At 65.3% G+C, this 56829-nt stretch carries 49 protein-coding genes (2 of these 49 running past the window's edge); 32 read left to right on the forward strand and 17 right to left on the reverse strand.

The genetic code is table 11. The annotated features are described in order from the left end of the window. Positions 1–548, reverse strand: partial view of a uroporphyrinogen-III synthase gene (locus tag AAFG07_RS15095; RefSeq protein WP_342727969.1) — the 5' portion only. The gene continues 295 nt to the left of window position 1, outside the view; only the first 548 of its 843 coding nucleotides appear in the window; it begins with the start codon at positions 546–548; the stop codon falls past the left edge of the window. Positions 549–683: 135 nt separating this feature from the next. Between AAFG07_RS15095 and purU the strand changes: the two genes are divergently transcribed. After that, complete coding sequence (gene purU / locus AAFG07_RS15100; RefSeq protein ID WP_173637658.1) at positions 684–1547, forward strand: formyltetrahydrofolate deformylase; 864 nt, start codon at positions 684–686, stop codon at positions 1545–1547. Positions 1548–1601: 54 nt separating this feature from the next. Here purU and AAFG07_RS15105 read toward each other — a convergent pair whose 3' ends face one another. After that, entirely contained in the window at positions 1602–1880 is a 279-nt protein-coding gene (locus tag AAFG07_RS15105) for a hypothetical protein (protein ID WP_342729160.1), read from the reverse strand. A 376-nt stretch (positions 1881–2256) separates the two neighbouring features. Here AAFG07_RS15105 and AAFG07_RS15110 point away from each other — a divergent pair, with 376 nt between their 5' ends. The 6 genes from AAFG07_RS15110 (at position 2257) to AAFG07_RS15135 (ending at position 8042) form a co-directional block, all read left to right on the forward strand. Then, a complete protein-coding gene (locus AAFG07_RS15110; RefSeq protein ID WP_342727970.1) occupies positions 2257–3438 on the forward strand; it encodes an ABC transporter substrate-binding protein in 1182 nt (393 codons plus the stop codon). 102 nt (positions 3439–3540) lie between these two features. Further along, on the forward strand, positions 3541–4410 hold the full coding sequence (locus tag AAFG07_RS15115) for a branched-chain amino acid ABC transporter permease (protein ID WP_342727971.1): 870 nt from the start codon (positions 3541–3543) through the stop codon (positions 4408–4410). Between the two features lie 7 nt (positions 4411–4417). Next, positions 4418–5446 carry a branched-chain amino acid ABC transporter permease gene (locus AAFG07_RS15120; RefSeq protein WP_342727972.1) on the forward strand — a complete coding sequence of 343 codons (1029 nt, stop codon included), beginning with the start codon at positions 4418–4420 and terminating at the stop codon, positions 5444–5446. Next, a complete protein-coding gene (locus AAFG07_RS15125) occupies positions 5443–6195 on the forward strand; it encodes an ABC transporter ATP-binding protein (protein ID WP_342727973.1) in 753 nt (250 codons plus the stop codon). Before AAFG07_RS15120 ends, AAFG07_RS15125 begins: the two co-directional genes overlap by 4 nt. Then, positions 6188–6904, forward strand: a complete 717-nt coding sequence (locus AAFG07_RS15130) for an ABC transporter ATP-binding protein (RefSeq protein WP_342727974.1) — start codon at positions 6188–6190, stop codon at positions 6902–6904. Before AAFG07_RS15125 ends, AAFG07_RS15130 begins: the two co-directional genes overlap by 8 nt. A 19-nt stretch (positions 6905–6923) precedes the next feature. Further along, positions 6924–8042: a cobalamin-independent methionine synthase II family protein gene (locus tag AAFG07_RS15135; RefSeq protein WP_342727975.1), complete on the forward strand. Its 1119-nt coding sequence runs from the start codon at positions 6924–6926 to the stop codon at positions 8040–8042. 118 nt (positions 8043–8160) lie between these two features. Here the strand turns inward: AAFG07_RS15135 and AAFG07_RS15140 are convergent, their stop codons facing one another. Continuing rightward, a complete protein-coding gene (locus AAFG07_RS15140; protein WP_342727976.1) occupies positions 8161–9891 on the reverse strand; it encodes a caspase family protein in 1731 nt (576 codons plus the stop codon). A gap of 182 nt (positions 9892–10073) precedes the next feature. Between AAFG07_RS15140 and AAFG07_RS15145 the strand changes: the two genes are divergently transcribed. The 3 genes from AAFG07_RS15145 (at position 10074) to ahcY (ending at position 14239) form a co-directional block, all read left to right on the forward strand. Next, positions 10074–11429 (forward strand): hypothetical protein, encoded by a 1356-nt coding sequence (locus AAFG07_RS15145; protein WP_092115496.1) that lies wholly within the window; start codon positions 10074–10076, stop codon positions 11427–11429. Between the two features lie 60 nt (positions 11430–11489). Continuing rightward, positions 11490–12686, forward strand: a complete 1197-nt coding sequence (gene metK / locus AAFG07_RS15150; protein WP_223969238.1) for a methionine adenosyltransferase — start codon at positions 11490–11492, stop codon at positions 12684–12686. Between the two features lie 125 nt (positions 12687–12811). After that, positions 12812–14239, forward strand: coding sequence for an adenosylhomocysteinase (gene ahcY / locus AAFG07_RS15155; RefSeq protein WP_342727977.1), 1428 nt, complete (start codon positions 12812–12814; stop codon positions 14237–14239). Between the two features lie 575 nt (positions 14240–14814). On the opposite strand, the gene AAFG07_RS15160 is transcribed toward ahcY, so the two are convergent. From AAFG07_RS15160 to AAFG07_RS15175, 4 genes are read right to left on the reverse strand one after another with little or no spacing between them, the layout of a single operon-like run. Beyond that, on the reverse strand, positions 14815–15609 hold the full coding sequence (locus AAFG07_RS15160) for an IclR family transcriptional regulator (RefSeq protein ID WP_342727978.1): 795 nt from the start codon (positions 15607–15609) through the stop codon (positions 14815–14817). A gap of 29 nt (positions 15610–15638) precedes the next feature. Further along, positions 15639–16403: a glucose 1-dehydrogenase gene (locus tag AAFG07_RS15165; protein WP_342727979.1), complete on the reverse strand. Its 765-nt coding sequence runs from the start codon at positions 16401–16403 to the stop codon at positions 15639–15641. Beyond that, positions 16400–18136 carry an FAD-dependent oxidoreductase gene (locus tag AAFG07_RS15170; protein WP_342727980.1) on the reverse strand — a complete coding sequence of 579 codons (1737 nt, stop codon included), beginning with the start codon at positions 18134–18136 and terminating at the stop codon, positions 16400–16402. Before AAFG07_RS15170 ends, AAFG07_RS15165 begins: the two co-directional genes overlap by 4 nt. 10 nt (positions 18137–18146) lie before the next feature. Next, positions 18147–19346: an ABC transporter substrate-binding protein gene (locus AAFG07_RS15175; RefSeq protein ID WP_342727981.1), complete on the reverse strand. Its 1200-nt coding sequence runs from the start codon at positions 19344–19346 to the stop codon at positions 18147–18149. Positions 19347–19708: 362 nt separating this feature from the next. Here AAFG07_RS15175 and AAFG07_RS15180 point away from each other — a divergent pair, with 362 nt between their 5' ends. After that, positions 19709–20638, forward strand: a complete 930-nt coding sequence (locus AAFG07_RS15180) for an aspartyl/asparaginyl beta-hydroxylase domain-containing protein (protein ID WP_342727982.1) — start codon at positions 19709–19711, stop codon at positions 20636–20638. A gap of 89 nt (positions 20639–20727) precedes the next feature. Here the strand turns inward: AAFG07_RS15180 and AAFG07_RS15185 are convergent, their stop codons facing one another. Next, positions 20728–20883, reverse strand: coding sequence for a hypothetical protein (locus AAFG07_RS15185; RefSeq protein WP_171947661.1), 156 nt, complete (start codon positions 20881–20883; stop codon positions 20728–20730). A 457-nt stretch (positions 20884–21340) separates the two neighbouring features. On the opposite strand from AAFG07_RS15185, the gene AAFG07_RS15190 reads away from it, so the two are divergent. Both AAFG07_RS15190 and ggt read left to right on the forward strand, forming a co-directional pair. Beyond that, complete coding sequence (locus AAFG07_RS15190; protein ID WP_342727983.1) at positions 21341–23038, forward strand: NAD-dependent malic enzyme; 1698 nt, start codon at positions 21341–21343, stop codon at positions 23036–23038. A 317-nt stretch (positions 23039–23355) separates the two neighbouring features. Next, positions 23356–25038, forward strand: a complete 1683-nt coding sequence (gene ggt, locus AAFG07_RS15195; protein ID WP_342727984.1) for a gamma-glutamyltransferase — start codon at positions 23356–23358, stop codon at positions 25036–25038. Positions 25039–25113: 75 nt separating this feature from the next. On the opposite strand, the gene AAFG07_RS15200 is transcribed toward ggt, so the two are convergent. Then, positions 25114–25386 carry a hypothetical protein gene (locus AAFG07_RS15200; protein ID WP_342727985.1) on the reverse strand — a complete coding sequence of 91 codons (273 nt, stop codon included), beginning with the start codon at positions 25384–25386 and terminating at the stop codon, positions 25114–25116. 208 nt (positions 25387–25594) lie between these two features. Between AAFG07_RS15200 and AAFG07_RS15205 the strand changes: the two genes are divergently transcribed. Continuing rightward, positions 25595–25831, forward strand: coding sequence for a hypothetical protein (locus AAFG07_RS15205; RefSeq protein ID WP_342727986.1), 237 nt, complete (start codon positions 25595–25597; stop codon positions 25829–25831). Between the two features lie 180 nt (positions 25832–26011). Next, positions 26012–26278, forward strand: coding sequence for a hypothetical protein (locus tag AAFG07_RS15210; protein WP_342727987.1), 267 nt, complete (start codon positions 26012–26014; stop codon positions 26276–26278). A gap of 60 nt (positions 26279–26338) precedes the next feature. Here the strand turns inward: AAFG07_RS15210 and AAFG07_RS15215 are convergent, their stop codons facing one another. Next, positions 26339–27040, reverse strand: a complete 702-nt coding sequence (locus tag AAFG07_RS15215; RefSeq protein ID WP_342727988.1) for a fumarylacetoacetate hydrolase family protein — start codon at positions 27038–27040, stop codon at positions 26339–26341. 153 nt (positions 27041–27193) lie between these two features. Here AAFG07_RS15215 and AAFG07_RS15220 point away from each other — a divergent pair, with 153 nt between their 5' ends. Continuing rightward, positions 27194–28381, forward strand: a complete 1188-nt coding sequence (locus AAFG07_RS15220; protein ID WP_342727989.1) for a dipeptidase — start codon at positions 27194–27196, stop codon at positions 28379–28381. 3 nt (positions 28382–28384) lie between these two features. On the opposite strand, the gene AAFG07_RS15225 is transcribed toward AAFG07_RS15220, so the two are convergent. Together AAFG07_RS15225 and galE are read right to left on the reverse strand one after the other, a co-directional pair. Beyond that, positions 28385–30196, reverse strand: a complete 1812-nt coding sequence (locus tag AAFG07_RS15225; protein WP_342727990.1) for an ABC transporter ATP-binding protein — start codon at positions 30194–30196, stop codon at positions 28385–28387. 108 nt (positions 30197–30304) lie between these two features. Beyond that, positions 30305–31318 (reverse strand): UDP-glucose 4-epimerase GalE, encoded by a 1014-nt coding sequence (galE, locus tag AAFG07_RS15230; protein WP_342727991.1) that lies wholly within the window; start codon positions 31316–31318, stop codon positions 30305–30307. A 137-nt stretch (positions 31319–31455) separates the two neighbouring features. Between galE and AAFG07_RS15235 the strand changes: the two genes are divergently transcribed. Continuing rightward, on the forward strand, positions 31456–32496 hold the full coding sequence (locus tag AAFG07_RS15235; protein ID WP_342729161.1) for a glycosyltransferase family 4 protein: 1041 nt from the start codon (positions 31456–31458) through the stop codon (positions 32494–32496). Here AAFG07_RS15235 and waaF read toward each other — a convergent pair. Continuing rightward, positions 32478–33542: a lipopolysaccharide heptosyltransferase II gene (gene waaF / locus AAFG07_RS15240; RefSeq protein ID WP_342727992.1), complete on the reverse strand. Its 1065-nt coding sequence runs from the start codon at positions 33540–33542 to the stop codon at positions 32478–32480. The genes AAFG07_RS15235 and waaF overlap by 19 nt on opposite strands. Before the next feature lie 135 nt (positions 33543–33677). Here waaF and rfaD point away from each other — a divergent pair, with 135 nt between their 5' ends. The 6 genes from rfaD to AAFG07_RS15270 all read left to right on the forward strand — a co-directional run bounded on the left by rfaD (position 33678) and on the right by AAFG07_RS15270 (position 41636). Continuing rightward, positions 33678–34658 (forward strand): ADP-glyceromanno-heptose 6-epimerase, encoded by a 981-nt coding sequence (rfaD, locus tag AAFG07_RS15245; RefSeq protein WP_342727993.1) that lies wholly within the window; start codon positions 33678–33680, stop codon positions 34656–34658. Between the two features lie 18 nt (positions 34659–34676). After that, on the forward strand, positions 34677–36149 hold the full coding sequence (rfaE1, locus tag AAFG07_RS15250) for a D-glycero-beta-D-manno-heptose-7-phosphate kinase (protein WP_342727994.1): 1473 nt from the start codon (positions 34677–34679) through the stop codon (positions 36147–36149). Between the two features lie 8 nt (positions 36150–36157). Next, complete coding sequence (locus AAFG07_RS15255) at positions 36158–37438, forward strand: O-antigen ligase family protein (RefSeq protein WP_342727995.1); 1281 nt, start codon at positions 36158–36160, stop codon at positions 37436–37438. 83 nt (positions 37439–37521) lie between these two features. Continuing rightward, complete coding sequence (locus AAFG07_RS15260; protein WP_342727996.1) at positions 37522–39435, forward strand: nucleoside-diphosphate sugar epimerase/dehydratase; 1914 nt, start codon at positions 37522–37524, stop codon at positions 39433–39435. Positions 39436–39483: 48 nt separating this feature from the next. After that, positions 39484–40698: a glycosyltransferase family 4 protein gene (locus AAFG07_RS15265; RefSeq protein WP_342727997.1), complete on the forward strand. Its 1215-nt coding sequence runs from the start codon at positions 39484–39486 to the stop codon at positions 40696–40698. Continuing rightward, the gene (locus tag AAFG07_RS15270) at positions 40695–41636 is read left to right on the forward strand and encodes an NAD-dependent epimerase/dehydratase family protein (protein WP_342727998.1); all 942 of its coding nucleotides are present in this window, start codon (positions 40695–40697) and stop codon (positions 41634–41636) included. The genes AAFG07_RS15265 and AAFG07_RS15270 overlap by 4 nt, the downstream gene beginning before the upstream one ends. 67 nt (positions 41637–41703) lie before the next feature. Here the strand turns inward: AAFG07_RS15270 and AAFG07_RS15275 are convergent, their stop codons facing one another. Then, the gene (locus tag AAFG07_RS15275) at positions 41704–42714 is read right to left on the reverse strand and encodes a glycosyl transferase (RefSeq protein ID WP_342727999.1); all 1011 of its coding nucleotides are present in this window, start codon (positions 42712–42714) and stop codon (positions 41704–41706) included. 28 nt (positions 42715–42742) lie between these two features. Next, positions 42743–43711 (reverse strand): lysylphosphatidylglycerol synthase transmembrane domain-containing protein, encoded by a 969-nt coding sequence (locus AAFG07_RS15280; protein ID WP_342728000.1) that lies wholly within the window; start codon positions 43709–43711, stop codon positions 42743–42745. Positions 43712–44062: 351 nt separating this feature from the next. Between AAFG07_RS15280 and AAFG07_RS15285 the strand changes: the two genes are divergently transcribed. The 6 genes from AAFG07_RS15285 to AAFG07_RS15310 all read left to right on the forward strand — a co-directional run bounded on the left by AAFG07_RS15285 (position 44063) and on the right by AAFG07_RS15310 (position 52504). Beyond that, on the forward strand, positions 44063–45475 hold the full coding sequence (locus AAFG07_RS15285; RefSeq protein ID WP_342728001.1) for a mannose-1-phosphate guanylyltransferase/mannose-6-phosphate isomerase: 1413 nt from the start codon (positions 44063–44065) through the stop codon (positions 45473–45475). Positions 45476–45724: 249 nt separating this feature from the next. After that, the gene (locus AAFG07_RS15290; RefSeq protein WP_342728002.1) at positions 45725–46741 is read left to right on the forward strand and encodes a Gfo/Idh/MocA family oxidoreductase; all 1017 of its coding nucleotides are present in this window, start codon (positions 45725–45727) and stop codon (positions 46739–46741) included. Positions 46742–46791: 50 nt separating this feature from the next. After that, the gene (locus AAFG07_RS15295) at positions 46792–47943 is read left to right on the forward strand and encodes a DegT/DnrJ/EryC1/StrS family aminotransferase (protein WP_342728003.1); all 1152 of its coding nucleotides are present in this window, start codon (positions 46792–46794) and stop codon (positions 47941–47943) included. Positions 47944–47986: 43 nt separating this feature from the next. Further along, positions 47987–49516 (forward strand): murein biosynthesis integral membrane protein MurJ, encoded by a 1530-nt coding sequence (murJ, locus tag AAFG07_RS15300; RefSeq protein WP_342728004.1) that lies wholly within the window; start codon positions 47987–47989, stop codon positions 49514–49516. Between the two features lie 128 nt (positions 49517–49644). Beyond that, entirely contained in the window at positions 49645–51954 is a 2310-nt protein-coding gene (locus AAFG07_RS15305) for a xanthine dehydrogenase family protein molybdopterin-binding subunit (protein ID WP_342728005.1), read from the forward strand. Between the two features lie 103 nt (positions 51955–52057). Further along, positions 52058–52504: a cytochrome c gene (locus AAFG07_RS15310; RefSeq protein ID WP_342728006.1), complete on the forward strand. Its 447-nt coding sequence runs from the start codon at positions 52058–52060 to the stop codon at positions 52502–52504. Positions 52505–52594: 90 nt separating this feature from the next. Here AAFG07_RS15310 and AAFG07_RS15315 read toward each other — a convergent pair whose 3' ends face one another. After that, positions 52595–53017, reverse strand: coding sequence for a CHRD domain-containing protein (locus tag AAFG07_RS15315; RefSeq protein WP_342728007.1), 423 nt, complete (start codon positions 53015–53017; stop codon positions 52595–52597). Positions 53018–53183: 166 nt separating this feature from the next. Here AAFG07_RS15315 and AAFG07_RS15320 point away from each other — a divergent pair, with 166 nt between their 5' ends. Continuing rightward, a complete protein-coding gene (locus AAFG07_RS15320; protein ID WP_342728008.1) occupies positions 53184–54113 on the forward strand; it encodes a cytochrome c in 930 nt (309 codons plus the stop codon). A 358-nt stretch (positions 54114–54471) separates the two neighbouring features. Here AAFG07_RS15320 and AAFG07_RS15325 read toward each other — a convergent pair whose 3' ends face one another. Beyond that, positions 54472–54717, reverse strand: coding sequence for an Lrp/AsnC ligand binding domain-containing protein (locus AAFG07_RS15325; RefSeq protein WP_016845986.1), 246 nt, complete (start codon positions 54715–54717; stop codon positions 54472–54474). 193 nt (positions 54718–54910) lie between these two features. On the opposite strand from AAFG07_RS15325, the gene thiD reads away from it, so the two are divergent. Both thiD and AAFG07_RS15335 read left to right on the forward strand, forming a co-directional pair. Then, positions 54911–55708 (forward strand): bifunctional hydroxymethylpyrimidine kinase/phosphomethylpyrimidine kinase, encoded by a 798-nt coding sequence (gene thiD, locus AAFG07_RS15330; protein WP_342728009.1) that lies wholly within the window; start codon positions 54911–54913, stop codon positions 55706–55708. Between the two features lie 326 nt (positions 55709–56034). Further along, positions 56035–56829, forward strand: partial view of a UDP-2,3-diacylglucosamine diphosphatase gene (locus AAFG07_RS15335; RefSeq protein ID WP_050403538.1) — the 5' portion only. It continues 18 nt past the right edge of the window; the window shows 795 of its 813 coding nt (coding positions 1–795); the start codon lies at positions 56035–56037; its stop codon lies off the right edge, out of view.

Raw genomic sequence — 56829 nt, forward strand, 5'->3', positions numbered from 1 at the left:
ACGATGTTCGCATCTGCGGCCTGCGCATCGTAGACATACGGCAGCACTGTATCGACCTCCGCACCCTGCGCCTTGATCGTGCCGATCAGGGTGGCGTGGTCCTTGTCCGGATAGAGCTGCAGGCCGAGCCGATGGCCGCTCAGGTCGAGCTTCGCCAGCATCTCGGCGACGCCTTCCGAGGTCGGCTTCTCCGTCGTCATTTGCGGCTCCAGGGCGATCTCGCGCAGCGCGCGGCCGGGCTTGGGGCCGCGGGCGAATTTGCGCGCTTTGCCGAGGCTCGTGACAAACTCCGCCTCGACCCCGATCCGGCGCACGACCTTCATCAGCCGCCGAAGGCCTTCGCCGGTCATCAGCACGAGGTCGTCGAGCGGCCGCTCGATGGCGCGGCGAATCCAGGCCTCGATCGGCACCGGGTCCGGCGCGTCGTGGATGGTGAACATCGGGCATTGCAGCACGTCGGCGCCCTGCTCGGCGAGCAGGCGGGAAAACTGTGCCTCCTCGCGCGTCTCGAGGATCAGAATGCGGTAGCCGTTCAGCCGGTCAGCCATGATGGTCCCTAACAAACATTGTCGTCATTTGTTCGATTTGACCCCCGCGCCGGGATTGGCGCAAGGCCGCCTGCGGTGTAGACGAGGGCCGAAAATGAACGTTCCACGCATCTGCTCAAGCTTTGGTCAATTGGCATGCCCGACCATCAATTCGTTCTGACCCTGTCCTGCCCGGATCGCCCCGGGATCGTCTCCGCGGTCTCGACCTTCCTCGCGCATAACGGTCAGAACATCCTGGATGCCCAGCAGTTCGACGACATCGAGACCGGCAAGTTCTTCATGCGCGTGGTGTTCACCGCGGCCGACCTCGCGGTCGGGCTGCCGGCGCTGCAGACCGGCTTTGCCGCGATTGCCGAACGCTTCGGCATGGAATGGCAGATGCGCGATCGCGCCAGCCGCCGCCGGGTGATGCTGCTGGTGTCGAAGTCCGATCATTGCCTGGTCGACATCCTCTATCGCTGGCGCACCGGCGAGCTCGAGATGATCCCGACCGCCATCGTCTCCAACCATCCGCGCGAGAGCTACGGTTCGCTCGATTTCGGCGATATCCCGTTCCATCATCTGCCGGTAACCAAAGAGACCAAGCGGCAGCAGGAAGATGCGGTCTGGAAGCTCGCCCAGGACACCAATACCGACCTCGTGGTGCTCGCCCGCTACATGCAGATCCTTTCGGACGAGATGTCGGCGCGGCTGTCGGGCCGCTGCATCAACATCCACCATTCCTTCCTGCCGGGCTTCAAGGGCGCCAAGCCCTACCACCAGGCGCATGAGCGCGGCGTCAAGCTGATCGGCGCCACCGCGCATTACGTCACCAGCGATCTCGATGAGGGCCCGATCATCGACCAGGACGTCGAGCGCATCAGCCATCGCGACACGCCCGAGGATCTCGTGCGCAAGGGCCGCGACATCGAGCGCCGGGTGCTGGCGCGGGCGATCCGCTACCATCTCGCCGACCGCGTCATCCTCAACGGGCGCAAGACCGTGGTGTTCGTGGACTGATCCGCAGGCTCACGCGTCCCGCACAACGCGATGCAGGCGCTACGGGCCCGATGCTCAATGGGTCGCGTTCTGCGCCGGCGCCGCCGGCTTGGCGTCGTCGCCACGCTCCGCCGCGGGCATCAGGCGCTTGCGTTCCCGCTCCTGCATGAACCTGTCGTATTCGGGGGTGCCCGCGCGCGGCGGTGCGTCTGCGGGCAGGCCGCCGGCCCAGGCCGGAATGGTGTCGGCCATGCCGGCCGAGACCTTTTGATTCATGGTGCTGCATCCCCCGAGCGCGCAGGCCGCGAGCGCGAGGGCAGTCAGGACAGGGATGTGGCGTGTGAAGATCGGCATTGGCGGCAGCATACAGCCCTGGTCTTTATGGATGATGATCTCAGGCGCGACCGTTCGGCTGCAATTGTGCTTGTTTGTTGACATTGGTGCTTCATTTGTACGATCGTACAAATGAAGCGAGCTAACGAAGGCCTGAGAGGCGAGAGCGGAGCTTGTGGCGGGCGTTGAGTTTCGGGGAATGATTCTGGTATCGTGATACTTGTTTCTGCGGCTGGGCCAAATCGCGGCGCGCGACACACGTCCATCGTCCGATTGACAGAGGGCGCGCGGAAACGCCTTGTCGCGTTGCGGCTCGGCCGTGACATGCTTGGGTTAAGGTAAGGCAAGGGCCGGGCACTCGGCTCGACGCAAAAGAATGGAAGGGGGAGGGACGTCGATGTTCAATCGTCGCAAAATGTTGCTGTGGGGCGCCGCTTCGGCCGTGCTTCCGGGTTTGTGCGCCAGCGTGCCGGCGTGGGCGGACGACGCCGTCAAGATCGGCCTGATCCTGCCGATGACCGGCGGCCAGGCCTCAACCGGCAAGCAGATCGATAACGCGATCAAGCTCTACATGCAGCAGAAGGGCGACACCGTCGCCGGCAAGAAGATCGAGATCATCCTGAAGGACGATGCCGCGGTGCCCGACAACACCAAGCGGCTCGCGCAGGAACTGATCGTCAACGACAAGGTCAATTTCATCGCCGGCTTCGGCGTGACGCCCGCGGCGCTTGCCGCGGCGCCGCTGGCGACGCAGGCCAAGATCCCGGAAGTCGTGATGGCCGCCGGCACCTCGATCATCACCGAGCGCTCGCCCTATATCGTGCGCACCAGCTTCACGCTGGCGCAGTCCTCCACCATCATCGGCGACTGGGCGGTCAAGAACGGCATCAAGAAGGTCGCGACGCTGACCTCCGACTACGCGCCGGGCAACGATGCGCTGACCTTCTTCAAGCAGCACTTCACCGCCGGCGGCGGCGAGATCGTGGAAGAGGTCAAGGTCCCGCTCGCCAATCCCGATTTCGCGCCGTTCCTGCAGCGCATGAAGGATGCCAAGCCCGACGCGATGTTCGTGTTCGTGCCGGCCGGGCAGGGCGGCAACTTCATGAAGCAATATGCCGAGCGCGGGCTCGACAAGAGCGGCATCAAGGTGATCGGCCCCGGCGACGTGATGGATGACGACCTGCTCAACAACATGGGCGATGCCGCGCTCGGCGCGGTGACGGCGCATCTCTATTCGGCGGCGCATCCGTCCGCGATGAACAAGGAATTCGTCGCCGCCTACAAGAAGGCATACGGCAACCGCCCGGGTTTCATGGCGGTCAGCGGCTATGACGGCATCCATCTGATTTATGAGGCGCTGAAGAAGACGGGCGGCGCGACCGACGGCGACAAGCTGATCGAGGCGATGAAGGGCATGAAGTGGGAGAGCCCGCGCGGTCCGATCTCGATCGATCCGGAAACCCGCGACATCGTGCAGAACATCTATATCCGCAAGGTCGAGAAGGTCGACGGCGAACTCTACAACGTCGAGTTCGCGACCTTCGAGGCCGTCAAGGATTCCGGCAAGACCAAGAAGTGACGCGCGAAGCTCCGTTCGCTGCACGTTATGGCCGGGACGAGCCCGGCCATGACGATCCTGTTGACGTGGTGTCGTTTGCGCCCTCTCGCTTAAGCTGACTTCATGGCCTCTATCCTCACCAATTTGTTCGACGGCGTCGCCTACGGCATGCTGCTGTTCGTGCTGGCCTGCGGGCTTGCGGTGACGCTCGGGCTGATGAACTTCGTCAACCTCGCGCATGGCGCCTTCGCGATGGCCGGCGGCTATATCTGCGCCGTGCTGGTCAACAATTCCGGCTGGCCGTTCTTCGCAGGCCTGCCGCTCGCCTTTGTCGGGAGCGCTGCGATCGGCGTCGCGCTGGAGCGCACGCTGTATCGCCATCTCTATAGCCGCAGCCATCTCGATCAGGTGCTGTTCTCGATCGGACTCGTGTTCATGTCAGTGGCGGCGGTCGACTACATCATGGGATCGTCGCGGGTCTTCATCAAATTGCCGGCGGCGCTGGAGGGGCAGATCGACCTGTTCGGCGTCGGCATCGGGCGTTACCGGCTGATGATCGTCGTGATCTGCGGCCTGCTCACGCTGGCGCTGCAACTGATCCTTGCCAAGACGCGGTTCGGCAGCCGCCTGCGCGCCGCGGTCGACGATCCGCGCGCTGCGATCGGGCTCGGCATCAACGTGCCGCAGGTGTTCGCCTTCACCTTTGCCTTCGGCTGCGGCCTCGCCGGCCTCGGCGGCGCGCTGAGCGCGGAGATCCTCGGCCTCGATCCGTATTTCCCGCTGAAGTTCATGATCTACTTCCTGATTGTGGTCACGGTCGGCGGCTCCTCCTCGATCACCGGGCCGTTCCTGGCATCGCTGCTGCTCGGCATCGCCGACGTCGCCGGCAAATATTACGTGCCCAAGGTCGGCCCCTTCGTGATCTACACGGTCATGATCGTGATCCTGCTCTGGCGTCCCAACGGCCTGTTCGGCCGCACCGCGGCGCGGTGAGGCTGATATGACCGCGCTGTCCGACGTCTCCACCCACGCGATGGCCAGCGCGCGCTGGCGGATCAGCGAGGTCGCCTTCTGGGTGCTGGCGCTCGCCTGCGCGTTCCTGTTCCCGTCGCGCTACCTGATCATGACCGACATCGTGCGGCTCGGCCTGTTCGCGCTGTCGCTCGACCTGATCCTCGGCTATGCCGGCATCGTCTCGCTCGGACACGCGGCCTTCTTCGGCGTCGGCGCCTATTCGGCCGGACTGCTGGCGCTGCACGGCATCATCAACGAACCCGTCATCGCGCTGGTCGCCGCCGGTCTCGTTGCGGCGGTGCTGGGGTTCCTGACCAGCTTCCTCGTCATCCGCGGCGTCGATTTGACCCGGCTGATGGTGACGCTCGGCATCGCGCTGCTGCTGGAGGCGCTCGCCGAGCGCTTCTCGGATATCACCGGCGGCACCGACGGCCTCCAAGGCATCGAGATGCAGCCGATCCTCGGGCTGTTTGCCTTCGACATGTTCGGCAAGACCGGATTGTTCTACTCGCTGATCGTGCTGTTCATCCTGTTCCTGCTTGCCCGTCGCGTGGTGCATTCGCCGTTCGGCCTGTCGCTGCGCGCGATCAGGAACAACCCGCTGCGCGCGGCCGCAATCGGCATACCGGTCAACCGCCGCCTGATCGCGGTCTATACGCTTGCCGCCTTCTATGCCGGGATCGCCGGCGCGCTGTTCACCCAGACTACGGCGCTGGCCTCACTCGACGTGTTTTCTTTCGAGCGCTCCGCCGACCTGATGCTGGTGCTGGTGATCGGCGGCACCGGTTATCTCTATGGCGGACTGATCGGCGCTGTTGTGTTCAAAATGCTGCAGGAGCTGTTTCAGAGCATCACCCCGCAATACTGGCTGTTCTGGATCGGCCTCGTGCTGGTCGTGATCGTGATGGTCGGCCGCACGCGGATCCACCGCTGGGTGCTGTTCGTGCCGAACCTGATCATCCGCCAGTTCGCCGGCCGCAACGCCGCCGCCGTGCCGGAGAGTGATCCGTCATGACGATCGCGCTCGAAACCCGCGGCCTCGAGAAATCCTTCGGCGGTCTTCGCGTCACCCGCGATCTCTCGCTGAAGGTGATGCAGGGCGCCCGCCATGCGCTGATCGGACCGAACGGCGCCGGCAAGACCACGGTCATCAATCAGCTGACCGGTGTGCTGACGCCGAACAGCGGACAAATCCTGCTCGAGGGCAGCGATATCACCGGCCTCTCCGTGCACAAGCGGGTCCTCCGCGGGCTGTCGCGCACCTTCCAGATCAATCAGCTCTATCCCGACCTGACCCCGCTCGAGACCATCGGCCTTGCTGTCTCCGAACGAATGGGCCGCGGCGGCGACTGGTGGCGGCGGATGGGAACGCGCGACGACGTCAACACCGAGATCGCCGAGATCCTGTCGCGCTTCCATCTGCTCGACGTGATGACCGAGCTCACCTCAACATTGCCCTACGGCAAGCAGCGCCTGCTCGAGATCGCGGTCGCGATCGCCGCCAAGCCACGCGTGCTGCTGCTCGATGAGCCCGCCGCCGGCGTGCCCGAGAGCGAGCGCCACGATATCCTGGCGGCGGTCGCAGCATTGCCGCGCGACGTCACCGTGCTCCTGATCGAGCACGACATGGATCTCGTGTTCTCCTTCGCCGACCGCATCTCGGTGCTGGTCAATGGCGGGCTGCTCACCGAGGGCGCGCCCGACGAGGTCGCGCGCGATCCGCAGGTGAGGGCGGTCTATCTCGGCGAGGCGGCCGATGCCTGACCTGCTTTCCATCAGGGGCTTGCGCGCCGGATATGGCGAGGCGGTGGTGCTCCCCGACATGTCGCTGGCGCTTGCCGAGGGCCAGGTGCTCGCGCTGCTCGGCCGCAACGGCACCGGCAAGACCACGCTGATCAATTCGATCGTCGGCATCGTCAGGCGCCTCAGTGGCAGCGTCGCGCTCGCCGGCCACGACATCACGGCACTGCGGCCCGACCAGCGCGCCCGTGCCGGGATCGGCTGGGTGCCGCAGGAGCGCAACATCTTCCGCTCGCTGACGGTGGAGGAGAACATGACCGCGGTGGCGCAGCCCGGTCCGTGGACGGTCGAGCGGGTGTACGAGATGTTTCCGCGGCTGAAAGAGCGGCGCGGCAATTTCGGCAACCAGCTGTCGGGCGGCGAGCAGCAGATGCTGGCGATCGGCCGCGCGCTGACGCTCAATCCGAAAGTGCTGCTGCTCGACGAGCCGACCGAAGGCCTCGCGCCGATCATCGTTGAGGAATTGTTAAAGGCGATCGGAACCATCACGCGCTCGGGTGGCATCTGTTCGATCATCGTCGAGCAGAATGCACAAAAGATTCTCGGGCTCGCCGACCGCGTTGTGATATTGGAACGCGGAACGATCGTGCACGATGCCGCGAGCAGCGCGCTGAAGGCCGATCCCTCCGTCCTCGAGCGCCATCTCGGCGTCGCCGGGACCAAAAAACACTGACGCCCTCAGGGAGTTGACCATGCAGCGAACCAAGCCCCCGTTCCGCGCCGACGAGGTCGGCAGCCTGTTGCGTCCGCCGAAGATCAAGGAAGCGCGCGCCAGGCTGGAGAAGGGCGAGATCTCGGCCGACGAGCTGCGCAAGATCGAGGACATGGAGATCGAGAAGGTCGTGCACAAGCAGGCCTCGGTCGGCCTCAAGCTTGCGACCGACGGCGAGTTCCGCCGCTCCTGGTGGCACTTCGATTTCCTCAGCCATCTGACCGGCTGCGAGCTGTTCCACCCCGACATGGGCATCCAGTTCGCGGGCGTGCAGACCCGGCACGACGCCATCCGGGTGATCGGCAAACTGGATTTCTCCGATCATCACCCGATGCTCGATCACTTCAGGTTCCTGAAGAAGTACGCCGACCAGGCGCATGTCACCCCGAAGATGACGATCCCGTCGCCGGCGGTGCTGCATTTCCGCGGTGGCCGCAAGCTGATCTCGAAGGAGGTCTATCCGGACCTTGAGGAGTTCTACCAGGACCTCGGCAAGACCTATCGCAAGGCGGTGAAGGCGTTCTACGACGCCGGTTGCCGTTACCTGCAATTCGACGACACGGTGTGGGCCTATCTATGCTCGCAGGAGGAATTGCAGAAGTCGCGCGACCGCGGCGACAATCCCGATGGCCTGCAGGAGATCTATGCCCGCGTCATCAACTATGCGATCGCCGATCGTCCGTCAGACATGGTGATTACGACGCATGTCTGCCGCGGCAATTTCCGTTCGACCTGGATTTCCTCCGGCGGCTACGAGCCGGTCGCCGAGACCATGCTGGCCGGCACCAATTACGACGGCTACTTCCTCGAATATGATTCCGATCGTGCCGGCGGCTTCGAGCCGCTGCGCTTCCTGCCCAAGGGCAACAAGGTCGTTGTGGTCGGCGTCATCACCTCGAAATTCGGCGAGCTCGAGAAGAAGGACGACATCAAGCGGCGGCTGGAGGAGGCATCGAAGTTCGCCCCGATCGAGCAGCTCGCAGTGTCGCCGCAATGCGGCTTTGCCTCGACCGAGGAGGGCAACATCCTCTCCGAGGAAGAGCAGTGGGCCAAGCTGCGGCTCGCGGTCGAGGTCGCGAACGAGGTGTGGGGGAAATAACCTCTGCTGTATCCTCGCGTCATTGCGAGGAGCGATAGCGACGAAGCAATCCATCTTTCCTTTTGTGGTGGCATGGATTGCTTCGCTTCGCTCGCAATGACGGGGAGAGAGCTCAGCGTCACTGCTCCGCCAGATAGACCTCGCCAAGCAGCGAGGAGTTCGACCACGGCACCTGCTTGCCCTTGGTCGCGGCGACGACCTCGGCGCGGACCCGCGTCAGCATCTGCTGCACCTCGAGGCCGGGCGTGCCGACATGGCGCGACAGCGCCGCCGAGAACGGGCTGTTGGCGCCTTCGCCGTCGAGTGCGACCTGGCCCGGCGCCGTCGCGAACGCGATCAGCGTGCCGGCGCCGAGCGTCGAGCCTGATCCGAGCGAAGCGGGGGCGGCAAGGCCGGAGCCAGCCTCGATGCCGCGGCTCGGGCCTGCGGATGCCACCTGCGGCGCCATCGGATTATTGCGGCAGGCATCGAGGATCAAAATGTTGGTGCGGATCTGGTCGTCGAGGCCGGCCATGATGGTGTCCATGTCGACCATCGCGTCGGTCATGCGGCCGCCCGCCTTGAACTCGATATCGACCGGCACGAGGTAGTTGCGGCCGTCGACCTGCACGCCATGACCGGCGTAGTAGACCACGGCGATCTGCGATCGCGCCGCCTCGCGCAGGAAATCGTGGATCGTCTTCTGCATCGCGTCGCGATCGAGATCGAGTCCCTCTGAAACGGTGAAGCCGATGTCGCGCAGGCTCCTGGCGATGGCGCGGGCATCGTTCGGTGGATTGGGCAGCGCCTTCACATGCGCATAGGCGCCGTTGCCGATCACCAGCGCGACGCGCCGGCCGGTTGCTGCGGCCTGCACACGGGCCGCGGGTGCTGCAGGAGCTGCTGCCGCGGGCGCCGGCGGTGCGGGCGCAGGGCTGCTTTCGGCCGCAGGTGCCGCCGCGGTCTTGCGCGGCGCTGCATCGGCCTCTTTCAGCAGTGCGAGCCGCACCTTGGCGGTGGCCTGATTGGCCTTGCTGCCGGCATCGGAGGCCACGCCCTCAAGCACCGAAGCGTAATCTTCCTTGGCGTGCGCAGCGTCGCCCTTCGCCTCGTAGGCGAGGCCGCGCTGGGTGTAGGCCGAGATCAGCACGCTGCCGGGCGGCGTCATGATGTTGGCGGGCGCTTTCGCCTTCGCCAGCCGGATCGCTTCTGACGTGTCCGCGATCGCGCGCGCGATATCGCCCTTGGCGCGCCAGATCACCGCGCGGCTGATCAGCGGCTGCGGCAGCGACGGGTCGATCCTGACCGCCTCGTTGATGTCGGCGAGCGCGCCGTCGAGATCGCCGAGCGCCTGCTTCGAGGCGCCGCGGTTCTGATAGGAGAACGCCGACTTCGGGCCGGCTTTGATCGCGGCGTCGTAGTCGGCGATCGCCTTGGCGTAGTCGCCCTTGCCGCGATAGGCATTGCCGCGGTTGTGAAAGATGATGCCGCTCGGCGGCCCCATGCGCAGCGCGTCGTTGAAGTCGGCAATCGCGATGTCGTACTCGCCCTTGTCGTAATAGGCCGAGCCACGCAGATTGTAGACGGGGGTGCTGGGCTTCAAGCGCAGCGCCTCGGTGGCGTCAGCGATCACCTGCGCGTAGTTGCCCTTCTTGTTCCAGCCGACTGCGCGCCAGAAATAGATGGTCGCGAGCTTCTCGCCGGAAAACACCTTCAACGCGATGATCTTGGTGCAGGCGTCGATCATCTGGTCGGCCGGCGTGGTGTCGGTCGTACAGAGTGGGCCGAGCTGGGCGCGCGTCTGGGCGAAGCAGGGCGCCGACCACAGCATGGTCGCGAGCAGGCAGGGGATCAGGAGCAGGCGGCGCATCGGTCATCCAGGGGTAGGGCCGTCACGGTGGTCGGCGGCGAGGCGGTCCAGGAGACTATCCATGACTGTTTGGTGATCGGCTGTGGAGGGGGGTTCAACTGGTGGGAAAATGGTGGTAAGACCTCGCCGCACACCATCTCTGCCCACTCTTGTCCCACTGGCCGTTACCCACTTCAGGCACCATGAAGAACGACGAAATCCTCAGTCAGATCACGGATTTCTGCCGTCACTCCGACATGGCGGAGACGACGTTCGGCCGCCGTGCCGTCAACGACGGCAAGCTGGTGCACCGGCTGCGCGAGGGCAAGCGCATCACCATCGATACGCTCGACCGCATCAATGCCTTCATTGCGACCTCGACGCCGGGCGGCGTCGCGCCGCCGCGCGGCCTCGTGGTGCCGCCGGAAAAGCGCGATCCGAGAGGCAATTTCCGCTTTTTCGAGAACCGCCAGCGCTATCTGCTGTTCGTGCACACCTGTAGCGAGAAGCGGGTGATCGCCGACCGGGTCGCGCTCGAACTGGCCGCCATCCACCCGCGGCCGCCGGCGCTGCGGGTGTTCGATGCCGGCATGGGCGACGGCACCGTGCTGGCGCGGGTCCTGCGTGCCATGCATGGCCGCTTCCCACATATGCCGTTCTACGTCGCCGGCAAGGAACTGAGCCTGGAGGATGTTCGCCTCACGCTCGACAAGGTGCCCGACCGCCTGTTCGAGCACCCGGCGAGCGTCTTCGTGTTCACCAACATGTATTACGCCGAGGCGCCCTGGCTGACGCCCAAGAACTCCGCGGCGGCGGCCAGCATGATCTGGCACGAGGTGGCCCTCCGCGGCGCGTCCTCGGGTGAGTTCGAGACCCAGATCGCGGAACTCGGTCCATTCCTGGAGCAGAACTGGCGCGCCAACCTCAGCCCCGGCAATGCGATGCCGATCTACGAGCGGCCGGTGGCGCTGGTGCTGTACCGCGACGACCACCGGTTCCTGCTCGATTCCATCATTCCCCGCGCCGGCCGGACCGAGGCCAATTTTGACCTGGTGATTGCCTCGCAGCCCTATCGCGCCAAATCCTCGGTGAATTTCCGCGCCAAGCGGATCATCGCGCCGCTGGCGCGCGCGCTGCGCGGCGGCGGACGGCTGATAGGAATCCACTCCCACGGAAGCGATCCCGGACTTGAAATCATTCAAGCCGTCTGGCCCGGAGAAAATCCTTTCGCCGTCAGCCGTCATGAGATACTGCGCGCGGTGAAATACGAGCTGGGCTCGGCCGGCCGCGAGCTGAACTTCAACGCCTACGCCGATAACCGTTCGATCTTCCGATATGATATGGAAGCGCTGCCTAATGAGGTGACCGGCTCGATCGGAACCTCGACCGCCTTCGCCGCCTGGAACGCAGCAGTGTATGTCGCGCAGATCGAAGATGAGCGGTTGACTGAAACGACCGAAAACGGACGAGCTCTCGAGGCCACACGCGAGGTTCTCCGTAAACACAACGGGCTGTGGTTTTACGACGAATCCTACGTCATCTCGCGGCGACGAGACTGACATTCCGGGGACATATTCACCAACCAACGTCGGACTTCGACGAAACAAGGGGTTTGCTTGATGCGCGCGTCTTATCTCTTCACCAGCGAGTCGGTCTCGGAAGGCCATCCGGACAAGGTCTGCGATCGCATCTCGGATGAAATCGTCGATCTGTTCTATCGCGAGGGGCCGAAGGCGGGCATCGACCCGTGGCAGATCCGCGCGGCGTGCGAAACGCTCGCGACCACCAACAAGGTGGTGATCGCCGGCGAAACCCGCGGTCCGGCCTCGGTCACCAACGAGCAGATCGAGGGCGTGGTTCGCTCTGCGATCAAGGACATCGGCTACGAGCAGGACGGCTTCCACTGGAACACCTGCGACATCGAGATCCTGCTGCATCCGCAGTCGGCCGATATCGCGCAGGGCGTCGACGCGCTGCAGCCGGGTGAGGTCAAGGAAGAGGGTGCCGGCGACCAGGGCATCATGTTCGGTTACGCCACCAACGAGACGCCGGACCTGATGCCGGCCCCGATCTTCTATGCCCACAAGATCCTGCGGCTGATCTCCGAAGCGCGCCACTCCGGCAAGGAGAAGGTGCTCGGTCCGGACTCCAAGAGCCAGGTCACCGTGCAGTATGAGAACGGCAAGCCGGTCGGCGTTCGCGAGATCGTGGTGTCGCACCAGCATCTGGTCGAGGACCTCTCGTCCAGCCAGATCCGCGACATCGTCGAGCCCTATGTGCGCGAGGCGCTGCCGAAGGAGTGGATCAACGGCAAGACGATCTGGCACATCAATCCGACCGGCAAGTTCTTCATCGGCGGTCCCGACGGCGACTCCGGCCTGACCGGCCGCAAGATCATCGTCGACACCTACGGCGGCGCGGCGCCGCATGGCGGCGGTGCGTTCTCCGGCAAGGATCCGACCAAGGTCGACCGCTCGGCCGCCTATGCCGCGCGCTATGTCGCCAAGAACATCGTCGCGGCCGGTCTCGCCGACCGCTGCACGTTGCAGCTCGCCTACGCGATCGGCGTGGCGCGTCCGCTGTCGATCTACATCGACACCCACGGCACCGGTAAGGTGTCGGAGGACGAGCTCGAGAAGGCGGCAGCCAAGGCGATGGATCTGACGCCGCGCGGCATCCGCACCCATCTCGATCTCAACCGTCCGATCTACGCGCGCACCTCGGCCTACGGCCATTTCGGCCGCACGCCGGACAATGAGGGCGGCTTCTCCTGGGAGAAGACCGATCTCGTCGAGCCGCTGAAGCGCGCGCTCTGACGCTTGCGACATTCGGGACGCTCGCGACTGCGAGCGAACCGGAGCCCTTCCTTCATCCCATCGAGATTCCGGGTTCGCCGCTGCGCGGCGCCCCGGAATGACCAGTTCAACAACAGGACGCTCAAATGAACGCCCCCACGAAGCCCGGCTTCACCGACTATATCGTCAAGGACATTGCGCTCGCCGATTTTGGCCGCAAGGAGATCTCGCTGGCCGAGAGCGAGATGCCCGGCCTGATGGCCACCCGCGAAGAGTTCGGCCCCAAGCAGCCGCTGAAGGGCGCGCGCATCGCGGGCTCGCTGCACATGACGATCCAGACCGCCGTGCTGATCGAGACGCTGGCTGCGCTCGGCGCCGACATCCGCTGGGTCTCCTGCAACATCTATTCGACCCAGGATCACGCCGCCGCCGCAATCGCCGCCGCCGGCATTCCGGTGTTCGCCGTGAAGGGCGAGACGCTGACCGAGTACTGGGACTACACCGCAAAACTGTTCGACTGGCATGGCGGCGGCACGCCGAACATGATCCTCGATGACGGCGGCGACGCCACCATGCTGGTGCATGCCGGTTACCGGGCCGAGCAGGGCGACACTGCCTTCCTCGATAAGCCGACCTCCGAGGAAGAAGAGATCTTCTACGCGCTGGTCAAGCGCCTGCTGAAGGAGAAGCCGAAGGGCTACTTCGCCGAGATCGCCAAGAACATCCAGGGCGTCTCGGAAGAGACCACCACGGGCGTGCATCGTCTCTACGAGATGGCCAACAAGGGCACGCTGCTGTTCCCGGCGATCAACGTCAACGACAGCGTCACCAAGTCGAAGTTCGACAATCTCTACGGCTGCCGCGAGTCGCTGGTCGACGGCATTCGCCGCGGCACGGACGTGATGCTGTCGGGCAAGGTCGCAATGGTCGCGGGCTTCGGCGATGTCGGCAAGGGCTCGGCCGCCTCGCTGCGCCAGGCCGGCTGCCGCGTCATGGTCTCCGAAGTCGATCCGATCTGCGCACTGCAGGCGGCGATGGAAGGCTATGAGGTCGTGACCATGGAAGACGCGGCGCCGCGCGCCGACATCTTCGTCACCGCCACCGGCAACAAGGACATCATTACCATCGAGCACATGCGCGCGATGAAGGATCGCGCCATCGTCTGCAACATCGGTCACTTCGACAACGAGATCCAGATCGCTTCGCTGCGCAATCTGAAGTGGACCAACATCAAGCCGCAGGTCGACGAGATCGAATTTCCCGACAAGCACCGCATCATCATGCTGTCGGAAGGGCGCCTCGTGAACCTCGGTAATGCGATGGGCCACCCGTCCTTCGTGATGTCGGCCTCGTTCACCAACCAGACGCTGGCGCAGATCGAGCTGTTCGCCAACAACAAGGACGGCAAGTACGCCAGGAAGGTCTACGTGCTGCCGAAGACGCTCGACGAGAAGGTCGCCCGCCTGCACCTCGCCAAGATCGGCGTTAAGCTGACCGAGCTGCGCAAGGACCAGGCCGACTACATCGGCGTCAAGCAGGAAGGTCCGTACAAGTCGGACCACTACCGCTACTGATCTGCGGTCATCGCTAACGATGAAGTGAAGAGCCCCGGCATCGTCCGGGGCTTTTTGCTGAGGTTGTGTGCAGGCGGGCCTCTTCGTCCGTCGTCCTGGCGAAAGCCAGGACCCATAACCACCGCATTTGATTGTGAAGGGGATCGCGGCCCCAGCATCGCGCAACAATGACCATTCGGGGTAATGGGTCCTGGCTTTCGCCAGGACGACGCCGATTGTGTGGCGCGGCCTGCATCTACAAACCGTCGTCCCGGCGAAGGCCGGGACCCATACGCCGCGGCGGATGTTGTCGGCGGGATTCGTCGTTCCGGCATCGCGCAACCATTTGCAGCGGTGGTTATGGGTCCCGGCCTTCGCCGGGACGACGATGAGGATGGTTCTCGATTCACCTGTCAAACAGCTCGTTCGGTGTCATCACCCGCGCATGCGGGTGATCCAGTATTCCAGAGACAGCTGTGCTTGAGCCGAGAAGCCGCGGCGTACTGGATCGCCCGGTCACGCCGGGCGATGACAGACGTAGGCTGGGACGTAGCTTCGCATTCGCACCGGGGAATGACGGCGGAAAAGCTGGAGCATCACCTCGATGCCCGCACCGTGCCGTGCCCGAGCTGCCGCGAGATGTCGCTCGCGCAATCACGTAGCGCGGCTGCGATCGCGCTGTCCCAGCTGGCGTCGAAGGTGCCTTCCGGTCCCATCGCGGTGATGACCAGGGCGACGTGGCCGGCGTGATCGAACACCGGCGCGGCGAAGGCGTTGACGCCGGGCAGGGGATCGCCGATCGCACGCGCGAGCCCGCGGCTCTGCACCTCGGCAAGCATCTCCGTGGTCTTCGCGGTGATGGTCTCGCGCTTCGGGTTGTAGCCGACGCCGAGGCGGTCGAGGCCGCTCTCGAGCGCCGTCTTGACGGCGTTCGGCGGCATGAAGGCGGCGAAGGCGCGGCCGGTCGCGGTCTCGAGCAGAGCCACCACCGATCCGACGCGCATCGCGATATGTACGGGATGGCTCGGCTCCTCGAGCCGCACCACGGTCGCGCCGTGGGTGCCCCAGACCGACAGCGACACCGCATGATTGATGCTGTCGGCGAGCGCGGCGATCCGCGGCGTCGCGATCCGCACGGCGGAGAGCCGGCGCAGGCTGATCAGGCCGAGCTCGAGCGCCAGCGCCCCGATCTCATAGCGGCCGGTGGTCTCGTCCTGCTCGATCAGGCCGATGCGGGAAAAGCTGACGAGATAGGGATGCGCCTTGGCCGGCGGCATGCCGGCCTCGCGGGCGAGATCGCGCAGCATCATCGGTTCGCCGCTGCGGGCGAGCGCGCGGAGCAATTCTCCGCCGACCTCGATCGATTGTATGCCGCGGCTTTCTCTCGTCATGTCGCCCTGTCAGTTCTTCGACAATTTGCTTATACGGCGAGAAACCCTCCGTCGACCGGCAGGGTCACGCCGTTCACATAAGATGCCAGTTCTGACGCGAGGAACACCACCGGGCCAACCAGCTCCTCCGGCTGTCCGACGCGGCCGAGCGGTGTGCGGCCCAGAAATCCGGCGAGCCGGGCCGGGTCGTTGCGGGTTGCTTCGGTCATCGCCGTCTCGATCACGCCGGGCGCGATCGCATTGACTCTGATGCCGTCGGCGGCGAGCTCGCGGGCGAGCGCCTGGGTGAGCAGCTTCACGCCGCCCTTCGACGGCGCGTAGCCCAGCGTATCGGCAACGCCGAGGAACGAGGCGATCGAGCCGAGATTGATGATCGTGCCGCGCGTCTCGCGCAACGCCGGCAGGAAGGCGTGGGTGACGTTGAATGTGCCGGTCAAATTGACGTCGAGCACCCGCCGCCAATTGTCGTGCGCGCGCGGCGAAGAGATGCCTTCACGGATGATGATGCCGGCATTGTTGACCAGGATCGCGATCGGCCCGACCTCGCTCGCTACGTTCTGCGCGAGAGCGTGACAGGCCCCGGCATCGGTCACGTCGAGTACGAACGGCCACGCCGCGTGGCCGCGCTGGCGAATGTCGGCTGCGGTCTGCTCGGCGCCGGCGCGATCGATGTCGGCGAGCACGACGTCGGCGCCATGCGCCGCGAGGCCAAGCGCGATGGCACGTCCGTTGCCGTGTGCGGCGCCGGTCACCAATGCGCGCTTGCCTGCGAGCAGGGTCGCCATCGTGCTCATGCCGCGCTTCTTTCTGCCGCTGCGCCGGCGATGTGCTTGCCCGCGATGTAGCCGAAGGTCAGCGCGGGCCCGAGCGTGATGCCGGCGCCGGGATAGTTGCCGCCCATGATGCTCGCCATGTCGTTGCCAGCGGCATAGAGGCCGGCGATCGGCTGGCCGTCGGCGTCGAGCGCGCGGGCATTGGCGTCGGTCCGGATGCCGGCATAGGTGCCGAGATCGCCGACCACCATCTTGATGGCGTAGAACGGCCCGTGCTGGATCGGCGCGATACACGGATTGGGGCCGTGCAGCGCGTCGCCCTGGTAGCGGTTGTAGGCGCGCGAGCCCTTGCCGAAGGCGGGGTCGCGGCCCTCTGCCGCGGCTGCGTTGAACGTTGCGACGGTCCCCTCAAGCGCTTTCGCATCGATGCCGGCCTGCGCAGCAAGCTCGGACAGCGTCGCGCCGCGCTTGAGATAGCCGGTCTTCAGATGGTGGCCGAGCGGCATCGGGCGCGGCGGCACGCAGCCGAGGCCGTATTTGCGCAGCGTATCGTGATCGCAGACGAGATAGGCCGCGATCTCCTCGCCCGGCTTCGCCGCCTTGATCATTTCCTGCACGAAGTCGTGGTAGGAATTGCCCTCATTGGCAAAGCGCTTGCCGTCGCGCATCACCGCGATCACGCCAGGTTTGGCGCGGTCGATGAAATGCGGCATCACACCCTTCGAGCCGTCCTTGCGGGTGGTGACCGAGACCGGCACCCAGGCCGCGGCATTGGGGAGCGAGTCCTCGACGCGGCCGCCGACCGACTCCGCGAGCCGCAGGCCGTCGCCGGTGTTGCCGACAGGTCCCGGCGAATAATGCTCTTTTCCGGTCGGCGCATGCGGAAACATCTTCTGCCGCCGTGCGACGTCATGCGGAAAGCCGCCGCAGGCGAGCACAACGCCGCGCTTGGCGTTGACGCGGATGGTGCGGCCTTCGCGCGCGATGACCGCGCCGTGCACCACGCCGTTCTCGACGATCAATTCGCGCACCGGCGAATTGAGCCAGAGCGGGATCTTGAGGTCGAAGGCGGATTTGGCCAGCCGGCCGGCCAGCGCATTGCCGTTGGTCAGCGTCATGCCGCGGCCGTTGCGCATCACGTCGATCGCATGCTTCGACAGCCGCTTGGCGACATAGGCCGCCGAGGTCAGCGACCGCGTAGCGCGCATGAAATGGACGATCTCCTTGCCGGAGCCGAGCATCATGCCGAACACGGTGAGCTCGGGCAGGGGGCTGCCGAGATCTTTGAGGGCGTCGCCGAGCTCGTGGGCGTCGAACGGCCGCGTCACCATCGAGCGGCCGCCCTGCGCGCCGCCGGGCGCTTCGGCATGATAGTCCGGGAAGGTCAGCGGCATGTCGAAGCGCACCGCGGTCTTGGTGGTGAAGAAGTCGACCGCCTTCGGCCCTTCGGTCAGGAACGCATCGACGCGCGCGGCGTCAAAGCTGTTGCCGGCCTCATGGCGCAGATAGGTTTTGGCCTGATCGGGGCTTTCCTCGATGCCCCAGGCCTTCGCCAGCGAGGTGCCGGGAATCCACAGCCAGCCGCCGGAGCGCGCGGTGGTGCCACCGAAGCGCGGCTCCTTCTCGACGACGAGGACCTTGAGGCCATGATGGCCGGCGGTGACCGCCGCCGACAGCCCGGCGCAGCCGGAGCCGACGACGAGCGCGTCGCAGTCATACGTTTCTTGCGTTTCTTGCGTTTCTTCGTTGGCCACGCGATCGATCCTATTTCTTGAGCAGCGGGCACTTGGACTCGGACACCGGTCGATAGGCGTCCTCGCCCTTCACCGTCTTGATGATGTCGAGATAGTCCCACGGCTCCTTGGATTCCGAGGGCTTCTTCACCTTCGCCAGATACATGTCGCGGATCACGCGGCCGTCTTCGCGCAGCTTGCCGCCATGCACGAACGTGTCCTCGATCGGCAGCTCGCGCATCTTGGCCATCACCGCTTTCGGATCGTCGGTGCCGGCGGCCTGGATCGCCTTGAGATAATGCAGCACCGAGCCATAGACGCCGGTCTGGATCATGGTCGGCATTACGTTGGTGCGGGCGTAGAATTTCTTCGACCAGGCCCGGGTCTTCTCGTCCATGTTCCAGTAGGACGCCGTCGTCATGTAGGTGCCTTGCGCGGCGTTGAGCCCGATCGCATGGACGTCGGTGTCGAACATCAGAAGACCGACCAGCTTCTGGCCGCCCTGCACGAGGCCGAACTCACCGGACTGCTTGATCGAATTGTCGGTGTCCTGGCCGGCATTGGCGAACGCCACCACATCCGCCTTCGAGCTCTGCGCCTGCAACGCAAAGGAGGAGAAGTCGGCCGTGTTGGTCGGATGACGCACGCTGCCGAGCACCTTGCCGCCCATCTCGTTGATGAAGCGCGTCGCATCCTTCTCGAGCTGCTGGCCGAAGGCATAGTCCGCGGTGATGAAGAACCAGGACTTGCCGCCTTCCGCGATCACGGCCGAGGCCGTGACCTTCGACAGCGCATAGGTGTCGTAGGTGAAGTGCACGGTGTTGGGGCTGCACAGCTCGTCGGTCAGCGAGCTCGCGCCGGGGCCGGACAGCAGCGCGATCTTGTTGCGCTCGCGCACCATGTTGTGCACGGCGATCGCAATGCCGGAGTTGGGGATGTCGACGACCGCGTCAACCTTGCCGTTGTCGAACCAGCCGCGCACGATCTGGACGCCGACGTCGGTCTTCATCTGGTGGTCGGCCGAGATGATCTCGATCGGCTTGCCGAGCACGGTGGGGCCGAATTCCTCGACCGCCATCTTGGCCGCCTCGACCGAGCCCGGACCGGAATTGTCGCGCCCCCAGCTCGACAGGTCGGTCAGCACCCCGATGCGCACAACGTCATCGGAAACCTGGGCGTGCGCGGCCGTCGTCATCGCCGCGATCATGGCTGCCGCCAAAACGTGTCTCATCATTCCTCCTGCTGGATTTCCTCTTGGATGTCCCCGTTCTTCGGCGGGTCGCAGAATTAGGTATTATCTAATCGGTTTGTCAATGGCGAATAATGTGTCCTCGATGCCACAGTGTTGATTCTGCAATGGCGCGGCGCTTCAAAATCGGTGAGCGAACGCTTACATCGCTTTGCCGGGCGACACCGCGGCGGGCTTCCGGCCCACGCCTGATATCGCCGCAGTGCCAAGTCAGGATGAAACAAGGGGAGTTTTCGCGGTCGGCGTTGCGCTTCGCCGCCCGGGGCTAAGCCGCCCATCGAGGGTCCAGGCTGCTACGGGGCGGTGCATGGAGAGCATCGGCGCGCTGCGATCATAGACGGACCATGTTGAGACAACTCTTTGCGCCGCAGCTCGTCATTCTCTACGTGCTGGTGGCCTCTACGCTCTACGTCCACTTCCGCGGCAAGCAACGGCTGCGCTTCGCCCGCCAGCTCGGCGATCACTCGACCTACCTCGCGCCCTACAATGTGCTGATGTATGCGGGCTCCGCCGTGCCCAACACGCCGGTGATCCCGGTCGAGCAGTTTCCCGAGCTCAAGAAGCTCTCCGACAATTGGGAGACGATCCGCGACGAGGCGACGCGCCTGTTCGACGAGGGCTTCATCCGCGCCGCGGCCAAGAACAACGACTGGGGCTTCTACTCGTTCTTCAAGAGCGGCTGGAAGCGGTTCTATCTGAAATGGTACGACGACTTCCTGCCCTCGGCGCGCACGCTGTGCCCGAAGACGGTGGAGCTGCTAAATTCGATCCCGAATGTGCACGGCGCGATGTTCGCGATGCTGCCGCCCGGCGGCAAGCTCGGGGCGCATCGCGATCCCTTCGCCGGCTCGCTGCGCTATCACCTTGGCCTCGTGACGCCGAACTCGAACGCGTGTCGCATTCTGGTCGACGGCGTCGAATGCGTCTGGCGCGACGGCGAGGCCTTCATGTTCGACGAGACCTTCATCCACAGCGCCGAGAACAAGACCGACGTCAACCGCATCATCCTGTTCTGCGACGTCGAGCGCCCGATGAAGTACGGCTTCATGACCCGGATCAATCGCTGGGTCAGCCACAACATCGTCAAGGCGTCGGCGACCCAGAACGTCGACGGCGAGCATGTCGGCGCGCTGAACAAGGTGTTCGGTAAGCTCTACGAGATCCACCTCGCCAGCCGCAAGGTAAAGGAGTGGAACCGGAACGTGTACTACACGCTGAAGTATTCCGTGACCGCGCTGATCCTCGGCCTGATCGTGGTGTCGGCGCTGCGGTGAAGGCAGCGGCCGCGCCGCGATAAACGCAAAAGCCCCGGAGCGAACCGGGGCTTTTTTGTCTGGGACGTGAGGTGTGGGGCGCAACGGCATCAGTCGCGTTCGAAAACCTTGGCGCCGGGGTAGACGCGCCTGGCATAGGCGACGACCCACTCCCGGTTCTGGGTTTCCAGGAACGGCGTCCGGATCGTGCACGACCCGACGACGAGGTGCCACAGGCCATTCAGCTTCTGAATGTTGACGATCATGTGAGTGTTCCTCGAACCCGCGTTCCAGTCGGCACTTGCTTCCCGTGATAGTGCTGCGCTTTTCGCCCCGAAGCAGTGATCCCGATCACGGATTCGGAACACTATTTGCGCCCGCAGTCGTTGGTCGCCCGTTGGAGTGGCCGCGAGTATAAAAATCGCGCGCCATCGCTCAACTGTACGAGCGTAGGTACAGGGCATCACAAGGAATCAGAGAGGCCATACCAAGGTATGTTGACGTCTGTCCGGAGGCGCAGCGGGAGCGTGTTGCCTCAGTCCGGACGAACACTGATGGCCGGCTGGCCGAAACTCCGCCGGGCTGCTGCATTCTTTCTACGAGGTCCATCTCGCCAGCCGCGACGCCGGCGCCGTTCAACTTTGCGCGGCGCCTTCGCGCTCCGATCCGTTACACGGGCGTGATAGGGTCGCATGACGCATTTCGCATTGAGGGGACCTTGTCATGTCGGAGTCATCTGGAGCTTTCGCCACCACCGCGCTGAGCGGCTATGAGCTGTTGGCTGATCCGCAGTTGAACAAGGGCACGGCATTCTCCGAGGCCGAGCGCGAGGCGTTCGACCTGCATGGCCTGCTGCCGCCCAATATCTTGACGCTGGACGAACAGGTCTCGCGCCGCCTCGAGGCGTTGCGCGGCTACGAGACCGACATTGAGCGCTATGCCTTTCTGCGCGAACTACAGGACACCAACGAGACGCTGTTCTACGCGCTCCTGGTCGGCAACCTGGAAGAGCTGTTGCCGATCGTCTACACGCCGACGGTCGGCGAGGGCTGCCAGAAATTCAGTCGGCTGTTTCGCAAGCCGCGCGGGCTGTTCCTCAGCATTCCGCACCAGCACCGGATCGACCGCATTTTCGCCCATCCGCGCTTCGATCACGTCGAGGCGATCGTGGTCACCGATGGTGAGCGCATCCTCGGTCTAGGCGACCAGGGCGCCGGCGGCATGGGCATTCCGATCGGCAAGCTCGCGCTCTACACCGGCTGCGGCGGCCTGCATCCTGCGACGACCTTGCCGATCATGCTCGACGTCGGCACCGACAATCCCGATTGCCTGGCCGATCCGCTCTATATCGGCTGGCGCAACGAGCGCGTCCGCGGCCAGGCCTATGACGACTTCATCGAGGCGTTCGTCTCGGCGGTGGTGAAGCGCTGGCCGCGCGTCCTGCTGCAATGGGAGGATTTTGCCAAGAACAACGCGACGCGCATGCTCGAGCGCTATCGCGATCGGCTCTTGACCTTCAACGACGACATCCAGGGCACCGCGGCGGTCGCGACCGGTGCGTTGCTCTCCGCCATCAACGTCACCGGCGTGCCGCTGACCGAGCAGCGCGTTGCGGTGTTCGGCGCGGGCTCGGCCGGCTGCGGCATCGCCAGCCTGATCCGCGCGGCGATGATCGATGCCGGCCTGTCCGAGAGCGAGGCGGCGAAGCGTTTCTTCATGGTCGACCGCGACGGACTGCTGCTCGAGGGCATGAGCGGGCTCGCCCCGTTCCAGTTGCCGTTTGTCCAGAGCAAGCAGGCGATCGCGGGCTGGCAGCTCAGCCATCCCGACAAGATCGCGCTGCTCGACGTCGTGCGCAACGCCAAGCCGACCGTGCTGATCGGCGTCTCCGGGCAGGCCGGCGCGTTCTCCGAGCCGATCGTCCGCGCGATGGCCGAGTGCAACAAGCGGCCGGTGATCTTCCCGCTGTCGAACCCGACCTCGCGCGAGGAGGCGACGCCTTCCGATATCGAAGCGTGGACCGAGGGACGGGCGCTGATCGGCGTCGGCAGCCCGTTCCCGCCGATTACGCGCGACGGCGCGCGCTTCAAGGTCGACCAAACCAACAACTCCTACATCTTCCCGGGCGTCGGTGTCGGCGCGCTCGCGGTCGGCGCCAGCCGCGTCAGCGACGGGATGTTCATGGCCGCCGCCAAGGCGCTGGCCAGCGTCTCGCCGGCCCGCAACAACCCGAAGCACAATCTGCTGCCGCCGGTCAGTGCGCTGCGCGATGTCTCGCTGACGGTGGCGCTGGCGGTCGCGCTGCAGGCGCACAAGGAGGGGCTCGCCAGGGATATTCCGATCGACCAGGTCGAGGCGCGCATCCGGGCCAAGATCTGGACTCCGCGTTACGTTCCGTATCGGAGCAGCGATCGGACCTAAAGCCGCGCGTCGGCTTGCCTGGCGCGGCAGCTTCCACTCGCTGCGCTTCGTCAACGGTCTCATTCGGCCCGCTGCCAGCGGCATGTCCGCTTCGCCGGCCTGCGTCGATCGACCGGTGCCAGGCAAGACCCTTCGATGACAGGGCCGGGAGTGCCGGTTCTTCTCCACGCCGTGGCTTGACCGAAGTAAGAAGTTCCTTCAGTATTGGTATACCAAATACCAGCGTCGTGCCTTCGGGATTGGGACGTCTTGCGGTCTCCGCAGCGCGCGACCGCAGAACGATGTCGACGCAACAAGGAAAACGAGGGGGAGGACAAATGGCCAATCTTGGCATGTCGCGCAGGGAGTTGCTGGTCGGGTCCATGCTCACGGCGGTTGCCGCGGCGGTGCCGAGACGGCTCTGGGCCCTCGACACTACGGGCGCGCTGGCGCGATCGAAGACGGGCATGGTGACGAGCCCGCACGAGCTTGCAACGCAGGCGGGGCTCGAGGTGCTGCGCAAGGGCGGCAATGCGATCGAGGCTGTCATCGCCATCGGCGCCACGCTGTGCGTGACCTATCCGCATTTCAGTGGTCTCGGCGGCGACAGCTTCATGGTGATCAGTGATCGCAAGGGCAATGTGCGGACGCTGTCCGGCGTAGGCCAAGCCGCGCTGAACCTTCCGAACTACAGCGGCTCGGTGCCGATCCGCGGGCCGGGATCGGCGCTGACCGCGGCGACGACCGTCGACGTCTGGGACCAGGCGTTCGATTTCAGCCGCAAGTCCTGGGCTGGAAAGCAGAGCTGGGCGTCGCTGTTCGCGCGCCCGATCGAATACGCCAGCAAGGGATTCCCGGTCACGCCGTCGCAACGCTTCTGGCAGGACATGGAGGCGAACAATCTGAAGGACTGGCCCGACATCCGGCGCATCTTCATGCCCGGCGGCCGGATGCCTGAAATCGGCGAGCCACTGCTCCAGCCTGAACTTGCGAAATCGCTGGAGATGCTGGCGGCAAACGGCGGGCGCGATTTCTATGAAGGAAAGCTCGCCGCACGCGTCGCGGCCGGACTGAAGCAGATCGGCTCGCCGCTGGCCGCCGACGATTTGGCGCGCTGCCGCGCGCGCGACGAGACGCCGTTGCGTGTCAGCTATCGCGGTGGAGAACTGCTCGGGCTGCGCCCGCCGACGCAAGGTCTCACGACGCTCGAGATCATGGGCATCCTCGACCGCTTCGAGCTTGCGAAGTATCCGGAAGGCAGCGCGGACTACTATCACCTGCTGGTCGAAGCGGTGAAGCAGGCCTTCATCGACCGCAACCGCTACATCGGCGATCCGGAATTCGTCGACGTTCCGGTCAATCAGTTGCTGTCGGCGAGCTACCTCGACGCCCGCGCCAAGGCGATTAGTCTGGAGAAGGCGATGCCGTGGCCACACGTGTTCAAGAAGGGCGACACGGTCTATCTCGCGGCGACCGATCGGGACGGCAATTGCGTCAGCATGCTGCAAACCGTCTACTTCGATTGGGGAAGCGGCATGGTGGCCGGCGACACCGGCATCATCTGGCACAACCGCGGCGCTTCGTTCAATCTCGACCCGGCCAGCCCCAATTGCCTCAAGCCGGGCAAGCGGCCGTTCCACACACTCAATCCCGGAATGTACCTCAAGGGCGGACGGCCGCATCTGCTGTACGGCACGCAGGGAGCCGATGGCCAGCCGCAGACGCTCGCGGCGGTGCTGACCAGGCTGATCGACTACAACATGGATCCGCTCACCGCGCTGTCGCGGCCGCGCTTCCTGCTCGGCAAGACATTCTCCGATTCACGCGACAGCCTGAAGCTGGAGAAGGATGCCGGTGAAGAGGTCTTCAAGGCGCTCGCCGAGCGAGGCCACGAGATGAGTCCGATTCCGGCCCAGAGTCCGCTTGCAGGGCATCCGGGCGCGATCCGGATCGACGCCGACGGAAGCATCACCGGGGCGCATGATCCCCGCAGCGACGGGCGCGCCCTCGGGCTGTCATGAGACGACGCGCGACAGGCCGACGAATTGCGCGGCGGCTGTCGGGCCCCTCCGGCAGCCGCGCACGCCCGCGGTGCGCTAGCAGCCACGGCAAATGCCCTTGATCTTGCGGTCGACGATCGCGTCTTCCTGATCGATGATCTGCTGCGATGCCGACGCCGCTGCCGGAATGTCGGCGGCGCGCGGCTGGCGATGACCGACCGGCGCCGACCATGGCCGCGTCGCGGTTTCATTTGATGCAAATGGACTGGCCGCCTGGACCGTCGCCTGTGCGAAGCCGGAGGTCGTCACTGCCACGGACAGGATTGCAGCCAGGCCAAGTCCTCTGCCGAGTCGCCGAAGATCGATCATGAGAATCTCCATACCGTCATCGCCGCGTTCGCGCGCGGCCTTGATGAAATGGAGTGCCTCTCGCGTTCTGGTATTCCCCGGTCCATCGAACGTGATGAGGCCGCTCGCGGTTCGGTGATCGCGCGTGATGAAATAATTATCCGGCGTCCACAGTCATTGGTCACAGGAGCCGAGCTTGGTCGGCTTCATCCACGTGTGGAGAAACCCGATGACCAAAATGACCTTCGTGACGCTTGCTCTGGTTGCGGCAGCTGCGTTCTCGGCTCAGGCCTCGGCCGCCAGCAACAATGCTGCGGTGCGGCGCGCCCATGCTTCGATGACGACGACAACGACGACGACGCCGGTCAGCAGCAAGACGACTGATTGCGTGCGCGCGCCGAACGTCGGATCGTTCGCAACCGCGCCCTTCACCGAGCCGCCCTGCATGCCCGGCACGATGCGCTGACCACGCGCAGCGGAAAGCCCCGGACCCCCGGTCCAGGGTTTCCCGGGCGATGCGATGTCGCCCGGAAGTGGCCGCGGAATGGGCGTGACCCACCTCACAGCAAGGCCAGTGCGATCGTGCGAAGTGTGCGGCGTCGGAGCTGGCGCATGGTGCCCCGGCCCGAGTTCAAGGAGACGTCGCATGACACGCAATTCGCTTCTTGCCTTCGCTGCCGTTGTCGCGTTCGGCGTTACCGCGCTGAGCTCCGCGCAGGCCGGCGGACTTCACATGGCGCCGCCGAAGAATGTGGGCGCGAAACTGCCCCCGGGCGGTTCGGGCGGTCCGCATCGCCAGCCGGTCGATCCGCCGCCCTATCTCGGAACTGATTACAGCGGTGACAGTGCCGGTGGCAGCGGAGGTGGCGGATATCTCGGCGACCCCAACCATCCCGGCCACGAGCAGTTCTGAAACAGCAACGGCCCCGAATTTGGTTCGGGGCCGCAGTCTGCTGGTGGATCGGATCCGGAGTTACTCCGGCTTGCCGATCGATACTTTCAGCGTGCCGACGCCGTCGACGCCGCATTCGAGCTTGTCGCCCACCTGCAGCTGCGAGACGCCGGCGGGCGTGCCGGTCATGATGATGTCGCCGGCGGCGAGCTTCACCTGCTGCGAGAGCTGCCAGATGATCTCAGGCACGTTCCAGATCAATTCGGTGAGGTCGCCCTTCTGCGCTTCCTTGCCGTTGACGGTGAGCCAGATCTTGCCGCTGGAGGGGTGGCCGATCTTCGAGGCAGGCTGGATCGCGGAGCAGGGCGCGGAATAGTCGAACGACTTGCCGATCTCCCAAGGCCGCTCCTTCTTGCGCGATGCGATCTGCAGGTCGCGGCGGGTCAGGTCGATGCCGACGGCATAGCCGTAGACATGCTCGAGCGCCTTGTCGGCGGGAATATTGAGCCCGCCGCTCTTCATCGCCACCACCAGCTCGACCTCGTGATGCAGGTCCTTGGTCAGCGGCGGATAGGGGATCGTCGCACCGTCCGGCACCAGCATGTCGGCATGCTTGCCGAAGAAGAACGGCGGCGCACGCTCGTCATTGCCCATCTCCCTGATATGCTCGAGGTAGTTGCGGCCGACGCACCAGATGCGGCGGACCGGATAGGTGCCGGATTCGCCGACGACGGGGAGCGAGGGCTGCGGGGGAAGCGGAATGACGGTGGAGGCGGCGTTCATGAACGGGTCCCGGAGGGTTGAAGGAGGGAGCGCGGGCCGTATTTACGCGGTTACGGCGCTGGGGGCTAGGGGCCGCGGCTGCACCAGGCGCAGACGTGAGGCCAGCTTTCCGCCGGGCGCGGCCGCCCTTGGCCGGCGAGAGCGGTGACGCCGATGCGCAGATGGCTTTCGGTCGGCCTTGCGCTGGTTGCCGCGGTCTTGTTCGCCTCCGCTGTTCGCTTTTTTGTGGTGACCCCGGAACGGATCGACCGGGGGCAGAACAAGATCCAGCGCGTGGCCGTGGATATCACGCCCGCCGCGCAGGCCTTGCAGGCGACGCTCGATGTGGCGGACATGCATGCGGACAGCCTGTTGTGGAAGCGCGACCTGATCGCGCGATCCGATCGCGGCCATATCGACCTGCCGCGGCTGATCGAGGGCCGCTACGCGTTGCAGGTGTTCTCGTCGGTCACCAAGTCGCCCGAGGGCCAGAACTATGATGCCAACGCTGGCGACACCGACACGATCACGAACCTTGCCATCATCGATCTGCAGCCAATGCGGACGTGGTTCTCGTTGCTGCAGCGCTCGCTATGGCATGCCGAGAAGCTGCACAGCTTCGCCGACAAATCCACTGGGCGGCTTCGCGTGATCACGACACCGGCGGAGATCGATCGCCTGCTCGCGGATCGCAAGAGCGGCATGACGGTGGTTGGCGGAATGCTGTCGATCGAGGGCCTGCACGATCTCGAGGGCAACATCGACAATCTCGACGTGCTCTACGCGGCCGGATTCAGGATGGCCGGTCTCGCGCACTTCTTCGACAACGACGTCGCCGGCTCGATGCACGGCGTGGCAAAGGGCGGCCTGACGCCGCTCGGCCGGCAGGTGGTGCAGCGGATGGAGGCGAAGGGAATGATCGTCGATCTCGCCCATGCGAGCCATGCGGCGGTCGCCGACGTGCTGGCGATGGCGACGCGTCCGGTGGTCTCGAGCCATGGCGGCGTTCAGGCGACCTGCAAGGTCAACCGCAATCTCACCGATGATGAGGTCCGGGGTGTCGCGCGGACCGGCGGCGTGGTCGGCATCGGGTTCTGGCAAGGCGCGGTCTGCTCACTCGATCCGAACAACGTCGCGCGGGCGATTGCCCATGTCCGCGACCTGGTCGGTATCGACCATGTCGGCCTCGGCTCGGATTTCGACGGCTCGACCACCACGGGATTCGATGCGAGCGGGATCGCCGCCGTGACCCAGGCGCTGATGTCGAGCGGGTTCTCCGAGGACGACATCCGCAAGGTCATGGGCGGCAATGTCCTGCGCGTGCTGCGCGCAGGCCTTGTCGCCAAGGACGAGAAGGGATGAACCTCAGCCGGTGGCGCTGATCGGCGCCAATGCCAGCGGCGACGGGTCGTGGTGATGCTGCAGGCGGAAGAACGAGGCATAGCGGCCGCCGCGGCGCAGCAGATCCTCGTGACGTCCGCGCTCGACGATCTCGCCGCCCTCGACCACCAGGATTGCGTCGGCGTGCATGATGGTGTGCAGGCGGTGCGCGATCACGATCGTGGTGCGGCCCTGGCAGAGATGCTCGATCGCCTCCTGCACCTGCTTCTCGGACTCCGAGTCGAGCGCGGCGGTGGCCTCGTCGAGCAGGATGATCGGCGCGTTCTTGACCAGCGCGCGGGCGACCGCGATGCGCTGGCGCTGGCCGCCGGACAGTTGCGTGCCGTGTTCGCCGACCGGCGTGTCGTAGCCGAGCGGGAAGCTCATGATGAAGTCGTGCGCGCAGGCGGCCTTGGCGGCGTCGACGATCTCGGCCTCGGTGGCGCCCGGCTTGCCGAACGCGATGTTGGCGCGGATGGTGTCGCGGAACAGATAGACGTCCTGGCCGACATAGGCGGTTTGCCGGCGCAGCGACTTGCGCGAGACTGACAGGATCGACTGTCCGTCGATCAGGATGTCGCCCTCGCGCGTCTCGTAGAAGCGCAGCAGCAGGGCGAGCACCGTCGATTTGCCGCCGCCGGAGGGACCGACCAGCGCGGTGACCTTGCCGGGCTCGGCCATGAAGCTCAAGCGGTTCAGCACCGGCTCACCGGGCCGATAGGCAAAGCTGACGTCGCGCAGTTCGATCCGCGCATCGGAGAGCTTGAGCGCCGGCTTGTCGTCGTCGGCCTGCTCGCTGGCGGGACTGTCGACGACCTCGAGCAGCATCCGCGCGCCGACCAGCTGGCTGTTGAGGTCGATGTTGAGCCGCGCTAGGCGCTTGGCCGGCTCGGTCGCCATCAGGAAGGCGGTCAGGAACGTGAAAAACTGGCCCGGCGTGGAACCGAGCGCCACCACGCTGTAGCCGCCATACATCAGGCAGCCGGCAACCGCGAAGCCGCCGAGCATCTCCATCAGCGGGTTGGAGCGGTTGGCGACATGCGCCATCTTGTTGGCGTTACGCTCGACGATCGCGATGTTCTCGTCGATCCGCTGCTGCATGGTGCCTTCCAACGTGAACGCCTTCACGGTGCGGATGCCCTGCAGCGATTCCTGCATCGTCTCCATGATGTCGGCAGTGCCGGTGAACTGGTTGTAGGCGAGGCCCTTGATCCGCTTCACGAGCTTGCGCAGCACCAGCATCGCCGGCGGCACCGCCACGAGCCCGATGAACGACATTAGCGGGTCCTGCCAGACCATGACGGCGACCATGCTGATCAGCATCAGGAAGTCGCGGCCGATCGCATTGACCAGCATGTTGAGCACGTCGGTGATCGACTTGGCGCCGGCGGTGAGCCGCGCCAGGAATTCCGAGGAGTGCCGCTGCGAGAAGAAGCCGATGCTTTCGCTCATCAGCTTGGCGAACAATTGCCGCTGGTTCCGCGCCAGGATGGCATTGCTGATCTTCGACAGGATCACCATGTGGCCGTAGGTCGCCACGCCCTTGATGAACAGCAGCGCCACCGTGACCCCGGCAAACATCGCGATGCCCGGGATGTTCTTGTCGACATAGGCCTGGTTGATCACCTGGCCGAGCACGTAAGTGGCGCCGGCCGTCGAGCCGGCCGCAACGGCCATCAGGGCGAACGCCGTCAGATAGCGCCGCCAGTAGGTGATCCCCTGTTCCGTGACCAGGCGGCGAATCAGGATCGCCGCGCCATAGGGATCGTCGGTAATTTTCTTTGGAAACTGAGCCATCCGCGTTCCATTGACGGCGGGCAGCGCCGGCCGTCAGGGTTGCGGACCTCCTTGCCCGCTTGGCGGGGCTTTTTCAAGCACAATAACTGCTTGATAACGGCTTGATTTTTAGGCCGATTCTGCCTGTCGGGCGGCGCCCCCGCGCTCCCGGAACAACTTCTCCTCCCAGGCCAGCGCGTGGCTCGCGATGGTCTCGAGATCGTCGTAGCGCGGGGTCCAGTCGAGCAGCGAGCGGATCCGGGTCGTATCGGCCACCATGGTCATGATGTCGCCGGGCCGGCGCGCGGCATAGGCGACCGCGAAATTGCGCATCGAGACCCGGCGCACCGCCTCGATGGTCTCGAGCACGGAATAGCCGCGGCCGTAACCACAGTTCATCGTCACCGATTGCCCGCCGGCGCGCAGATAGGACAGCGCCGAGCGATGCGCCTCGACGAGGTCGCTGACATGGATGAAGTCGCGCACGCAGCTGCCGTCCTGGGTCGGATAGTCGGTACCGAACACGTCGATCTTGGCGCGCTGGCCGGTCGCGGCCTCGACCGCGATCTTGAGCAGATGGGTGGCGCCGATGGTGGCAAGACCGACGCGGCCCTTCGGGTCGGCGCCGGCGACATTGAAGTAGCGCAGCACGACGTAGCTCATGCCATGGGCGGAGGCGACATCGTGCAGCATGATCTCGGTCATCAGCTTCGACGAGCCGTAGGGCGACAGCGGACGCGTCGGCGCGATCTCGGGCACCGGCACCTGGTCCGGATTGCCGTAGACGGCCGCGGTCGAGGAGAAGATGAAGCGGTTGACGCCGCCCTTCACCGCCGCGTTGAGCAGGCTGCGCGTCGTCATGGTGTTGTTGCGGTAATAGCCGAGCGGATCGCGCATCGAGTCCGGCACCACGACAGAACCTGCGAAATGGATGATGCTGTCGATGCCGTGCTGTGCGATCACGCCCTCGACGAGGTTCTCGTCGCCGGCATCGCCAATGAACAGCGGAACACCTTCGGGCAGGAACGCGGAGAAGCCGGTGGAAAGATTGTCGACGACGACGACGCTCTCGCCGGCATCGACCAGCGCATGAACCATGTGACTTCCGATATAGCCGGCACCGCCGGTCACAAGCACGGTCATGGATAGAGCTCTCCCGATATCTTTAACGGGCGATGCTAGCGGGAGTGCGGTGAAGAGGGGGTTTCGCGGCGGCCGAACTGGCCACTATGCTTAATGTTGCGTATAGGAACTGGCACGAAACGGAGACTTGCGTGCCGATCGAGAACACACCTGCCGGCGAGCTCGTGCTCATCGTGCCCAATCTGCACCGACGCTATTCGGGTGTCACCGCGACCAATCGCATGGTCGCGCCGAAGCTTGCCAAGATGTTTCGCGCAGGCTGGCTCGGCTCGCATCGGCCGGACGGCATCGACGCGATCGGATTTGTCGATCTGATGCGGCTGTGGCGGCGCGCGCGGCCGCTGATCTGGCACGCGCGACGCAATAACGAGATGATTGTCGGGCTCGCGCTGCGCGCGCTCGGCTGGCCGCTGAAACTGCTGTTCACGTCTGCCGCGCAGCGTCATCACTCCTGGCTGACGCGCTGGCTGATCCGCAACATGGATGCGATCATCGCGACCAGCCCGCTGTCGGCCTCCTATCTGAAGCGCGACGCCACCGTGGTGATGCATGGCGTCGACACCATCAGTTATGCGCCTCCGGCCGATCGTGCGAACGCCTTCGCCGAAAGCGGATTGCCGGGGCGCTATGCGATCGGCTGCTTCGGGCGGGTGCGCGCGCAGAAGGGCAGCGACGTGTTCGTCGAGGCGATGTGCAGGCTGCTGCCGCACTATCCCGATTTCACGGCCGTCATTGTCGGCGCGGTGGTGCCGGAGCAACTGGCCTTTGCCAATGAGCTCAAGCGGAAGATCGAGGCCGCCGGGCTGCAATCGCGCATCATCATCGCCGGTGAATTGCCGATCGAGGATGTCGTGCGCTGGTACCAGCGGCTGACGATCTACGCCTTCACCTCGCGCAATGAAGGTTTTGGCCTGACCTTGATCGAGGCGATGTCGGCAGGCGCGGCGCTGGTGGCCGCGCGCGCCGGCGCCGCCGAGTTCGTGGTCGAGGACGGCACGACCGGCGTGCTGACGCCGCCGGGCGATGTCGACGCGCTGGTGGCGGCACTCGAGCCCCTGATGCGCGATCCGGCCGCGGCCGCTTCGATGGGGGCGCGGGCACGCCAACGAGTTGTGGATAAGTTCAGCCTCGATGCGGAGGCGAAGGCGATCGCGGCGGTCTATCGCGCGCTGATCTGAGCCAGCACGCGCTCGGCTATCCCGACGACCTCTTCGGGGGCGATGTCGCGCATGCAGCGATGGTCGTTCATGGTGCAGACCGTGCGCTGGCACGGCTGGCACGGCAGCTTGCTTTTGGTCTGCCGCACCGTGGCGGCGAGGCCGTTGAGGGGCGCCCAGAGATAGGGGTCGGTCGGGCCGAAGATGCCCATGGTCGGGGTGCCGATCGCGGCTGCGATGTGCATCAGCCCGGAGTCGTTGGTCACAGCGACGCTGGCCGCGGCCATTGCCAGCACGCCGTTGCGCAGATCGGTGCCGGTGAGATCGCGGACCCGCGCGCCGCCGACAGCGGCGATCTCCTGCGCCAGCGCCTTCTCGCCGGGGCCGCCGACCACCCAGACGTCGAAGCCGTGTTCGGCGAATAGCCGGGCGGCTTCCGGATAATAGGTCCAGCGTTTCGAGACCCCGACCGAGCCGGGTCCGAGTGCGATGGCCGGACCGGTGCCGAGGCCGTTGGCCTGCCGCCATCGGCCGACCTCGTCGGTGGGAACCCGCAGCTGCGGCACCGGCCATTCGGGCGGCCGAGGGGTGCCATCGGGCAGCGCCAGGATGGCGTTCTTGTCGATGAAGCGCGGCTGCTTCTTCTCGCCCCATCGCATCGCGTTGATCAGGCCGAACCGCGCCTCGCCGAAGAAGCCGACCCGCTCCGGGATGCCCGCCAGGGCCGGCGCGATGGCAGCCTTCCAGGTGCGCGGCAGCACCAGCGCGGTGGCGTAATTCCGAGCCCGAAACTCGGCCGCCAGCGCCCGCTGCCGGGCCAGGGCCAGCCGGCTGCGCGGCAGGTCGAACACGACGGCGGCACGGACCCCGGGCATATAATCCACCAAAGGGGCGCAAAGCCTAGATGTCAGGAGGTCGACCGGCCGGTTGGGCCAGCGCTTGCGGAGCACCCTGACCACGGTGTGGCCGCGCACGAAATCGCCGATCCAAACATAGGGTACGACGAGGATCGGTCTGGTATCCTCGGTATCCTGGGTTTCGATGTCAGATATTGAATCAATATTCATTTCTAAACAGGCCAAAGCCGGATCGGCGCGGCCAAGTCGGTAACCGGTTCGCGATGTGAGGTAAAGCCGTCGTTGCCTGTGGCGCGGGAGTGGGGCAAAGCTGGCGGCTGCAAAGGAATCTGGCGGGATTTCATCATGTTTCTGGTAACCGGGGGCGCCGGTTTTATCGGATCGAACGTCGTGGCCGCGTTGAATGACGCCGGGCGCAGCGACGTGGCGGTCTGCGACATTCTTGGGGACGACGGCAAGTGGCGGAACCTGGCCAAGCGCCAGATCGCCGATTTCGTGCCGCCGGCTGAGTTGATGGCTTGGCTGCAGGGCCGGCGGCTGGATGCCGTCCTCCATCTCGGTGCGATCTCGGAGACCACTGCGATCGACGGCGATCTGGTGATCGAGACCAATTTCCGGCTCTCGATGCGGCTGCTCGATTGGTGCACCGCGACCGGAACCCCGCTGATCTATGCCTCCTCGGCGGCCACCTATGGCGACGGCGACCAGGGTTTTGACGACGACGGTTCCGTTGAGGCGCTCAAGCGTCTGCGGCCGATGAACCTGTACGGTTGGAGCAAGAACCTGTTCGATCTCGCCGTCGCCGAGCGCGCTGCGAAAGGCGAAGCTCTGCCGCCGCAATGGGCGGGGCTGAAATTCTTCAACGTGTTCGGCCCGAATGAATATCACAAGGGCACGATGATGAGCGTGCTGGCGCGCCGCTTCGACGACATCAAAGCGGGCCGCGTCGTGCAGCTGTTCAAGTCGCATCGCGAGGGCATCGCCGACGGCGATCAGCGCCGCGACTTCATCTATGTCGACGACGTCGTGCGGGTGATGATGTGGCTGGTCGCGACGCCGCGGGTCTCCGGCCTCTTCAATGTCGGCACCGGCAAGGCGCGCAGCTTCAAGGACCTGATCGTCTCGGCCTACGGCGCGCTCGGCCTTAAGCCGAACATCCAGTATGTCGACATGCCCGAGCAGATTCGCGGCAGTTACCAATATTTCACCCAGAGCGTCGTCGATCGTCTCGGGCGCGCCGGATACAATGGCGGCTTTACGCAGTTGGAAGACGCGGTCGGAGCCTATGTGAACGGCTTTCTCGATCGCGCGGATCGCTATCGCTAGAGCGGATGACGGTGACTGATGTTCGATTTTGAAGCGATCTCGCGTGCAATGTCCGGCCAGACCGTGCTCTGCGTCGGCGACCTCATGCTCGACGAGTTCGTGTATGGCGAGGTGTCGCGGATCTCGCCGGAGGCGCCGGCGCCGGTGATCGCGGTGAGGCGCAGCGAGATCAATATCGGCGGCGCCGGCAACGTCGCGCGCAACATCGCCGCGCTCGGCGGCCGCTGCATCTTCGTCGGCCTGATCGGCGAGGATGCCGCCGGGACGGTGCTGACCGAGGCGCTGGCGAAAGAGGCGGGGATCGAGACCGTGCTGGTGCGCGACGCCGCGCGTCCGACCACGCGCAAGGTGCGCTTCGTCTCGGAACAGTTCTCGACCCACATGCTGCGCTCCGATTGGGAGCTGGCCGCGCCGGCCGCGCCCGCCATCGAGCAGCAGCTGATCGACGCGATCCTGCCGCACCTTGCGCGCGCCGACATCGTGCTGCTGTCCGACTATGCCAAGGGCGTGCTGACCGCGCGCGTGATCCGCAATGTGATCGACGCCGCGCGCCAGGCGGGCAAGCGCGTGATCGTCGACCCGAAGAGCGCCAATCTCGCGATCTATCGCGGCGCGACCGTATTGACGCCGAACCGGAAGGAATTCGCCGAGGCGACCCGCAGCCGCGCTGACAGCCAGGACAGCATCGCGCAGGCCGCGCCCGACGCGATGGTCCTCGCCGATTGCGAGGCGATGCTGGTGACGCAGGGCGAGCGCGGCATGACGCTGGTGACGCGGGACGGCGGTTCGATCCACGTGCCGGCGCTGCCGGTCAAGGTGCGCGATGTCTCCGGGGCCGGCGATACCGTCGCTGCGGCACTGGCGCTGGCGCTGGCGGGTGGTGCCGACTGGGACGGCGCGCTGCGGATCGCGAGTGCCGCAGCCGCGGTCGCGGTCGGCAAGACCGGTACCGCGACCGTCAAGGCCACCGAATTGCGGCGAAGGATCCTGCCGCACGCTACGTTGGCTGCCGAGGACAAGATCGTTCTGGCCGGCGGCGATGTCGACGCGTCTCTCGAGGAATGGCGCAGGCAGGATCTGCGGATCGGCTTCACCAATGGCTGTTTCGACATCCTGCATCCCGGCCACGTCAAGGTGCTGACCGCCGCGCGCAGCGCCTGTGACCGCCTGATCGTCGGATTGAACAGCGACGCCTCGGTGAAGCGGCTGAAGGGCGAGGGGCGTCCGGTGCAGAACGAGCGCGCCCGGGCCGAGGTGCTGGCGGCGCTGGAAGCCGTCGACCTCGTCGCAATCTTCGAGGAGGACACGCCGATCAACCTGATCACGAAGGTGCGGCCGAGCGTGCTGGTCAAGGGCGGCGACTATACCCGCGAGCAGGTGGTCGGCCACGAGATCGTCGAGGCCGCCGGCGGCGAGGTCGTGCTGGTCGAGATCCTGCAGGGCCATAGCACGACGTCGCTGGTTGCCCGCGCCCGTGAGGGCAAGGCGTGAGCGCGAGCATGGCATCCCCGGCAGGCGCCGCGGCGTGCCCGGCCTGGCGCGATCCGGCGCGCTGGCAGAGCACGACCGATGTGGTCGCGGTCCTGATTGCGGTGTCGCTGCCGTGGTCGACCTCGCTGGTCGGCATCTTCGGCGTGGTGCTGCTGATCTCGATTGCGCCGACCGTCGACCTGCGGGCGTTCTGGACGCTGCTGAAGCGGCCGATCTGCGTGGCGCCGATCGCGTTGTTTTGCCTCGCGCTCACCGGCACGCTCTGGTCGGACGCCGCCTGGGGCGCGAGATTCTACGCGATCGGGCCGACCGCAAAGCTCTTGGTGCTTCCCGTCCTGCTCTATCACTTCCAGCGCTCGAGCCGCGGGACATGGGTGTTCGTGGCTTTCCTCGTCTCCTGCACGCTGCTGATGCTGATGTCGTGGCTGGTGCTTGCCTATCCCCACCTCGCGCTGCGAGCGCCGGCCCCGGGCGAGCAGGGCGTCTTTGTCAAGAACTACATCGACCAGAGCCAGGAATTCACGCTGTGCGCGGTCGCGCTGGCCTATCCGATCGTGATGCTGTTGCGGGCCAATCGCGTCCTGCCGGCTGTGTTGTTGACCGGGATCGCGCTCAGCCTGCTTGCCAACATGGCGTTCGTGGTGGTGTCGCGGACGGCGCTGGTGACCATTCCGATCATGTTTGCGGTGTTTGCGCTACTGCATCTGCGCTGGCGCAGCATCGCCCTGATCCTGTGCGGGGCCGGCGCGTTGTTCGTGGCGGCGTGGTACGCCTCGCCGCAACTGCGCGCGACGGCCGATTCATTCCAGCGCGACTACAAGCTCTACATGGAGCGCAACGAGCCGACGTCGCTTGGTTTGCGGCTCGAATTCTGGCGCAAGTCGCTCGGCTTCTTTGCCGAGGCTCCGGTCGTCGGCCACGGCACCGGCGCGACGCGGGGTCTGTTCGAGCGCGTCGCGGCCGGCGGTGTGAACCAGGCGTCCGCCGAAGTGATCGGAAACCCCCACAATCAAACGTTGAACGTCGCTGTGCAGTGGGGCATTGTGGGTGTAGCGATACTGTACGCGATGTGGCTGCTGCACCTGTTGCTGTTCCGCGGCGACGGTCTCGTCAACTGGATCGGGCTTCTCGTCGTGGTACAGAATATTTCAAGTTCGTTGTTTAATTCACACATCTTCGACTTTCATGAAGGCTGGATGTACGTGCTGGGCGTCGGGGTTGCAGGCGGTATGGCGTTGAAGGGGCGATTGGGGACGGATATGGAACCCGAGCCTCCGATCCGTCCATGATCGCTGGCAAGGGCTCCGCAGATACGCTACAGCCTGCCAATGTCTCGTCGCCAACTCCCAGTTGCCAGCAACCCGTCCGTTAGATGACGCGCCTTTCACAATTCACCCTGCGCAACTTCCTGATTCTGGCACATGACGCGCTGGCGACGACGTTTGCGTTGCTGGCGAGCTTTTATCTGCGCTTCGAGGGCAGCCTGCTTACCGATCGGCTGCCGCATTTGCTGCGCATTCTGCCCTGGTTCGTGCTGTTCAGCATCGTGGTCAGCTATTTCTCCAATCTGACCACGGCGAAATGGCGCTTCACCTCGCTGCCGGACGCGGTGAACATCCTGCGGGTCGCAGCGGTGCTGACGCTGGCACTGGTCGTGGTGGACTACGTCTACTTCTTCACCGGGGCGAATTCGCCAAGCCCGGTGTTCCTCGGCCGCGTCACGATCATCCTGTTCTTCTTCCTCGAGGTGTTCGCGCTGAGCGCGCTGCGCCTCGGCTATCGCTACTTCCGCTATTCGCGCACACGGCTTCATGCCCGATCCGACAATGCCGCGTCGGCGCTGCTGGTCGGACGCACGGCCGACGCGGAAGTCGTGCTGCGCGGCATCGAGAACGGCGCCATCAAGCGGCTCTGGCCGGTCGGCGTGCTCTCGCCGTCGGCCGCGGACCGCGGCCAGATGATCCGCAACATTCCCGTGGTCGGCGGCGTCGATGATATCGAAGCCGTGATTCGGGATTTCGAGAGCCGCCAGCGGCCGATCAAGCGCGTGATCATGACGCCCTCGGCCTTCGAGCCGGATGCGCATCCGGAAAGCGTGCTGATGCGCGCCAAGCGGCTCGGTCTGATGGTCAGCCGCCTGCCGTCGCTGGAGGGCGGCGATACGCCACGGCTCACCAATGTCGCGGTCGAAGACCTGCTGCTGCGCCCGAGCCAGAAGATCGACTATGCGCGGCTCGAGACGCTGGTGAAGGGCAAGTCCGTCATCGTGACCGGCGGCGGCGGCTCGATCGGTGCGGAAATCTGCGAGAGGGTGGCGACCTTCGGCGCGGCGCGTCTCTTGGTCGTCGAGAACTCGGAGCCGGCGCTCTATGCGGTCACCGAGGCGCTGTCCGCGCGCGACAGCGGCCCCGAGATCGAGGGCCGGATCGCGGACATCAGGGATCGCGAGCGCATCACGCGCCTGATGAGCGAGTTCAAGCCCGACATCGTGTTCCATGCCGCGGCGCTCAAGCATGTGCCGATCCTGGAGCGCGACTGGAGCGAAGGGGTCAAGACCAACATCTTCGGGTCCGTGAACGTCGCCGACGCGGCGCGTGCTGCGGGCGCGAGCGCCATGGTGATGATCTCGACCGACAAGGCGATCGAGCCGGTGTCGATGCTGGGCCTGACCAAGCGGTTCGCCGAGATGTACTGTCAGGCGATGGATCATGACCTGATGGCCGAGGCCAGGGGCAAGTCGCACATGCGGCTGATCTCGGTGCGGTTCGGCAACGTGCTGGCGTCCAACGGATCCGTGGTGCCGAAATTCAAGGCCCAGATCGAAGCCGGCGGACCGATCACGGTGACCCATCCGGACATGGTCCGTTATTTCATGACGATCCGCGAAGCCTGCGATCTCGTGATCACCGCCGCGACGCACGCCATGACGCCGGCGCGGCCTGACGTCTCGGTCTATGTGCTGAACATGGGGCAGCCGGTGAAGATCGTCGATCTCGCCGAGCGGATGATCCGCCTGTCGGGCCTGCAACCGGGTGTCGACGTCGAGATCGTGTTCAGCGGCATCCGTCCCGGCGAGCGGCTGAACGAGATCCTGTTCGCAAGCCAGGAGCCGACGCTCGAAATCGGCGTTGCCGGCGTCATGGCCGCCAAGCCGAACCAGCCTCCGATGTCGACACTGCGCAAGTGGCTCGCGGCGCTGGAAGATGCGATCGAGAGGGATGACCGCGTCACCATCCGTGCCGTCCTTCAGGACGCCGTGCCCGAGTTCGGGTCGAATGCCGCCTGACCGCGTCGTCCTGCGGGCGATCAGGCAGCACCGTTTCGAAAGCCATTGATGCCCAGTTCTCGAAAAGTCGTGGTCGCCAGCCAGCATTATCCGCCGGACCACAGCACGACCGCCGCGATCATGTCCGCGATCGCCGAACGGATCGCGCAGGAGGCGGACGTGGTGGTGGTCTCCGGGATGCCGGGCTCGGCGCGGGCGCCGGCGCCGGGGCGGCCCGTCGTCGTCGAGATCAGGAACTGGCTGCCGGGCAAGGCGGCGCTGATCAAGCGCGCGCTGGCCGAGGCGCTATTCACCGGACGGATGTTCTTTGCGTTGTTGTCGCGGCTGCAGCGCGGCGACGTGGCGCTGACGGTGACGGCTCCCTTCGCGCTTCCCTACGCGGTTGCCGCCGCGGCAAGGCTGAAGGGGGCCAAATCTGCGTTGATCCTGCACGATTTGTTTCCGGATGTTCTCGTGATGGCCGGCCTGCTGCGGCCGTCCTCGCTGGTTGTGCGGGCGATGCGCGCGATCAACGCGCTGATGTTTCGTGCCTTGAACGCCGTCATCGTGATCGGCCGCGACGCCGAGAAGCTGCTGCTGCGCTACCGCGGCATGACACCGGACAAGATCAGGTTCATCCCGAACTGGGCCACGCTCGACCCCGGCGATCGTCCCGTCAGCCCCGATAATCCGTTTCGCAAGGCGATCGCCGCCCGCTTCGTCGTCGGCCTGTCCGGCAATCTCGGCTTCACCCACGATCCGGACATCGTCTTCGGGGCCGCGCGGCTGTTGCGCGACGAGCGCGATATCCATTTCCTGCTGTCGGGATGGGGCATGGGCTTTGCGCGGCTGAAGGAGATGCAGGCCGAGGCGCAGCTCGCCAACGTCACGCTGGTCGAGCGCGTCGCGGATGGCGAGCTCGATGCGCTGCTCTCCAGCGCGGACGTCTGGCTCATTCCCTATCGCAAGAACGTTGCTGGTGTATCGGTCCCGAGCCGGTTCTATAATCTGCTCGCAGCCGGCCGGCCCGTCATCCTGGTCTCCGAACCCGAAGCCGAGGCCGCGCTGACCGTCAGCGAAAACCGGCTGGGCTGGGTCGTCACGCCGGGACGGCCCGACCAACTCGCCGATGCGATCAGGATGGCGTCGCAATCGCAGGACGCCGCGATGGCCGAGCGTGCCGTCGCGACCGCGCGGACCTTCAGTCCCGAGCGGGCCCTGTCGAGCTACGCAGCGCTGGTTGCGGAGCTGTTATCCAAAGACGATGTGGAGCGGACAGCATGAATGATCGCCGCCCGACGGTTCTGGTGACGGGTGCGAGCGGCTTTGTCGGCCGCCACGTGGTGCCTGAGCTCGAGCAGAACGGCTGGTTGGTGCGACGCGCGGTGCGCACCCCGCTGCAGGATGCAAACGACGTGGCGATCGGCTCGCTCAGTCCCGCCACCGATTGGCGCGCCGCGCTCGATGGCGTGGACGCCGTCGTTCATCTTGCGGCGCGCGTTCACCAGCAGTCCGATGAGCAGGCGATCGAGCTCTACCGCAACGTCAATATCGAAGGCACGCTGCATCTGGCGCGTTCGGCGGTTGCGGCGGGCGTTCGGGATTTCATTTTTGTCAGCACGATCCTCGTGCATGGGCGCAGCAATTACGGCCGCCCGCCGTTTCGCGAGGACGATGTCCTGACACCGCGCGGCCTCTACGGAAACTCGAAGGCGGCCGCCGAAGTTGGCCTGAAGGGGATTGTGCCGGGCACCGGCATGAGGGTGACTGTGATCAGGCCGCCGCTGATCTACGGCGCCGGCGCGAAGGGAAATTTCGCCCTGCTCAAGCGCGCGGTGATCAATCGCATGCCGCTTCCGCTCGCCTTTGTGAAGAATCGCCGCGCGTTCCTGTCCGCGGAAAACCTGGCGTCGTTCATTCTGTATCGGTTGTCGCGACCGGGAAATGATTTCGACGTCTTTCTGGTGGCCGACCGCGAGCAGGTCTCGACGCGGGAGTTCGTCGAGCGGCTTGCCCGCGCGGCAGAAACCTCGCCGCGTCTGTTCTGGCTGCCGTCGCCGCTCCTGAGAGTGTCGCTCACGGTGGGCGGCCGCAAGGAAGCCTATGACAGCCTGTTCGCCTCGCTTGAACTTGATCTGTCCAAGGTCGCGAGCACCGGATGGCAGCAGCCGATCAGCCTCGATGAAGGGCTGAAGCGCGCGCTGAGCCGAACGGATATCTAGATTTTGTTTTGACGCGTTTTCTTCACGCGAACCGGCATCCACTTCGCTGGTAAGCGCTCTGGCCCGATCAGAACGGTCGCGAGAACCGGCGCAGTTGCCAGGCGACGGCGAGCGCGCCGGCCAGCAGCAGGACGATGTCTGCCACGCGGGAATTGAGGGCGACCGAGGCGAATGCGAGCAGCGCCAACACGACGTTGAGTGCAAAGACCTCGCCGACGACGCGCCACACCACAAATCCATTGTCGGTCGCGCGCTGATAGAAGTGCGAGCGGTGCGCGGACCAGAACGGCTCGCGCCGCGCGATGCGGCGAAACAGCGTGACCGTCGCGTCGGTCAAATAATACAGCGGCAGCAGCAGCGCGGCGGCGAATTGCTGATGCAGGGCAAGCTCGAGCAGGCACCAGCCCAGCAGCAAGCCAATAGGCAGGCTGCCTACATCGCCAAGGAATATCTTGGCCACCGGCCGGTTGAACGGCGCGAAGCCGAGCAGCGCGCCGCACAGCGCCGCCGCGACCAGCGCGCAAGCCGCGGGCACATGGCCGAAGCTGCCGAGCAGGGCGACGGCCACCGTGATCGGCACGGCCTCGGCCGCCGTCATCAGGTCGAGCCCGTCCATGAAGTTGACGAGGTTCACGAACCAGAGGCCGGCGATCAGCAGCAGGCCGCGTTCGAGCCAGATCGGGCAGGCCGGAACGAGCCTGAGATCGGCCGGCGCCGAAAACACCACGGCTGCAACGGCGGCCGCCTGCAGCAACAGCCGCGGGGCGACCGGCAGGGAGCGGATGTCGTCGGCAAAGCCCACCACCGCGATGAACAGGCAGGCCGCGAACACGGTGAATGGTATCGTGAGGTCCGGCGATCCGGCCAGCACGATGACGATCCCGCCCGCCAGCAGCGTGGCTGCGATGACCGCGATGCCGGCGCCCTGCGGCGTTGGAATGCGGTGCGACGAGCGCGCATTCGGCTTCGCCAGTGCCACGCGCAGCAGCAGAGGCCGCGTCGCGCGGATCAGGACGGCCGAGATCGATGCGGCCAGCACCGCTGCGATCAATGACAGGAGGGTCTCGAAACTGCTCATTCTAATTCGGCCACTGCGATCCCGGGACTCACGATTGCGATCCAGGGACTTCGATCGGCTCGGCGCCCTTGGCGGCCTTTTCCGGGCTCAGGATCCACACCAGGCCGCCGAACACACCGACCACGAACGACACCGCGCCGAACAGCAGCGAGATGTTGACGCCTTCGTTCGCGATCAGGCCGGCATAGCCGAAAGCGAGCGCCATCGTGGCCTCGCGCACGCCCCAGCCTGCGATCGAGATCGGCATCATCGTGATCAGCATCACCGGAGGCAACAATTGGAAGATCTCGCCGAAGGTGACTGGGGCCGCGATCGACTTCACCACGCACCAGGCGATCACGACGGTCACCACGTGAATGGCGATCGAAAGGGTCGCGACCCGCAATCCATGCTGGCGGCTGAACAACACCCGGTTCGCGATGACCGCGCAGGCGTGGATGTGGTGCGTTGCCCACCACTGCTTCAGCCAGGGCCACGGCAACAGGCCGATCACGAGGAAGCCAAATCCGGCCGCGAGCGCGGCGATGTCGAGCAGCAGCAACGCCATCCAGCCGTGGGAATCGGAGATCAGCCGGTAGCTCCAGGGCAGCGTGGCCGCGATGACGACGGCGAGGGCGATCAGTCCGACCGCACGATCGACGAAGATCGAATAGGTGGCCGCGCGCCAGCCCGCGCCGGCGCGCGCGACGAGCCAAAGCCGCACGGCATCGCCGCCGATCGAGGACGGCAGGGTCTGGTTGAAGAAGGTGCCGATCACGTTGAAGCGCATCGCCTGCGCGGTTTCCAGCGGCGCGCCGCACTCCACGCTGATCTCGCGCCAGCGCAACACCCCGAGAAATATCTGCAGGAAGGTGACCGCGATCGCGAGGCCGAGCCAGCCCAGGCTCTCGACCTGGATGCGGGAGGCGAGGTCATACAGGTTGACCTTGCGCAGCGAGAAATAAAGCAGCGCAGCCGAGATCAGGATCTTGACGGTCGAAAGCAGGATTCGGCGCATTTCCGTTCGCGCTGCCAGGTTTTCAGAATGTGTCAAAAACAGCGCAAAACGCTTTCGCGCGCCCAAATTCGCCGCCTTGGTATGGTTTCCGCACCGATCTGGCAATACCCGTACTGGTCCCTATTGCGGCAGGTGCGAAGGGGCGGCTAAAGATGCCGGAACGGGGGACGGCCAGCCGTTCACCGGGAGTTTACAAGACCGGTAAGATCCGACCAGACGCGTGGGGGCGCGTGACTGCCCGGATCGTGCCTCCCAGGTAACAGGGCTGCCGGCCACGGCAGCCCGGGCCAATTTGGTGTGCTGCCTGCGGATGGATACGACAGGACTGCCACGACAGGACTTGAGGCATCGATGGATCGACGAATTATCCCCCTGATCATGTGCGGCGGCGCAGGGACGCGGCTCTGGCCGGCGTCGCGCGAGGTGCATCCGAAGCAGTTCCTGTCGCTGTTCGGGGCGCGCTCGACCTTTCAGGAGACGCTGCTGCGGGTCTCCGACGCCGGCCTGTTCGAGCGGCCGATCGTGATCACCAACGAGGCCTATCGCTTCATGGTGCTGGAGCAGCTGGCCGAAATCGGCCGCGAGGCCGACGTGCTGCTGGAGCCGATGCGCCGCGACTCCGGGCCCGCGATCGCGGCCGGTGCGGCATTCGCGCAGAGCCGTGACGGCGAAGCGATCGTGCTGGCGCTCGCCGCCGACCATCTGGTGCGGGATACCCCGGCCTTCGTTGCCGCCTGCCGCGGCGGATTGGTGGCTGCCGAAGCCGGCCGCATCGTGACCTTCGGCGTCAAGCCGGAACGGCCCGCCACCGAATACGGCTATATCAGCCCGGGTGAGGTGGTCGCCGGCGAGGTGCGCGCGGTGGCAAAATTCGTCGAGAAGCCGGATGCCGCGACGGCGGCAGGCTATATCGATGCGGGCTATCTCTGGAACAGCGGCAACTTCATGTTCCGCGCCGGCGTGCTGCTCGACGAGTATCGCAATGTCGATGCCGACAGCATCGCGTCGGTGGAGCAGTCGGTTGCGTCAGCGACGCGCGATCTCGGCTTCGTCAAGCTCGATGCAGCGGCGTTCGGCGCGGCAAAGGCGATCTCGATCGATTACGCCGTGATGGAGAAGACCGCTCATGCCGCGGTGGTGCCGGTGGCGTGCGGCTGGTCCGACATCGGCTCGTGGCGCCAGGTCTGGGAGCTCTCCGACAAGGACAGCCTCGGCAACGCGGCGCGCGGCGCGGCGGTGTTCGAGGACTCCCGCAATTGCAACGTCTCGACCGACCGGGCGCTGGTCGCGCTCGAAGGCGTCGACGACCTCGTCGTGGTCGCGACCCAGGACGCTGTGCTGGTGTCACGCCAGAAGGATGCCAACGGGCTGAAGCGGCTGGTCGCGAAATTGAAAGTGGCGGCGCCGGGGGTGACCGAGAACCACATCAAGGTGCATCGCCCCTGGGGCTCCTATCAGTCGGTCGACAATGGCGACCGCCACCAGGTCAAGCGCATCATCGTCAAGCCCGGCGGGCGGCTGTCCTTGCAGAAGCACCATCACCGCTCCGAGCACTGGATCGTGGTGCGTGGGACCGCGCAGGTCACCGTCAACGAGCTGATCAAGACGGTGCACGAGAACGAGTCGATCTACATCCCGATCGGCGCCGTGCACCGGCTGGAGAATCCCGGCAAGATCCAGCTCGAGCTGATCGAGGTGCAGACCGGCAGCTATTTCGGCGAGGACGACATCATCCGCATCGAGGACGACTACCGGCGCAGCTGAGGCGAGCCGGTTCCCGCGCCGATCGCCGGGCGCGGGACGATGTAACTCTTTGAATCAAAACGTGTCCGGATTTCGCCGTTGGCATTCGCCACATTTGTGACGCCGTGCTATAGCGGCTGCCAACGAAGCGGGGTGATTTGCGCCGGAGGCGCAGATCGGGACGAGGGGCCTTGGTCTGATTCCCTCGGAGCCGGTATGGCTCCCTGAGGAGCCGGGACAACCGCCAGAACGCTACTTGGGGTCTACGATATGAATGCAAAAGTGTCCGCAGCCGGCGCGAGGGCCGATATCGGCCGCGCATTGCGCGTCGGCGTGATCGGCGCCGGCGTAATGGGCAGCAACCATGCCCGCGTGCTGGCCGGATTGCCCGGCGTCGTGCTGATCGGCATCGTCGATCCGCTGCCGGAGCACCGCACGCGCGCCGTCGACCTGGTCGGTTGCCGCGCCTTCGAGAGCCTCGATCAGCTGCTTGCCGAGGGCATCGATGCGGTGACGATCGCAGCCCCCACCCATCTGCATCACGAGATCGCGCTCGCCTGCATCGCGCGCAACATCCATATCCTGGTCGAGAAGCCGGTCGCATCCACGGTCGAAGAGGGTCGCGAGATGGTCGCGGCCGCCGAGCGGGCCGGTGTCACGCTGATGGTCGGTCATGTCGAGCGTTTCAATCCTGCGGTCGCCGCGATCAAGCAGGCGATCTCGGGCGAGGATATCCTGTCGATAGGCATCACCCGGGTCGGCCCGTTCCCGCCGCGGATGTCCAATGTCGGCGTCGTGATCGACCTCGCCGTGCACGACATCGACCTGATCCGCTGGTTCACCGAGTCCGACATCGTCGAAGTGCAGCCGCAGCTTTCGAGCGCGGTCGCCGAGCGCGAGGACATCGCACTGCTGCAGTTCCGCACGGCGTCCGGCGTGCTCGCCCACATCAACACCAACTGGCTGACGCCGTTCAAGGCGCGCAACGTGACGGTCGCGACCCGCGGCAAGTACGTGATGGGCGACCTGCTCACCCGCCAGGTCACCGAATGCTTCGGCTTCAAGCCGGACGGCAGCTATTCGATGCGTCATCTGCCGGTCGGTCACGACGAGCCGCTGCGCGCCGAGCTGATCGCCTTCCTCGATGCCGTGCGCAGCGGCAAGCTGCCGGCGGTGTCCGGCGACGAAGGCGTAGCGAGCCTCGAGATCGCGATCCGCTGCCTGGAATCGCCCGCTCGGCCCGCCGCATCGACGATGCGCAAGGGACCGCGCCGCATCGCCGGCTGATTGCCTTCACTGGCTGATCGTCATTCATTCAACACGTGCAAAGAGCTTCCATGAACCAGCATATGCAGCTTGAGCCCATTCCCTTCATCGATATCGCCGCGCAGCGCCGGCGGCTCGGCAAGTCGATCGATGACGCGGTCGCGCGCGTGCTCGACCATTGCCAGTTCATCAACGGGCCGGAAGTCACCGCGCTGGAGAAGGCGCTGGCGGACTATAGCGGCGCCAAGCATGTGGTGAGCTGCGCCAGCGGCACCGACGCGCTGCTGATGGTCCTGATGGCGAAGAATGTCGGGCCGGGCGATGCGGTGCTGTGCCCGACCTTCACCTTCTGCGCGACCGGCGAAGTCGTGACGCTGACCGGTGCGACTCCGGTTTTCGTCGACGTCGATGAGGAGACCTTCAACATCGACGTCAATTCGTTGAAGCGCGGCATTGCGACGGCGCGCGCACGCGGGCTGAAGCCGGTTGCCGTGATCCCGGTCGATCTGTTCGGCCAGAGCGCCGATCACGACGCGATCGGTGCGGTCGCCGAGGCCGAGGGCCTGTTCGTGCTCGACGATGCCGCGCAGGGCTTTGGCGCAACTTACAAGAACCGCAAGCTCGGCACCTTCGGGCTCGCGACCGGGACCAGCTTCTTCCCGGCCAAGCCGCTCGGCTGTTTCGGCGACGGCGGCGCGATCTTCACCGACGACGAGGAGCTCGCGCGCACGCTGCGCAGCATCCGCGTCCACGGCCAGGGCTCGGACAAGTACGACAACGTGCGGCTCGGCCTCACGGCGCGGCTCGACACCATGCAGGCGGCGATCCTGCTCGAGAAGCTGAAGATCTTCGACGACGAGATCGCCGCGCGCAACAAGGTGGCGGAGCGCTATTCGCGGGCGCTCGGCAACCTGGTCGCGGTGCCGCGCGTGGCTCCCGGCTGCACCTCGGTGTGGGCGCAATACACCATCCGTCTGACCAACGGCATCGATCGTGACGCCTTCGCGGCCGCCTTGAAGGCGCAGGGCGTGCCGACCATGATCTACTATCCGAAGTCGGTCCACCAGCAGACGGCCTACAGCCACTATCCGGTTGCCGACGGCGGCCTGCCGGTCAGCGAGCGCCTGTCGAAGGACGTCATCGCCTTGCCGATGCACCCCTATCTCGACGAGGCGGCGCAGGACCGCGTCATCGCGGCTGTGCGCAGCGCGCTTTCTGCCTGATACGTCATTTTGACGTAGGGTGATGATGCGCTAGAAGCAGCGCATGCTTGGGCGCATCTTCACCGTCGGCGGCTATACCCTGCTATCGCGGGTCACCGGGTTCGCGCGCGACATCATGCTCGCGGCGATCCTCGGCGCCGGGCCGGTCGCCGACGCCTTCTTCGTGGCGCTGCGGCTGCCCAATCATTTCCGCGCGATCTTTGCCGAAGGCGCCTTCAACGCCGCCTTCGTGCCGGCCTATGCCCATGTCCATGGCGAGCGCGGCGAGGCGTCGGCGCGGCTGTTCGCCGACCGCATCTTCACGCTGCTGTTCGCCTCGCAGGTGATCCTGCTTGTCGTGGCGATGGCGTTCATGCCGCAGGCGATGAGCATTCTCGCGCCGGGCTTCACCGAGGACGCATCGCAGCGCAAGCTCGCGATCGAGCTGACGCGGATCACCTTTCCCTATCTGCTCTTGATCACGCTGGTGACGCTTTATGGCGGCATGCTCAACGTGATGCATCGCTTCGCCAGCGCCGCCGCGGCGCCGATCTTCCTCAACCTCGCCATGATGATGACGCTGGCGCTCGCGGCGTTCTTCCCCAGCGCCGGCCACGCCGCGGCCTGGGGCGTCCTGATCTCGGGCTTCCTGCAGTTCTTCCTGCTCGCCGGCGACCTCGCCCGCCACGGCGGCCTGCCGCGATTCGCACCGCTCAAGCTCGACGAGGACGTCCGCGCCTTCTTCCGCGCGCTGGGGCCGGCGACCCTGGGCTCGATGGGAACGCAGGTGGCGCTGTTCGCCGACACCATCATCGCGACCTTCCTGCCCGCGGGCGCGTTGTCGGCGCTCTACTATGCCGACCGCCTCAATCAACTGCCGATCGGCGTGATCGGGATCGCGATCGGCACCGTGCTGCTGCCGGAGATGTCGCGGCGCCTGACCGCCGACGATCACACAGGCGCCATGGCCGCGCAGCGCCGCGCCTTCGATTTCACGCTGCTGTTCTCCGTGCCGTTCGTGGCGGCGTTCCTGACAGTTGCCGATCCGATCATGCGCGCGATGTTCGCCCGCGGCGCCTTCTCGAAGGCCGATGCAGCAAGCGCCGGCGCCACGCTCGCGGCCTATGCGGTTGGGCTCATTCCCTTCGTGATGATCCGCAGCGCGGTTGCGACCTTCTACGCCCGCAAGGACACTGCAACGCCGGTAAAGGCGGCGCTGACCGGGGTCGCGGTCAACGTCGCGCTGAAGATCGCGCTGGTCGGCTCACTGGCGCAGGTCGGGCTCGCGCTCGCGACTGCGGTCGGGGCCTGGGTCAATCTGCTGCTGGTGCTGCTGTTCGCCGTGCGCCGCGGCTACCTCGCGTTCGATCGCGCGCTGATGCGCTCGTTCGGCACCTTCGCGATTTGCGGCCTGCTGCTCGCGCTCGCGCTGTGGCTGACCTCGCATTTCGCTTATGTGTGGTTTGCGCCGATGCAGATCTTTCGCGATGAGATGATCCTGCTGCTGTTGATCACGGTCGGCGCCTTCGTCTACGCCTTGCTGATCCTCACGCTGTTCGGCCGCGGCTGGCTGTTCGCGCTGCGGCGCGTATAGTTTTACCTGTCAAATCAAATGCATAGGAGCCGAGTGTGGGATAGCGCCGCGTGCGGCGGAAAGCGGTTTGCGCTTCGCTGACAACCACGCCAATATGCATACAAACAACCAAGGCAATTGGAGAGACGATGGCAGCTCCCATCAAGTTCGGCGTCGGACAAAGTGTGCGACGCAAGGAGGATGACGCTCTGATTCGCGGCAAGGGCCGCTATACCGACGACGTTGCTCCGTCTCCCGCATTGCACGCGCTGATGCTGCGCTCGCCGCATGCGCACGCGACCTACACGATCGATGCCGGCAAGGCCCGCGGCATGCCCGGCGTGGCGCTGATCCTGACCGCGGCCGACGTCGCCGAGCTCGGCGGCCTGCCGTGCCTGTTCAATCTCGAAACCGACCCGTTCACCGCACCGCCTTATCCGATCCTCGCCAAGGATGAGGTGCGCCATGTCGGCGACGCGATCGCCTTTGTGGTCGCCGATACCGTCGATCATGCCCGCGACGCGATCGAGGCGATCGACGTCAAGTGGACGCCGCTGCCGGCGGTGGCCGGCCTGATCAATGCGGTGAAGAAGGGCGCGCCGCAGGTGTGGCCGGACAAGCCCGGCAATCTGCTGTTCGACGTCTCGATCGGCGACAAGGGCGCCGCCGAGGCCGCCTTCGCCAAGGCGCATGCGGTGGCCGAGATCACCATCGTCAACCCGCGCGTCATCACCAATTTCATGGAGACCCGCGCCGCGGTCGCCGAATACGACGCCAAGAAGGATCATCTGACGCTGACGATCGGCAGCCAGGGTAGCCACCGCCTGCGCGAGATCCTCTGCGACATGATCCTGAAGATGCCGAAGGAAAACATGCGGGTGATCTGCCCGGATGTCGGCGGCGGCTTCGGCACCAAGCTGTTTCCCTATCGCGAATATGCGCTGATCTCGGTCGCGGCGCGCAAGCTCAAGAAGTCCGTCAAATGGACCGCCGAGCGCTCCGACCATTTCATGGGCGACGCGCAGGGCCGCGACAACCTCACCACCGCGAAGATGGCGCTCGCCGAGGACGGCAAGTTCCTCGGTATGGATGTCGACCTGATGGGCGACATGGGCGCCTATCTCTCGACGTTCGCGCCCTACATCCCGCATGGCGGCGCCGGCATGCTGCCGGGTCTCTATGACATCAAGGCCTTCCACTGCCGCGTCCGCACCGTGTTCACCAACACCGTGCCGGTCGATGCCTATCGTGGCGCCGGCCGCCCGGAGGCTGCCTACGTGATCGAGCGGCTGGTCGATGCTGCCGCGCGAAAGCTCGGCATGACGCCGGACGCCATCCGGCGGAAGAACTTCATCCCGCCGAAGTCGCTGCCCTACACGACCGCGACCGGCAAGGTCTACGACTCCGGCGACTTCGTCGCGCATATGAAGCGCGCGATGGAGATCGCCAACTGGAAGGAGTTTCCGAAGCGCGCCAAGGCCGCCAAGAAGGACGGCCTGGTGCGGGGCATCGGCATGGCGAGCTATGTCGAGGTCTGCGGCACCATGGGCGAGGAGACCGCCAATGTGGCGCTCGATCCCAACGGCGACATCTCGATCCTGATCGGCACCCAGTCGAGCGGGCAGGGCCACCAGACCGCCTATGCGCAGATCGTCGCCGAGCAGTTCGGCGTGCCGCCCGAGCGCGTCCATGTCCTGCAGGGCGACACCGACAAGATCGCGACGGGCCTCGGCACCGGCGGTTCGGCATCGATCCCGTCCGGCGGCGTCAGCGTGCAGCGGGCGACGCACGAACTCGGCAACAAGCTGAAGGAGCTTGCGGCGCAGGCGCTGGAAGCCGGCGCCGGCGACCTCGAGATCGCCGACGGCCGCATCCGCATCGCCGGCACCGACCGTTCGGTCAGCTTTGCCGATCTCGCCAAGCGTCCCGGCGGCGATACGTCGAAGATGAACTCGAGTGCGACCTTCGCCAGCGCCGACGGCACCTATCCGAACGGTACGCACCTCGCCGAGGTCGAGATCGATCCCGCCACCGGCATCATCAAGATCGTCAGCTACGTCATCGTCGACGATTTCGGCGTCACGCTCAATCCGCTGATGCTCGCGGGCCAGGTTCATGGCGGCGCGATGCAGGGCATCGGGCAGGCACTGATGGAGCAGGCGGTCTACAGCCCATCCGACGGTCAACTCGTCACCGGCACCTTCATGGACTATGCGATGCCGCGCGCCGCCGACGGGCCGTCCTTCGTGTTCGAGACCCACAACGTGCCATGCACGACCAACCCGCTCGGCGTGAAGGGCGCCGGCGAGGCCGGCGCGATCGGCTCGTGTCCCGCGGTCGTCAACGCGATCGTCGAGGGGCTGCATCGCGAGTTCGGGATCGACCACATCGACATGCCGGCGACGCCGGAGCGGGTCTGGATCGCGGTCCGCGAGGCGCAGCGCCGCCATAATCTCTGATAAATTGTCGCAGGCGGAATGAAGATTCCGCCTGCGGTGTTTGCAAACCAGGCCGGCCGCGTACCTGCGGACCGGGACAGAGCGGAATTGAGGGGTTTTGCCGATGAAGCGGATTGTCGTCGTTGCAGCGATGCTTGCGTTGAGTGCGGGTGCGGTCGTGGCCGACCAGAATCAGGTCAAGCAGACCCAGGCCCAGATGAAGGAAACCGGCAAGAACGCCGGTGCGCTCGGCGCCATGATCAAGGGCGAGAAGCCCTACGACCAGACAACGGTCGACGCCGCGCTGGCGAAGTTCGAGGACACTGCCAAGAAGCTGCCGACGCTTTTTCCTGAAAGCAGCAAGGGCCTCAAGACGGAAGGCGATTACTCCGCTGGGCCGAAGATCTGGGAAGACAAGGCCGGCTTCGAGCAGCACATCGCGAGCTTTGCCAAATCCGTCGCTGATGCCAAGGGCAAGATCAAGGATGTCGACACGCTGAAGGCCGAGCTGACCGTGATCGGCAAGCAGTGCGGCGGGTGCCACGAGACCTATCGCCTCAAGAAGGGCTGATCGCCATTCGGTCGATCAAAGGGCGGATGCTGTGAAGCATCCGCCCTTTGTTGTGCCGGCCGTTTCTTGTTGAAGTTTACTTCGTGAGGTCTACTTCGTCACCTGGCCGCGGATCTCGCCGCCCGGGTTCGCCGCGGTGTGGACGTTGACATAGTACTTGCCGGCGAGGAGATCGGCGGCCTGCGCGTCGGTCAACGTCGCGCTCCCCTCGACCGGGCTCGACGTCGCGTTCGGGATGGCGACCGCGACACCGGAATTCTTGCCGGCGTCGGCGGGGCCATGGAAATGCGCGGCGGTCGCGGGGCCCGACAGGCCGGAATAAGTCAGCTTCCAGCTCAGCTTCTTGGAGGCGGCGTCGTAATCGATGTCGGCAGTGCCCGTGCCGGCGCTGGTGTTGGCAGGCACTTCGGACTTGCCGTCCAGCTTCGCCGTCAGCTTCTCGGCAAAGGCCGGACCGGCGAGCGCGATTGCGGCGCCCAATGTCAGCGTGGCAAGCAAGGTCTTGTTTGGCATGGTTCTCTCCCCTTTGACGTCACACGATGGTTGCAAATCTTCAAACCGCGGCGCTCCGGATTTATTCCCAAAATGATCGTGAGTGCGGCAAATTTGATGCGAGCTTGTGCGATCGGTTGCCATCATACTGGTTGATGAACTGACGCGACCAATGACGGATCGGTGAATGTTGCGACGAATTCTCCTCCTGGCCGCTTTGGCCGGCTTGATCGGCTTCGGTGTGTTCTGGTGGCTGACGATCCCCGCGACCGTTGCCGCGAGCGCGCTGCCCGCCTACCAGCCCAATCTGGCCAACGGGCTCACAACGTTCAATGCGGGAGGATGTTCCTCCTGCCATGCGGTGCCGAAGCAGGACGACCGCACCAGGCTTGGCGGCGGCCTCGCGATACCGTCGCCGTTCGGTACCTTCTATGCGCCGAACATCTCGCCCGATCCGAACGACGGCATCGGCCGCTGGAGCGAGGCTGATTTCGTCACCGCGGTCATGAAGGGCACCTCGCCGTCGGGGACGCACTATTTTCCGGCGTTTCCCTACACGTCCTATCAGCACGCCAGGCTCAATGACGTGCGCGACCTGTTCGCCTATCTGAAGACCTTGCCGCCGATCGCCGGCAAGGTGCGCGACCACGATGTGCCGTTTCCCTTCAACATCAGGCGCAATGTCGGTGTCTGGAAATTCCTGTTCATGGACGGCAAGCCGTTCGTCGCGGATGCGAGCCGCTCGGCGCATTGGTATCGCGGCGCCTATCTCGTCAACAGCTTCGGCCATTGCGCCGAGTGTCACAGCCCGCGCAATTTTCTCGGCGGCATCATCAGTTCGCAGCGTTTCGCCGGTGGCCCGAATCCGGAAGGCGAAGGCTGGGTGCCCAACATCACGCCGCGGGGGATCGCGGACTGGAGCGCGAAGGACATCGTCTATTTCCTCGAGAGCGGCCAGACGCCGGACGGCGATAGCGCCGGCGGGTCGATGGTGCGCGTGATCCGCAACACCTCGCAGCTCTCGCCGACCGATCGCGACGCGATCGCCGAATACATCAAGTCGCTGCCGCCGGTCGAGGGACCGCCGAAGCCGGTGAAGAAGGAGAAGGAGTCGTAGTCCTGTGCCTCGGCTCCTCATGGTGAGGAGGACGGAGCGTGCGTCTCGAACCATGAGGCCCAGGTCTATGGCCTGTATCCTTCGAGACGCCCGCCATGCGGGCTCCTCCAGCGACAAAGGCGAAACCTTTGCGCGGGGATGACGGGTGGTCGCTCAGCTAGCTCAGTGTCATCACCCGCGTATGGGGTGATCCAGTATTCCAGAGAGCGCAGTGCTAGAGCCGAGAGGCTGCGGCGTACTGGATCGCCCGGTCCATGTGCGCAATTGCGCACCGGCCGGGCGATGACAGCGGTGGACGAGGATATAGCCTCACATCCTCTCAGGTTGAGGAGTTACAGCACGCTTGCGTTGGGGCGTCCTACTTCGCGCCGAACGCCTTGAAGGTGATGATGGTGAGGGTGTCCTGGATGCCCGGGATCACCTGAACCTTTTCGTTGATGAAATGGCCGATGTCGGTGTCGTGGTCGACGTAGAACTTGACCAGCAGATCGTAATTGCCCGCGGTGGAATAGATCTCGGACGCAATCTCGGCTTCCGCCAGCGCATTGGCGACGGTGTAGGACTGGCCGAGCTTGCATTTGATCTGGACGAAGAAAGGAACCATCAAAGTCGTCTCCGGGGATTTCCGTGACTATAGGCCAAAAACGGGCGGCCAAGGCAAGGGGTCAAGGCAAAGGGGCAACAAGGCCAACTCGCGGGAAAGTCATGCGAACTTGCTGCCGATCGGCGGCCGGGCTAGGACAGGCCATGATCTCGTTCGTCATGGTCTCATTCGTCTCAACCGCCGGTCCCGCAACATGACGCCGGTCGCGCTCACCATTGCCGGCTCGGATTCCTCGGGCGGGGCGGGCATCCAGGCCGACCTCAAGAGCTTTGCCGCGTTCGGGGTCTATGGCGCTTCCGCCATCACGGCGCTGACGGCGCAGAACACCACGGGGGTCAGTGGCATCCATCCGGTGCCCGCTTCGTTCGTTACGGCCCAGATCGATGCGGTGTTCTCCGACCTCGAAATCGGCGCGGTCAAGATCGGCATGGTGGCGCAGGTCGAGACCATCGCGGCGATTGCCGACGGGCTGAAGCGCTGGGCGCCGCGGCATGTCGTGCTGGATCCGGTGATGGTCGCAACATCAGGCGATCGGCTGCTGGCGGCCGAGGCGGTCGATGCGCTGAAGACCATGCTCTTTCCGCTGGCCTCGCTGATCACGCCGAACCTGCCGGAAGCGGCGGCGCTGCTGAACGAGCCGGTCGCTGCGAGCGAGGCTGACGTCGAGCGACAGGGCAGGCAATTGCTGACGATGGGATGTCGCGCGGTGCTGGTCAAGGGCGGCCATGGGCACGGCGCCGAGAGCATCGACTATCTGATCGATGGCGAGCGCAGCATTGCGCTCGCGGCGCCGCGCATCGCAACCGCCAACACGCACGGCACCGGCTGCTCGCTGTCATCGGCGATCGCCGCAGGACTCGCAAAGGGCGACGCGATGGAGACCGCCGTGCGCAGCGCCAAGGCCTGGATCACGGATGCGATCGCCGCCGCCGATCGCTTCGCCGTCGGCCACGGCCACGGGCCGGTGCACCATTTCCACAAATATTACTGACGCTCGGTAGCCTCGTAGCTGCGTAGCCCGGATGAAGCGAAGCGAAATCCGGGAACAGATCATCCGCGGACGCAAGACCCGGATTACGCTGCGCTTCATCCGGGCTACGCATCCATCGCCTCTTTGAATGCGTAGTGTTCCGCCGCGATATGCAGCCACACAACGCCTGTTCCGCACAGCCGCGTCCGCCCATGTCGCCAGATTGTCGCATGCCGCTGTTATCCGCACTGGAGGGGCGTGCTGCTGATTCTCGTTAACTGTTAGTGAGGCCTTGGGTCGCGGGGATCGTCATCGCCTTGTCACAGGAATCTGTTAGGTGCACAGGCATGGGAAGTGACTCCTTGAGTGAAGAAAGCCCCGAGCGGCGCTTTCGCACTTTGTTTATCTCCGATGTTCATCTCGGAGCCCGCGGTTCGCAAGCCGACCGCCTGCTGGACTTCCTCCGCTCCCACGATGCCGACACGATCTACCTCGTTGGTGATATCGTCGACGGCTGGGCGCTGAAGTCGAACTGGTACTGGCCGCAGACCCACAACGATTTCGTGCAGAAGATGCTGCGCAAGGCGCGCAAGGGCGCCAAGGTGATCTACGTCCCGGGCAACCACGACGAGTTCCTGCGCAAATATTACGGCACGCATTTCGGCGGCATCGACGTGGTGGAGAACACCGTTCACACCGGCGCCGACGGCAAGCGCTACCTCGTGATCCACGGCGACATCTTCGATCTCGTGGTGCAGAACGCGCGCTGGCTCGCTCATCTCGGCGACAAGGCCTACGACTTCGCGATCCAGATGAATCGCTTCGTCAACTTCTTCCGCAAGATGTTCGGCGTTCCCTACTGGTCGCTGTCGCAATGGGCCAAGCTGAAGGTCAAGAAGGCGGTGAACTATATCGGCGCGTTCGAGGCGACGCTGGCGGGCGAGGCGCGGCGTCATGGCTGTGACGGCGTGATCTGCGGCCACATCCATTACGCGACGATTCATGACGAGCACGGCATCCGCTACATGAATTGCGGAGACTGGGTGGAGAGCTGCACGGCGCTCGCCGAGCATGAGGACGGCCATTTCGAGATCATTACCTGGACCGACCCGGTGCGCCGGATCGCGCCAGTTCCGCGAGTG

The sequence above is a fragment of the Bradyrhizobium sp. B097 genome (assembly GCF_038957035.1).
Taxonomy (GTDB): Bacteria; Pseudomonadota; Alphaproteobacteria; order Rhizobiales; family Xanthobacteraceae; genus Bradyrhizobium.

Bases quoted from the DNA above. Each gene is read 5' to 3' on its own strand.
- purU (WP_173637658.1), top strand. From the start codon at position 684: ATGCCCGACCATCAATTCGTTCTGACCCTGTCCTGCCCGGATCGCCCC.
- AAFG07_RS15105 (WP_342729160.1), bottom strand. From the start codon at position 1,880: ATGCCGATCTTCACACGCCACATCCCTGTCCTGACTGCCCTCGCGCTC.
- AAFG07_RS15110 (WP_342727970.1), top strand. From the start codon at position 2,257: ATGTTCAATCGTCGCAAAATGTTGCTGTGGGGCGCCGCTTCGGCCGTG.
- AAFG07_RS15115 (WP_342727971.1), top strand. From the start codon at position 3,541: ATGGCCTCTATCCTCACCAATTTGTTCGACGGCGTCGCCTACGGCATG.
- AAFG07_RS15120 (WP_342727972.1), top strand. From the start codon at position 4,418: ATGACCGCGCTGTCCGACGTCTCCACCCACGCGATGGCCAGCGCGCGC.
- AAFG07_RS15125 (WP_342727973.1), top strand. From the start codon at position 5,443: ATGACGATCGCGCTCGAAACCCGCGGCCTCGAGAAATCCTTCGGCGGT.
- AAFG07_RS15130 (WP_342727974.1), top strand. From the start codon at position 6,188: ATGCCTGACCTGCTTTCCATCAGGGGCTTGCGCGCCGGATATGGCGAG.
- AAFG07_RS15135 (WP_342727975.1), top strand. From the start codon at position 6,924: ATGCAGCGAACCAAGCCCCCGTTCCGCGCCGACGAGGTCGGCAGCCTG.
- AAFG07_RS15140 (WP_342727976.1), bottom strand. From the start codon at position 9,891: ATGCGCCGCCTGCTCCTGATCCCCTGCCTGCTCGCGACCATGCTGTGG.
- AAFG07_RS15145 (WP_092115496.1), top strand. From the start codon at position 10,074: ATGAAGAACGACGAAATCCTCAGTCAGATCACGGATTTCTGCCGTCAC.
- metK (WP_223969238.1), top strand. From the start codon at position 11,490: ATGCGCGCGTCTTATCTCTTCACCAGCGAGTCGGTCTCGGAAGGCCAT.
- ahcY (WP_342727977.1), top strand. From the start codon at position 12,812: ATGAACGCCCCCACGAAGCCCGGCTTCACCGACTATATCGTCAAGGAC.
- AAFG07_RS15160 (WP_342727978.1), bottom strand. From the start codon at position 15,609: ATGACGAGAGAAAGCCGCGGCATACAATCGATCGAGGTCGGCGGAGAA.
- AAFG07_RS15165 (WP_342727979.1), bottom strand. From the start codon at position 16,403: ATGAGCACGATGGCGACCCTGCTCGCAGGCAAGCGCGCATTGGTGACC.
- AAFG07_RS15175 (WP_342727981.1), bottom strand. From the start codon at position 19,346: ATGAGACACGTTTTGGCGGCAGCCATGATCGCGGCGATGACGACGGCC.
- AAFG07_RS15180 (WP_342727982.1), top strand. From the start codon at position 19,709: ATGTTGAGACAACTCTTTGCGCCGCAGCTCGTCATTCTCTACGTGCTG.
- AAFG07_RS15185 (WP_171947661.1), bottom strand. From the start codon at position 20,883: ATGATCGTCAACATTCAGAAGCTGAATGGCCTGTGGCACCTCGTCGTC.
- AAFG07_RS15190 (WP_342727983.1), top strand. From the start codon at position 21,341: ATGTCGGAGTCATCTGGAGCTTTCGCCACCACCGCGCTGAGCGGCTAT.
- ggt (WP_342727984.1), top strand. From the start codon at position 23,356: ATGGCCAATCTTGGCATGTCGCGCAGGGAGTTGCTGGTCGGGTCCATG.
- AAFG07_RS15200 (WP_342727985.1), bottom strand. From the start codon at position 25,386: ATGATCGATCTTCGGCGACTCGGCAGAGGACTTGGCCTGGCTGCAATC.
- AAFG07_RS15205 (WP_342727986.1), top strand. From the start codon at position 25,595: ATGACCAAAATGACCTTCGTGACGCTTGCTCTGGTTGCGGCAGCTGCG.
- AAFG07_RS15210 (WP_342727987.1), top strand. From the start codon at position 26,012: ATGACACGCAATTCGCTTCTTGCCTTCGCTGCCGTTGTCGCGTTCGGC.
- AAFG07_RS15215 (WP_342727988.1), bottom strand. From the start codon at position 27,040: ATGAACGCCGCCTCCACCGTCATTCCGCTTCCCCCGCAGCCCTCGCTC.
- AAFG07_RS15220 (WP_342727989.1), top strand. From the start codon at position 27,194: ATGCGCAGATGGCTTTCGGTCGGCCTTGCGCTGGTTGCCGCGGTCTTG.
- AAFG07_RS15225 (WP_342727990.1), bottom strand. From the start codon at position 30,196: ATGGCTCAGTTTCCAAAGAAAATTACCGACGATCCCTATGGCGCGGCG.
- galE (WP_342727991.1), bottom strand. From the start codon at position 31,318: ATGACCGTGCTTGTGACCGGCGGTGCCGGCTATATCGGAAGTCACATG.
- waaF (WP_342727992.1), bottom strand. From the start codon at position 33,542: ATGAATATTGATTCAATATCTGACATCGAAACCCAGGATACCGAGGAT.
- rfaD (WP_342727993.1), top strand. From the start codon at position 33,678: ATGTTTCTGGTAACCGGGGGCGCCGGTTTTATCGGATCGAACGTCGTG.
- rfaE1 (WP_342727994.1), top strand. From the start codon at position 34,677: ATGTTCGATTTTGAAGCGATCTCGCGTGCAATGTCCGGCCAGACCGTG.
- AAFG07_RS15255 (WP_342727995.1), top strand. From the start codon at position 36,158: ATGGCATCCCCGGCAGGCGCCGCGGCGTGCCCGGCCTGGCGCGATCCG.
- AAFG07_RS15260 (WP_342727996.1), top strand. From the start codon at position 37,522: ATGACGCGCCTTTCACAATTCACCCTGCGCAACTTCCTGATTCTGGCA.
- AAFG07_RS15265 (WP_342727997.1), top strand. From the start codon at position 39,484: ATGCCCAGTTCTCGAAAAGTCGTGGTCGCCAGCCAGCATTATCCGCCG.
- AAFG07_RS15270 (WP_342727998.1), top strand. From the start codon at position 40,695: ATGAATGATCGCCGCCCGACGGTTCTGGTGACGGGTGCGAGCGGCTTT.
- AAFG07_RS15275 (WP_342727999.1), bottom strand. From the start codon at position 42,714: ATGAGCAGTTTCGAGACCCTCCTGTCATTGATCGCAGCGGTGCTGGCC.
- AAFG07_RS15280 (WP_342728000.1), bottom strand. From the start codon at position 43,711: ATGCGCCGAATCCTGCTTTCGACCGTCAAGATCCTGATCTCGGCTGCG.
- AAFG07_RS15285 (WP_342728001.1), top strand. From the start codon at position 44,063: ATGGATCGACGAATTATCCCCCTGATCATGTGCGGCGGCGCAGGGACG.
- AAFG07_RS15290 (WP_342728002.1), top strand. From the start codon at position 45,725: ATGAATGCAAAAGTGTCCGCAGCCGGCGCGAGGGCCGATATCGGCCGC.
- AAFG07_RS15295 (WP_342728003.1), top strand. From the start codon at position 46,792: ATGAACCAGCATATGCAGCTTGAGCCCATTCCCTTCATCGATATCGCC.
- murJ (WP_342728004.1), top strand. From the start codon at position 47,987: ATGCTTGGGCGCATCTTCACCGTCGGCGGCTATACCCTGCTATCGCGG.
- AAFG07_RS15305 (WP_342728005.1), top strand. From the start codon at position 49,645: ATGGCAGCTCCCATCAAGTTCGGCGTCGGACAAAGTGTGCGACGCAAG.
- AAFG07_RS15310 (WP_342728006.1), top strand. From the start codon at position 52,058: ATGAAGCGGATTGTCGTCGTTGCAGCGATGCTTGCGTTGAGTGCGGGT.
- AAFG07_RS15315 (WP_342728007.1), bottom strand. From the start codon at position 53,017: ATGCCAAACAAGACCTTGCTTGCCACGCTGACATTGGGCGCCGCAATC.
- AAFG07_RS15320 (WP_342728008.1), top strand. From the start codon at position 53,184: ATGTTGCGACGAATTCTCCTCCTGGCCGCTTTGGCCGGCTTGATCGGC.
- AAFG07_RS15325 (WP_016845986.1), bottom strand. From the start codon at position 54,717: ATGGTTCCTTTCTTCGTCCAGATCAAATGCAAGCTCGGCCAGTCCTAC.
- thiD (WP_342728009.1), top strand. From the start codon at position 54,911: ATGACGCCGGTCGCGCTCACCATTGCCGGCTCGGATTCCTCGGGCGGG.